67 protein-coding genes and 2 pseudogenes (1 of these 69 cut by a window edge) are annotated in these 53,595 nt (G+C 51.7%); 58 read left to right on the top strand and 11 right to left on the bottom strand.

The annotated features are described in order from the left end of the window. Positions 1-16: 16 nt before the first annotated feature. The 4 genes and pseudogenes from C2U41_RS26990 to C2U41_RS26975 all read left to right on the top strand — a co-directional run. Positions 17-1,339 (top strand): annotated as a pseudogene (locus C2U41_RS26990) (RHS repeat-associated core domain-containing protein); the annotation flags it as partial. Then, the gene (locus C2U41_RS26985) at positions 1,336-1,608 is read left to right on the top strand and encodes a MafI family immunity protein (RefSeq protein ID WP_000787563.1); all 273 of its coding nucleotides are present in this window, start codon (positions 1,336-1,338) and stop codon (positions 1,606-1,608) included. The pseudogene C2U41_RS26990 and the gene C2U41_RS26985, both read left to right, overlap by 4 nt. 295 nt (positions 1,609-1,903) lie before the next feature. Beyond that, complete coding sequence (locus C2U41_RS26980) at positions 1,904-2,203, top strand: hypothetical protein (RefSeq protein ID WP_011872911.1); 300 nt, start codon at positions 1,904-1,906, stop codon at positions 2,201-2,203. Positions 2,204-2,369: 166 nt separating this feature from the next. Continuing rightward, a complete protein-coding gene (locus tag C2U41_RS26975) occupies positions 2,370-2,822 on the top strand; it encodes a hypothetical protein (protein WP_000791469.1) in 453 nt (150 codons plus the stop codon). A gap of 15 nt (positions 2,823-2,837) precedes the next feature. Here the strand turns inward: C2U41_RS26975 and C2U41_RS26970 are convergent, their stop codons facing one another. Then, a complete protein-coding gene (locus C2U41_RS26970; RefSeq protein ID WP_000278322.1) occupies positions 2,838-3,440 on the bottom strand; it encodes a hypothetical protein in 603 nt (200 codons plus the stop codon). A gap of 261 nt (positions 3,441-3,701) precedes the next feature. Between C2U41_RS26970 and C2U41_RS26965 the strand changes: the two genes are divergently transcribed. The 11 genes and pseudogenes from C2U41_RS26965 to C2U41_RS26905 all read left to right on the top strand — a co-directional run bounded on the left by C2U41_RS26965 (position 3,702) and on the right by C2U41_RS26905 (position 17,609). After that, entirely contained in the window at positions 3,702-3,983 is a 282-nt protein-coding gene (locus C2U41_RS26965; protein ID WP_000575657.1) for a hypothetical protein, read from the top strand. Positions 3,984-4,281: 298 nt separating this feature from the next. Then, on the top strand, positions 4,282-4,818 hold the full coding sequence (locus tag C2U41_RS26955) for a hypothetical protein (RefSeq protein ID WP_000949433.1): 537 nt from the start codon (positions 4,282-4,284) through the stop codon (positions 4,816-4,818). Between the two features lie 2 nt (positions 4,819-4,820). Continuing rightward, on the top strand, positions 4,821-5,831 hold the full coding sequence (locus tag C2U41_RS26950; protein WP_000543934.1) for a tyrosine-type recombinase/integrase: 1,011 nt from the start codon (positions 4,821-4,823) through the stop codon (positions 5,829-5,831). 4 nt (positions 5,832-5,835) lie between these two features. After that, positions 5,836-6,705 carry a 3'-5' exonuclease gene (locus C2U41_RS26945; protein ID WP_000997323.1) on the top strand — a complete coding sequence of 290 codons (870 nt, stop codon included), beginning with the start codon at positions 5,836-5,838 and terminating at the stop codon, positions 6,703-6,705. Further along, positions 6,702-7,193 carry a hypothetical protein gene (locus C2U41_RS26940; RefSeq protein WP_000139717.1) on the top strand — a complete coding sequence of 164 codons (492 nt, stop codon included), beginning with the start codon at positions 6,702-6,704 and terminating at the stop codon, positions 7,191-7,193. The genes C2U41_RS26945 and C2U41_RS26940 overlap by 4 nt, the downstream gene beginning before the upstream one ends. A 336-nt stretch (positions 7,194-7,529) precedes the next feature. Next, entirely contained in the window at positions 7,530-8,405 is an 876-nt protein-coding gene (locus tag C2U41_RS26935) for a DNA replication terminus site-binding protein (protein WP_001097010.1), read from the top strand. A 152-nt stretch (positions 8,406-8,557) separates the two neighbouring features. Continuing rightward, a complete protein-coding gene (locus C2U41_RS26930) occupies positions 8,558-9,598 on the top strand; it encodes a DNA-binding protein (protein WP_000101568.1) in 1,041 nt (346 codons plus the stop codon). 286 nt (positions 9,599-9,884) lie between these two features. After that, positions 9,885-11,396, top strand: a pseudogene (locus C2U41_RS26920) (UvrD-helicase domain-containing protein). 110 nt (positions 11,397-11,506) lie between these two features. Next, on the top strand, positions 11,507-12,547 hold the full coding sequence (gene traF, locus C2U41_RS26915; RefSeq protein ID WP_001326396.1) for a conjugal transfer protein TraF: 1,041 nt from the start codon (positions 11,507-11,509) through the stop codon (positions 12,545-12,547). A gap of 1 nt (position 12,548) precedes the next feature. Next, entirely contained in the window at positions 12,549-13,982 is a 1,434-nt protein-coding gene (locus tag C2U41_RS26910; RefSeq protein ID WP_000256129.1) for a conjugal transfer protein TraH, read from the top strand. Positions 13,983-13,994: 12 nt separating this feature from the next. Then, positions 13,995-17,609, top strand: coding sequence for a conjugal transfer protein TraG N-terminal domain-containing protein (locus tag C2U41_RS26905; protein WP_000534551.1), 3,615 nt, complete (start codon positions 13,995-13,997; stop codon positions 17,607-17,609). A 37-nt stretch (positions 17,610-17,646) separates the two neighbouring features. Here C2U41_RS26905 and C2U41_RS26900 read toward each other — a convergent pair whose 3' ends face one another. After that, a complete protein-coding gene (locus tag C2U41_RS26900; protein WP_000683483.1) occupies positions 17,647-18,009 on the bottom strand; it encodes a hypothetical protein in 363 nt (120 codons plus the stop codon). A 715-nt stretch (positions 18,010-18,724) separates the two neighbouring features. Here C2U41_RS26900 and C2U41_RS26895 point away from each other — a divergent pair. Genes C2U41_RS26895 through C2U41_RS26880 form a run of 4 tightly spaced genes read left to right on the top strand, consistent with a single transcriptional unit; the run spans position 18,725 to position 20,697 of the window. Next, positions 18,725-18,997, top strand: a complete 273-nt coding sequence (locus C2U41_RS26895) for a helix-turn-helix domain-containing protein (RefSeq protein ID WP_000356489.1) — start codon at positions 18,725-18,727, stop codon at positions 18,995-18,997. After that, positions 18,997-19,530, top strand: a complete 534-nt coding sequence (locus tag C2U41_RS26890; protein WP_000790610.1) for a transglycosylase SLT domain-containing protein — start codon at positions 18,997-18,999, stop codon at positions 19,528-19,530. The genes C2U41_RS26895 and C2U41_RS26890 overlap by 1 nt, the downstream gene beginning before the upstream one ends. A 10-nt stretch (positions 19,531-19,540) precedes the next feature. Next, positions 19,541-20,149 carry a hypothetical protein gene (locus C2U41_RS26885; RefSeq protein ID WP_000891157.1) on the top strand — a complete coding sequence of 203 codons (609 nt, stop codon included), beginning with the start codon at positions 19,541-19,543 and terminating at the stop codon, positions 20,147-20,149. Then, positions 20,146-20,697 (top strand): FlhC family transcriptional regulator, encoded by a 552-nt coding sequence (locus C2U41_RS26880; protein ID WP_001020646.1) that lies wholly within the window; start codon positions 20,146-20,148, stop codon positions 20,695-20,697. Before C2U41_RS26885 ends, C2U41_RS26880 begins: the two co-directional genes overlap by 4 nt. A 59-nt stretch (positions 20,698-20,756) precedes the next feature. Here C2U41_RS26880 and C2U41_RS26875 read toward each other — a convergent pair whose 3' ends face one another. From C2U41_RS26875 to C2U41_RS26865, 3 genes are read right to left on the bottom strand one after another with little or no spacing between them, the layout of a single operon-like run. Then, positions 20,757-21,176, bottom strand: coding sequence for an H-NS family histone-like protein (locus tag C2U41_RS26875; protein ID WP_000651490.1), 420 nt, complete (start codon positions 21,174-21,176; stop codon positions 20,757-20,759). A gap of 1 nt (position 21,177) precedes the next feature. Next, positions 21,178-21,471, bottom strand: coding sequence for a hypothetical protein (locus tag C2U41_RS26870; protein WP_000919078.1), 294 nt, complete (start codon positions 21,469-21,471; stop codon positions 21,178-21,180). Between the two features lie 16 nt (positions 21,472-21,487). Then, entirely contained in the window at positions 21,488-22,471 is a 984-nt protein-coding gene (locus C2U41_RS26865; protein WP_000077458.1) for a ParM/StbA family protein, read from the bottom strand. 498 nt (positions 22,472-22,969) lie between these two features. Here C2U41_RS26865 and mobI point away from each other — a divergent pair, with 498 nt between their 5' ends. The 3 genes from mobI to C2U41_RS26850 are packed head-to-tail and all read left to right on the top strand — an operon-like array spanning position 22,970 to position 24,886. Then, positions 22,970-23,509, top strand: a complete 540-nt coding sequence (gene mobI / locus C2U41_RS26860) for a conjugative transfer protein MobI(A/C) (protein ID WP_001447712.1) — start codon at positions 22,970-22,972, stop codon at positions 23,507-23,509. A 4-nt stretch (positions 23,510-23,513) separates the two neighbouring features. Then, positions 23,514-23,801 carry a hypothetical protein gene (locus tag C2U41_RS26855; RefSeq protein ID WP_000127321.1) on the top strand — a complete coding sequence of 96 codons (288 nt, stop codon included), beginning with the start codon at positions 23,514-23,516 and terminating at the stop codon, positions 23,799-23,801. Continuing rightward, positions 23,786-24,886 carry a RepB family plasmid replication initiator protein gene (locus C2U41_RS26850; RefSeq protein WP_000350011.1) on the top strand — a complete coding sequence of 367 codons (1,101 nt, stop codon included), beginning with the start codon at positions 23,786-23,788 and terminating at the stop codon, positions 24,884-24,886. Before C2U41_RS26855 ends, C2U41_RS26850 begins: the two co-directional genes overlap by 16 nt. 1,036 nt (positions 24,887-25,922) lie before the next feature. Here C2U41_RS26850 and C2U41_RS26835 read toward each other — a convergent pair. Together C2U41_RS26835 and C2U41_RS26830 are read right to left on the bottom strand one after the other, a co-directional pair. Then, a complete protein-coding gene (locus C2U41_RS26835; protein WP_000883925.1) occupies positions 25,923-26,357 on the bottom strand; it encodes a hypothetical protein in 435 nt (144 codons plus the stop codon). A 17-nt stretch (positions 26,358-26,374) separates the two neighbouring features. Further along, a complete protein-coding gene (locus C2U41_RS26830) occupies positions 26,375-27,490 on the bottom strand; it encodes a phosphoadenosine phosphosulfate reductase domain-containing protein (RefSeq protein WP_000946102.1) in 1,116 nt (371 codons plus the stop codon). Between the two features lie 268 nt (positions 27,491-27,758). Between C2U41_RS26830 and C2U41_RS26825 the strand changes: the two genes are divergently transcribed. The 18 genes from C2U41_RS26825 to C2U41_RS26740 all read left to right on the top strand — a co-directional run bounded on the left by C2U41_RS26825 (position 27,759) and on the right by C2U41_RS26740 (position 37,367). Then, complete coding sequence (locus C2U41_RS26825) at positions 27,759-28,367, top strand: hypothetical protein (protein WP_000849071.1); 609 nt, start codon at positions 27,759-27,761, stop codon at positions 28,365-28,367. Positions 28,368-28,371: 4 nt separating this feature from the next. Then, complete coding sequence (locus C2U41_RS26820; protein ID WP_000393785.1) at positions 28,372-28,893, top strand: hypothetical protein; 522 nt, start codon at positions 28,372-28,374, stop codon at positions 28,891-28,893. Positions 28,894-28,895: 2 nt separating this feature from the next. Next, positions 28,896-29,417, top strand: a complete 522-nt coding sequence (locus C2U41_RS26815) for a hypothetical protein (protein WP_000805800.1) — start codon at positions 28,896-28,898, stop codon at positions 29,415-29,417. Positions 29,418-29,513: 96 nt separating this feature from the next. Next, a complete protein-coding gene (locus C2U41_RS26810) occupies positions 29,514-29,987 on the top strand; it encodes a hypothetical protein (protein WP_000057877.1) in 474 nt (157 codons plus the stop codon). 10 nt (positions 29,988-29,997) lie between these two features. Beyond that, entirely contained in the window at positions 29,998-30,291 is a 294-nt protein-coding gene (locus C2U41_RS26805; protein WP_001370730.1) for a hypothetical protein, read from the top strand. A 4-nt stretch (positions 30,292-30,295) separates the two neighbouring features. After that, positions 30,296-31,150, top strand: coding sequence for a hypothetical protein (locus tag C2U41_RS26800; RefSeq protein ID WP_000539392.1), 855 nt, complete (start codon positions 30,296-30,298; stop codon positions 31,148-31,150). Next, complete coding sequence (locus C2U41_RS26795; protein ID WP_000829616.1) at positions 31,150-32,109, top strand: S49 family peptidase; 960 nt, start codon at positions 31,150-31,152, stop codon at positions 32,107-32,109. Before C2U41_RS26800 ends, C2U41_RS26795 begins: the two co-directional genes overlap by 1 nt. 15 nt (positions 32,110-32,124) lie before the next feature. Beyond that, on the top strand, positions 32,125-32,985 hold the full coding sequence (locus tag C2U41_RS26790; RefSeq protein WP_000139698.1) for a DsbA family protein: 861 nt from the start codon (positions 32,125-32,127) through the stop codon (positions 32,983-32,985). Positions 32,986-33,018: 33 nt separating this feature from the next. Continuing rightward, a complete protein-coding gene (locus C2U41_RS26785) occupies positions 33,019-33,447 on the top strand; it encodes a hypothetical protein (protein WP_000591074.1) in 429 nt (142 codons plus the stop codon). 56 nt (positions 33,448-33,503) lie between these two features. Next, positions 33,504-33,863, top strand: a complete 360-nt coding sequence (locus tag C2U41_RS26780; protein ID WP_000422768.1) for a hypothetical protein — start codon at positions 33,504-33,506, stop codon at positions 33,861-33,863. Beyond that, the gene (locus C2U41_RS26775; RefSeq protein WP_000919345.1) at positions 33,863-34,309 is read left to right on the top strand and encodes a Fe3+-siderophore ABC transporter permease; all 447 of its coding nucleotides are present in this window, start codon (positions 33,863-33,865) and stop codon (positions 34,307-34,309) included. The genes C2U41_RS26780 and C2U41_RS26775 overlap by 1 nt, the downstream gene beginning before the upstream one ends. Continuing rightward, positions 34,306-34,824 carry a nitrite reductase gene (locus C2U41_RS26770; protein WP_000210756.1) on the top strand — a complete coding sequence of 173 codons (519 nt, stop codon included), beginning with the start codon at positions 34,306-34,308 and terminating at the stop codon, positions 34,822-34,824. Before C2U41_RS26775 ends, C2U41_RS26770 begins: the two co-directional genes overlap by 4 nt. Then, positions 34,824-35,054 (top strand): hypothetical protein, encoded by a 231-nt coding sequence (locus tag C2U41_RS26765; RefSeq protein WP_000972663.1) that lies wholly within the window; start codon positions 34,824-34,826, stop codon positions 35,052-35,054. The genes C2U41_RS26770 and C2U41_RS26765 overlap by 1 nt, the downstream gene beginning before the upstream one ends. Then, positions 35,041-35,898, top strand: a complete 858-nt coding sequence (locus C2U41_RS26760; RefSeq protein WP_001167032.1) for a hypothetical protein — start codon at positions 35,041-35,043, stop codon at positions 35,896-35,898. The genes C2U41_RS26765 and C2U41_RS26760 overlap by 14 nt, the downstream gene beginning before the upstream one ends. 25 nt (positions 35,899-35,923) lie before the next feature. Continuing rightward, a complete protein-coding gene (locus tag C2U41_RS26755; RefSeq protein WP_001270411.1) occupies positions 35,924-36,112 on the top strand; it encodes a hypothetical protein in 189 nt (62 codons plus the stop codon). 16 nt (positions 36,113-36,128) lie between these two features. Beyond that, positions 36,129-36,656, top strand: a complete 528-nt coding sequence (locus tag C2U41_RS26750) for a thermonuclease family protein (RefSeq protein WP_001236377.1) — start codon at positions 36,129-36,131, stop codon at positions 36,654-36,656. 57 nt (positions 36,657-36,713) lie between these two features. Beyond that, positions 36,714-36,986, top strand: coding sequence for an HU family DNA-binding protein (locus C2U41_RS26745; protein ID WP_001043047.1), 273 nt, complete (start codon positions 36,714-36,716; stop codon positions 36,984-36,986). A gap of 87 nt (positions 36,987-37,073) precedes the next feature. Further along, positions 37,074-37,367, top strand: coding sequence for a chromosome segregation protein ParM (locus tag C2U41_RS26740; protein ID WP_001239997.1), 294 nt, complete (start codon positions 37,074-37,076; stop codon positions 37,365-37,367). A 26-nt stretch (positions 37,368-37,393) separates the two neighbouring features. On the opposite strand, the gene C2U41_RS26735 is transcribed toward C2U41_RS26740, so the two are convergent. Together C2U41_RS26735 and C2U41_RS26730 are read right to left on the bottom strand one after the other, a co-directional pair. Beyond that, positions 37,394-37,696: an XRE family transcriptional regulator gene (locus C2U41_RS26735; protein WP_000124640.1), complete on the bottom strand. Its 303-nt coding sequence runs from the start codon at positions 37,694-37,696 to the stop codon at positions 37,394-37,396. A gap of 4 nt (positions 37,697-37,700) precedes the next feature. Further along, a complete protein-coding gene (locus tag C2U41_RS26730; RefSeq protein WP_000270043.1) occupies positions 37,701-38,051 on the bottom strand; it encodes a type II toxin-antitoxin system RelE/ParE family toxin in 351 nt (116 codons plus the stop codon). A 162-nt stretch (positions 38,052-38,213) separates the two neighbouring features. Here C2U41_RS26730 and C2U41_RS26725 point away from each other — a divergent pair, with 162 nt between their 5' ends. From C2U41_RS26725 to C2U41_RS26705, 4 genes are all read left to right on the top strand, one after another. Beyond that, positions 38,214-38,762, top strand: coding sequence for a transcriptional regulator (locus C2U41_RS26725; RefSeq protein ID WP_001061574.1), 549 nt, complete (start codon positions 38,214-38,216; stop codon positions 38,760-38,762). A 340-nt stretch (positions 38,763-39,102) separates the two neighbouring features. Further along, a complete protein-coding gene (locus C2U41_RS26715; protein WP_000343597.1) occupies positions 39,103-39,297 on the top strand; it encodes a hypothetical protein in 195 nt (64 codons plus the stop codon). A 10-nt stretch (positions 39,298-39,307) separates the two neighbouring features. Continuing rightward, complete coding sequence (locus C2U41_RS26710; RefSeq protein ID WP_000516916.1) at positions 39,308-39,679, top strand: hypothetical protein; 372 nt, start codon at positions 39,308-39,310, stop codon at positions 39,677-39,679. Next, entirely contained in the window at positions 39,672-40,142 is a 471-nt protein-coding gene (locus tag C2U41_RS26705; RefSeq protein WP_001281821.1) for a hypothetical protein, read from the top strand. The genes C2U41_RS26710 and C2U41_RS26705 overlap by 8 nt, the downstream gene beginning before the upstream one ends. A 14-nt stretch (positions 40,143-40,156) precedes the next feature. Here C2U41_RS26705 and C2U41_RS26700 read toward each other — a convergent pair whose 3' ends face one another. Then, entirely contained in the window at positions 40,157-40,492 is a 336-nt protein-coding gene (locus tag C2U41_RS26700; RefSeq protein ID WP_000683476.1) for a hypothetical protein, read from the bottom strand. A gap of 96 nt (positions 40,493-40,588) precedes the next feature. On the opposite strand from C2U41_RS26700, the gene C2U41_RS26695 reads away from it, so the two are divergent. The 8 genes from C2U41_RS26695 to C2U41_RS26655 all read left to right on the top strand — a co-directional run bounded on the left by C2U41_RS26695 (position 40,589) and on the right by C2U41_RS26655 (position 46,725). After that, positions 40,589-41,077, top strand: a complete 489-nt coding sequence (locus C2U41_RS26695) for a DUF1643 domain-containing protein (RefSeq protein ID WP_001273096.1) — start codon at positions 40,589-40,591, stop codon at positions 41,075-41,077. 2 nt (positions 41,078-41,079) lie between these two features. After that, complete coding sequence (locus C2U41_RS26690) at positions 41,080-41,577, top strand: hypothetical protein (protein ID WP_000062185.1); 498 nt, start codon at positions 41,080-41,082, stop codon at positions 41,575-41,577. 561 nt (positions 41,578-42,138) lie between these two features. Then, positions 42,139-43,071, top strand: coding sequence for a hypothetical protein (locus tag C2U41_RS26680; RefSeq protein ID WP_000434071.1), 933 nt, complete (start codon positions 42,139-42,141; stop codon positions 43,069-43,071). Between the two features lie 73 nt (positions 43,072-43,144). Beyond that, entirely contained in the window at positions 43,145-44,608 is a 1,464-nt protein-coding gene (locus tag C2U41_RS26675; protein ID WP_001280522.1) for an AAA family ATPase, read from the top strand. Positions 44,609-44,763: 155 nt separating this feature from the next. Then, positions 44,764-45,093: a hypothetical protein gene (locus C2U41_RS26670; protein WP_000277953.1), complete on the top strand. Its 330-nt coding sequence runs from the start codon at positions 44,764-44,766 to the stop codon at positions 45,091-45,093. 4 nt (positions 45,094-45,097) lie between these two features. After that, positions 45,098-45,490, top strand: a complete 393-nt coding sequence (locus C2U41_RS26665) for a hypothetical protein (RefSeq protein ID WP_000018404.1) — start codon at positions 45,098-45,100, stop codon at positions 45,488-45,490. A gap of 48 nt (positions 45,491-45,538) precedes the next feature. Next, positions 45,539-45,733, top strand: coding sequence for a DUF2997 domain-containing protein (locus tag C2U41_RS26660; RefSeq protein WP_000757530.1), 195 nt, complete (start codon positions 45,539-45,541; stop codon positions 45,731-45,733). Positions 45,734-45,777: 44 nt separating this feature from the next. Then, positions 45,778-46,725, top strand: coding sequence for a hypothetical protein (locus C2U41_RS26655; RefSeq protein ID WP_223154166.1), 948 nt, complete (start codon positions 45,778-45,780; stop codon positions 46,723-46,725). A 7-nt stretch (positions 46,726-46,732) separates the two neighbouring features. Here C2U41_RS26655 and C2U41_RS26650 read toward each other — a convergent pair whose 3' ends face one another. Then, positions 46,733-47,569 (bottom strand): IS5-like element ISEc61 family transposase, encoded by an 837-nt coding sequence (locus C2U41_RS26650; RefSeq protein WP_019706040.1) that lies wholly within the window; start codon positions 47,567-47,569, stop codon positions 46,733-46,735. 565 nt (positions 47,570-48,134) lie between these two features. Here C2U41_RS26650 and C2U41_RS26640 point away from each other — a divergent pair. From C2U41_RS26640 to yidZ, 6 genes are all read left to right on the top strand, one after another. Further along, positions 48,135-48,929: an APH(3')-II family aminoglycoside O-phosphotransferase gene (locus C2U41_RS26640; RefSeq protein WP_000262467.1), complete on the top strand. Its 795-nt coding sequence runs from the start codon at positions 48,135-48,137 to the stop codon at positions 48,927-48,929. A 26-nt stretch (positions 48,930-48,955) separates the two neighbouring features. Next, positions 48,956-49,315: a BLMT family bleomycin binding protein gene (gene ble, locus C2U41_RS26635; protein WP_000349358.1), complete on the top strand. Its 360-nt coding sequence runs from the start codon at positions 48,956-48,958 to the stop codon at positions 49,313-49,315. A gap of 162 nt (positions 49,316-49,477) precedes the next feature. After that, entirely contained in the window at positions 49,478-50,425 is a 948-nt protein-coding gene (locus C2U41_RS26625; RefSeq protein ID WP_019706001.1) for an IS30-like element ISAs2 family transposase, read from the top strand. An 82-nt stretch (positions 50,426-50,507) separates the two neighbouring features. Further along, positions 50,508-51,656, top strand: coding sequence for a cephalosporin-hydrolyzing class C beta-lactamase FOX-5 (locus C2U41_RS26620; RefSeq protein WP_016809943.1), 1,149 nt, complete (start codon positions 50,508-50,510; stop codon positions 51,654-51,656). 324 nt (positions 51,657-51,980) lie between these two features. Continuing rightward, entirely contained in the window at positions 51,981-53,153 is a 1,173-nt protein-coding gene (locus C2U41_RS26615) for an MFS transporter (protein WP_016809944.1), read from the top strand. A gap of 18 nt (positions 53,154-53,171) precedes the next feature. After that, positions 53,172-53,595: the 5' end (the start) of an HTH-type transcriptional regulator YidZ gene (gene yidZ / locus C2U41_RS26610; RefSeq protein ID WP_016809945.1), read on the top strand. 539 nt of this gene lie beyond the right edge of the window; 424 of the gene's 963 nt are visible here — the first part of the coding sequence; it begins with the start codon at positions 53,172-53,174; its stop codon lies off the right edge, out of view.

Below are 53,595 nucleotides of genomic sequence, written 5' to 3'. Positions count from 1 at the left end.
TTCCGAATTCTGAGACGACCCCAATCTCAGCTCATCAGTCAATCAGTCACTCGGTTATGACGCGGTTGGCCGCATCACCTCTGCTGAGGGGCTCTATGGCGTTTTGGGCTATGGCTATGACGCCACCGGCAACAGGACCTCGATCACGACCGATGGCCTGAGCCAAAGCTACACCATCAACTACATGAACAACTGGCTGGTGAAGACTGGGCAAACCTCCAGAAGCTATGACGCCAATGGCAACCTGACGAAGCAGGGGGCGGATACCTTCACCTATGACAGCCAGAACCGGCTGGTGGCCGCAACGGTCGCTGGAGTGACAGCAGCTTACACCTACAACCATCTGGATCAGCGTGTAACTAAGACCCTAAACGGCCAGACCCGCCTACTGATTTACGGCTTGGCAGGAAACCTCATCGAGGAGCTGGACGCAGCCACTGGAGACGTGCTGGCGGAGTATATCTGGCTCGATGGCACCCCCTTGAGCTTTGCTCAGTCAGGACAGACCTATCAAGTCCACGTCGATCATCTGGGCACCCCGAAGGCGCTAACCGACGCCAGCGGCCAAGTGGTTTGGAAGGCGAGCTACAGCCCGTTCGGTAAGGCCAGCATCACCACTCAGGGGCCGACCTTCAATTTGCGGTTCCCAGGACAGTATTACGACGCGGAGACCGGGCTCCACTACAACTGGCGGCGTTACTACGACCCGAATACCGGGCGTTACATCACCAGTGACCCGATTGGGCTGGCTGGTGGGATTAACACCTATGCCTATGCGCTGAGCAACCCGATAGGCAATGCAGATCCAACAGGGGAGTTTGTGCCGCTTCTTCTGGGGGCTTATGTTGCCATAGACTTTGCCTTGAGCGCTTGGGACGCCTATGACACCTTCAAGACCATCACCAGTGATTGTGCGACCTCAAGAGAAAAGTGGATTTCCGGGGGGCTTTTTGCTGCTGGGATTATCCTGCCTGGCAACTATAAGGCGCTAGGGAATGTTGCGGAACGCGCTTTTAAAAATACGGCTGATGATTTTGTAGACCTAGCCAGTTCCCAGAGACGTAAGCATATTCTTGATGGTGACGCCACTGGTGGAGGGCATCGAGCAGGAACAGGCAAGCCTGGAAAAAGTGAGTTTCCTCAAAGTTGGTCTGATGAAAAAATTATGCACGTCATTTCCGATATAGCTACCGATCCAAATGTTTCTCGAAAGGCTGGGCGCGGTGGTAGGACTATTGCAGAGGCAGTTAAAGAAGGTATTAATGTTCGTGTAATACAAGAATCTAATGGTGATATTGTTTCAGGTTTTCCAACAAACGTACCAAGGAATCCAAAATGAAAAATGAATATAGAGAAATTGAATCCACGCTAGATCTTTTGCTTATGGTGCTGTCTGATTCGTTTTCTGAATCTGAAAGTATAGAAGTGCAAGAATTTATTGATGTGGGTGAGTATGGAATCGCACTAGAAACTATCATTGACATTATTAATGAAGAGTCAAAGAACATAACAAATGAAGCTGAGTTTCTGATTGAAAAAGCAGGGAGGATAATGAATATGGATACTACATCCATTGTAGATAAGATTTCAAAACATATAGATAAATAATAAGATGAAAAAAACCGGTTTAAAATATAGAGCAGTATATCTGCTTGGATTTCCGTTAGCTGGAGCCTTTATAGGAATTGCAGTGTTCGCTTTATTAAATTATGTGAATGGGCCTCTAAGCAAATTCGCCTTATATCTGTCCGTTGGTGTTTGGGGGGGGGTATGGAGTGTTCTCAGGAATCTATGGATACTTAAATCTAAGGAAAATATTAAAGTTAAAGAGAGCTAATGAGGAATCCAGGGATTAAATACGGCTCACATGGTTCTGCTATTGGCGCAGCATTGGGGACGGCTTATGGAAATCAATAACTGGTTTGATTTTATTATATACACAATTTATTTCTTTGGGGTTGTGATAGTTATCCTTCCTACTGGGGTTATCTTTCTTTGGTTGACATTGAAAAATCTAGTCAAAATGAGAGCCCCGAGATACGAAAAAAAGCACTACAAGTATTTCTCTGCAAGAAATAGATTTGAAGTGTGTGTTGCAGGTGTTTTTTCTGTGGCTTTTTCTGTTTGGTATCTGTTTTTTGCCAAAGGGGGAAATCTGTTTCTTTATCCGTCAGAGGTAATGAGATTTTTTTCAGGCGGATGATAGTGTGGATCAGGCTCTGGCGTTGGCCCAGCCGCCGCCAGCGGCCAAGTGTTTGGAAGGCGAGCCATCATAGAGTCAGTAGAGAGAGATACTTTTGGAAATCAATAGTATTATGATTGGTACAAATGAGTTGTAGCTCCATATTTTAAAGGGGGATTTCAGAGAAATGAAGAATAAGAAGGTAATAACTTTGATAATGGCCGCAGCCGCATCATGCTCGTCAGTCTATGCCGCGACATTACCGACCAGTGAGGTAGACGCATACATACTTGCGATGAACACCATGTCACCTATCACTGCAAAGTACACCATCCAGTACAAGCAAGCGGTTGAGCAGAAATGCAATACAGCCCTGAGCGTTGAGCAGCTCAACTCAAAGGCATTCACCAATGTTGTCCAGGCAATGGTGAGTAGTGAGACCGTCGATAGAATGGGGCTTGATGCTGCTGGTGGATCACTCCAGGATACCCTGTCTGTGATCGGCAAGAACGTCACATGCAGTGACCTGAACGCGCCATTTAAAGCACTCTTGGATGATAAGGACTTCACCAGAAAGCATCAGCACCTATCGAAGGTGCTGCATACTTGGAATGAAGTTGTTTCTCAAAGCAAACCCTGAGTAACAAAAAGGAGCCTAACTGGCTCCTTTTTTAATGGGGATGATGTTACGTTCGTGGACGTTATTTTCACTCGGGATATGTAACGTTGAAAAAGGCGTACCGACAAGAGAGTGGTCACATAGCTCTCCATAATAGATGAGCGACAAAATCTCTTGCTCGTTGATTTTTCCCACCTTAAAAAGGTAATTGATTATTGCTGTATCCAGTAGGTCGTGACACCCATTAAGCAGATCCACGATATTGGCCGCAGCTTCATTTTCCTCTCCGTCATCTCGACCGGCTAATACTGATTCAACCCAAGCCTCAAGGCTCGGATGTCCCTCAGCGAGCTCTATTTGACGGCACTCGTTCTCGATCAACCCTGTGATTGCTTCGTTGAGCGTTCCGCCATAAGTCGGCATGTTGAGAACAACTCCAAATCCGGGGATTTCTTTTTGGATTGGCTTCGCATCCTTGGGAGCTGATTTCAGCCACAGGAAAAACCAGATCCCAGAGCTTATGTCTTCCGGCTTGACCTGGTTGGCCGCAAGGAATTTGGAAACCTCGTTACAGATGATGCCATCTGGCGCTGCCATCTCGTAAATACCCGCCATCAGATCTTCAAGGCTCTTATACATATTATCTCTCGCACCTGTACATGATGTTTTCACTATCGTTGTTAAGCGTTTTTTCAGCAAGTATGTTCCAGCGAGACATCTTATACCATTCCATCCAAATCTGTAAAATTACCGTATTACCGTAATTATGATAATTACGGTAAATAAATTTGAGTTCCTCTTGCTGTTGTTCTACTTATTAAAATGTATCTTTGAAAAAGTAGAGTTTTTGGAATAGGATAGGTGGTGCTGAATGCCCACTTTTTACAAGGAGCGCGACCAGTGATTTTTGATGTAAGAGCGACCTTTGAAGTGGCACTCCAGACGGACACCCACCTGGTACTTATCGATCTGGATCAGGGAGCATCAGTTACGAACGATGCTGATGCAGTGATCGCCTGGTTGGCCGCAAACCTCGAAGGTGGAATTGGAAAACGTAAGGTGTACTACCGGGACACCGATGGACGCTTTGATGAGCTCAAGGTTAATGCCGGTGCTTTTGCCGGATTTGCACCTTGTAGCGAAGGCCAGCAGACCACCTTGGCTGGGATGCTCGGCCAGTAACTTTGTGTGGAGAACTCGATGTTAAACAAAAACAAATTTGAGAAAGTTTTAAAGAGAATCCTCGATAAGAACTTTGAGCGCTGCTCTATTTGCAGGAAACCATTCCCTGGACCGTGCCATACTTTTGCTGGTTTGGATTCGGACAATAAAGTTCAGAACGTAGGTTCTTGCTGTCGGACCAGTATTGTGGACTTGCGGCATGGAGGTGTGTATACGACCGCTCCTGTAGATACTCAAGAGGGGCAAAGTCAGGCGCGTGAGCTACTCGCAACACATCCTTGTAAGGGGATGATGGGACATGCTTAGCAAAAAAGTCTTTTTCATTAGTCAAGCGGAGGCCGAAAGACTGGAGCCGGTTCCCGGTGCGGCCATGATCTCCATAACTGACCCAGACAAGTCCCCTGCCGCTCTCGGACAGTGGGGGCAGTTGTACCGCGATAGCTTCTATGACGGCGGCTATTCTGAGAACACCATCCACACGATGAAGGCAGCGTTCCGGATGAATTACGCCTCTTACATTGACTCATCCCAGGCTGAAAAGCTGTCCACCTTCCTGGATGGATTGGTTGGTAGCGGTATCGATCAGATCTTCGTTCATTGCTATTACGGAGAATCCAGAAGTGGCGCGGTAGCGCTGTACCTCCAGAACAAACATGGATTCACTCCGAATAAGCCGATCACCAAGCCCAACCGAACAGTTTACGAATTGCTGTGCAATCCAACCAAGTTTGAACCACTGATGCAAAGCTACGAAACGCAACATATGGAGGAGGAACTACCTCTTCACCTCAAAATATGGGATTTTCTTCTCGTTGCGGTCGGGCTTAGGAGGTAACTTTGCACGACACAAACAATGACAAGGAAGAGCTAGTTTCACATGCGAAAGTAAATGTTCCGGCAGAACAAAGCATTCGCGGTGAACTGTTGCCGTCATCGAGCTCGCTCCGGAACATCCAGGACAACCCCGCCGTCGCCTATCTGGTGAGCCTCGGGTCAAAGCGAAGCAGGCAGACCATGAGCTCATTCCTCAACATTGTCGCCAAGATGATCGGGTTTCAGAACCTTCGTGACTGTGCATGGAGCTCAATGAGGCGGCACCACATATTGGCGGTGCTGGAAATGCTGGGGGATGCAGGGAAGGCTCCGGCAACGATCAACACCTACCTGTCAGCGCTCAAAGGGGTGGCTCTTGAAGCCTGGACGATGAAGCAAATTGATACGGATAGCTTCCAGCACATTAAGCAAGTCCGTTCAGTACGTGGATCTCGACTTCCTAAAGGGCGGGCACTTGAACGCCATGAGATTCGCAGCCTCTTTTTCACATGTGAAAGTGATTCAAGCGCCAAAGGGCTTCGGGATGCGGCCATTCTCGGGGTGCTCCTCGGGTGTGGCTTGCGCCGCTCGGAAATCGTTGCGCTGGACATGGGAAGCATGATCTACAAGGACCGCGCTCTCAAGGTTCTTGGCAAGGGCAACAAAGAGAGAATGGCGTATGTGCCTGGTGGCGCATGGAAAAGACTGGATAAGTGGGTTGAAGAGGTTCGAGGAACGCATGAAGGGCCTTTATTCCCGAGGATCAGGCGGTTTGATGATGTGACTGGAGAGCGGATGTCGGATCAGGCCATCTACCACATCTTGGAGACCAGAAGAGTTGAAGCCGGTCTGGAGATGTTTGCGCCCCATGACCTGCGACGCACCTTTGCCTCCTCGATGCTGGATAACGGTGAGGATATTGTGACCGTGAAGGACGCAATGGGCCACTCAAGCATTGCAACTACCCAGAAATATGACAGACGCGGCGATGAGCGTTTGAAGAGAGCGAGCCAACGCCTCGATATAGCGGATTAACAGCATGAATGATGAAGAACTCGAACTTGCCAGAGCCGAAGCCATGAAAGCCGATAGGTGCTTTTCAAAAGGACGGCTCAGGGACGAATTTCGGATGAAGCCTAAGCCAGGAGTAGAGCCAGTTTCGTTCTACAAAAACGGGTATGGTGGCCAATTTGGAGTGTACCGGATAGCAGATTGCCAACCAATGCGGAGAAGGGGTTGTTCACCGGCATCACAAAAGCAAATAAGGGCGCAATCCATCCTTTCGGTCAAGGCAAGAATGCGTAGCAACCTGGCAAAGGCCTCTGTCATGGCACAAAGGTGGGTCGCTCTGGAACCTCTGGTTCTCGATACCGAGACGACCGGACTTGGTGAAAGAGACCAGGTGATCGAGCTGGCTGTTACTGACATCAGAGGCGCGGTTCTCCTCTGCACCAGATTACGGCCAACCGTGGAAATAGACCCTCAGGCAATGGGTGTTCATGGCATCACCGAGACTGAGCTGTCGAATGAGCCTACGTGGACTCAAGTTGCGCCAGCTCTCGCCCGGCTTTTGTCGGGCCGTCATCTGGTGATATTTAACTCCAGTTTCGACAGTAGGATGTTGAGGCAAACAGCCAGTGCATTTGGAGACCAACTCTCTTGGTGGCAAGAGCAGAACTGTCTGTGCGCGATGAAGCTGGCGGCTGATGCCTTTGGCTCAACCAACCGGCACGGCACAATCTCACTTGCGGATGCCACCTGCGAGGCAGGTGTGAGCTGGAAAGGTCGAGCCCATTCAGCAGCGACCGACGCTATTGCCACCGCCGACTTGGTGACAGAGATAGCCAAAGTCCAACGTGACCTCGTGGTCCAGCTCCAGGAGCTTCAAAGCAAAGGTAATTTGGAATGACAGAACAATCCTACGGCGAAAGTCTCAAATTTTTCTCAGACTGGCAGAAGGACCCCGCGAAACGCACCGGCCTGAATGTGCAACACACGCTAACCAGAGGTGAATATCCTACGGTCAGCATCGAGATTGCGCCGATCAGGGCATCGGGGTCCAGCCCAGACTGGAAAAGCAAGATCACGGTGCAGCTCACTCGCGGCGAACTGACGGCGTTTTGCAGCGTTCTCTTTGGTTTGCGTAGCAAGGCTGAGGGTTCCTATCACGGCGACGCGAAGAATAAGAGCTTTGCGGTTTACAACAACGGCAAGGCCGGTGTTGCGATCATCCTTAGTGAGCGAGGAAACCAGCTCCAGAATTTCATCAATGATGACGACCGAATGGAGCTCGCAGTCTTCGCAGTTCGCCAGCTTTCCAACGCATGGAAAGTTACCCCTTCTGATGCCATCGCGCTGCTACGCCAATCAGCGTGGATGGACCGAAATTTGTCCTAATCGAGCAAATCTAGGCACTCTAAAAGTCGTCCTATAACCACAAAGTTAGACCATCATGCAAAGTGGGGTATAGAGGGTGCCAGCCCCACCCCAGCAGTCCCCCTCAGCCACATTTCTGGCTTGCCCCGCGCTTTTCTTCTTTCTCTCTTTTTCTCTCTTTTTCTCTCTTTTTCTCTCTCTTTCTCAATCTAATCTCACACACGAAGGTCAAACAGGGCACCCGCCGACGCGAAGCGGAGGCGTATTCTTGCCCCTCCCCCTCGTTGCATGATGGTCTAAATCTGTCTACTATGTAACCAATGAACTGTTAGAACAAACCCACACATAGGCGGCAGCATGGCTAAAAACTTCATATCAGAACAATTCTCGGCCATGTGCCGCGACTTAACGAACCTGTCCTCTCTTATCAAACGACTACCGCCACGGTACGCAAAAGTTGCGGCCATCCCTCCTACCGGAAAAGGAATGGAGAACGAGCCCGTCAACAAGATTGTCGTAACTGAACAAACTGGGCGCGAAGCTCTTGAGCTGGCAGCGCACAGCTACAGAGATCTTCACATCAACCCAGACTATTCGCAGAAGTCTGCCAGGCGCACCGTGGGGGTACTCTGGTTCTCCCCTTCCAGGATTGGTGTAGCTGACGAAATTGCGGCGACGGTTGAACGCATCAACGCGGCCAAAGCTGGTATCGAGGAGTTCATTATCTCGACGTACCCCACCAGGCAAGAGAGGTTTGAAGCACTTCGAGCGGACTGCCCTGGTGTCATGACTCTCCACCTTTACAGACAAATTCGGTGCTATACCAATGGCGACATCGACTCTATCCGCTTCACCTGGCAACGGAAGGACTCCTTGAAGAAGCCCGTAAAAGAGGAGCTTTTGCAACGCATCAGAGAGGAGCTGGAGCGATCTGGGCCAGACTATCAACTTCCCCTGGAGCAGCTTATCCAGAAGATCGCCAGCACCCCGGAGCCTTATCTCCGGGAGCGAAGGGAAGTAAAGGTTCAACCGGTGGCAAACGTCATGGCCGCAGGGGTACTCAAAACCGTTACCGCGCCAATGCCCCTGATCGTGCTCCAGGATAAGGATGTTCAGCTCAAATTGCTTCGTAACTTTGACGCCTCAGAACAACGCAAAACTCGATCTGATAAAGCGGCATCGGAAATCCTTGGCACCTTCGGTGGAGTCACTATCGAATCCTTCCCTGGATGAATCAGCGTGACCGCGTAACAAGGCTTTTCCGCAGCCGGAAGGGCTTTGTCCCACACAAACAATTCCAATCGACAGCAGCATGATATATAATTATGATAATTACCGTATTATCGTAATTATCGTAAACATTACAAATTAAAAGGAACGTTCTCATGGCAAGAAAATTGGTTGAGTTTGACGATGTAGCGGCTGCGGCCCAAAAGCTCAAGGACGCCGGTAAACGCCCAACGGTCATCGCTATCAGAGACATCATTGGCAAGGGGAGCTTTACCACCATTTCAACGTATCTCAAACAGTGGTCAGAGGAACACTCCCTCGATGAAGAGCTGGTAGAGGTAGTCCTTCCAGAATCGGTTATGAGCGATGCTGAGCTCTTCCTACAGAAGATCTATACGGTAGCCAAAGCAAGCGCCGATGAACAGCTTGAGCGCGAGCGTGAACTGCTACGACAGAAAGAAATTGAGTACCAGGAAGATATGCAGCAAGCCGTGGACATGGCAAATGATGCCACCGAACGGGCTGAGCTACTGGAGGAACAACTTGAAGCTCTCACCAACAAAAAATCAGAGCTCGATGCGGCCCTTGGTAAGGCAGAAAACTCGCTATCCCTCAAGTCTGCGGAGCTAGAACGCTCACTGGCTGACATTGATAAGCTGGAAAAGCGGATCGTTGAGTTGGAGGGCAAGCTGGAGGCGAAAGCCGCAGATCTGACCCGAGCACAGGATCACCTGGAGCAAGCTAAAAGCGAAAATCGCTCTTTGAGCCAAAAATTGGCAACTACAGAGGGTGAGTTGGAGGAGCAAAAAGGCAAGAGTATAGAGCAGACAGAAAAGCTCCGGGCCGCTCAGGAACAAAAAACATCGTTGAAAGAGCAGCTCGAAAATGTACAGGCCAAACTGGCCCAATCACAGGACTCCCTTGCCACAGCCAAAGCTCATGGCGAATCCGCTGAACGAGAGTGCCAGCGCCTATCTGGAGAGGTAGAAAAGCTGGACGCCAAATTATCCAGCGCCGAAGCAGAAGCTCGCGCTCTTGTTCAAGACAAAGGCATGATGGCTGGTCAGTTGCAGGAAAAAGACCAGCAGGCCAAGAGCCTCGAACAAAGACTCAATGATGCACTGACCAAAATTTCTGGGTTGGAGCAAGAGCTCGCTAAAGCTGGTAAGGGAGGGAAAAAGAAAGAGGAAAACTGATGGCGCGAAAGGCTAAATATTCAGAAGAGTGGCGACACAGAGCTGCGGCTCTTCAAACCAAGATTGAGGAGGCTATGACACTAGCCACCTCATCTATTGGCGACTATCGCTGGTTACACCGTCTCCATAGTTGGGTTACGGAGGTGGCTCAAGGTAAAGCCCCAGACTGGTGGACAGATCTGGATTGTGAAGTATCCCTCCCCCGAGAAGAAAAGCGGATCAGTACGTTCCTCTCGACACAAAAGAAGCGCATCACTCTCCAGATGTGTTTGTCGTAGGGGGCCTCATGAAACAACTTCCTCCTGACACACCAGAACAATCACTGATCACTCAGTACAAAGGGCCTCGCCTTGTCGTTAAGGCCTACGCTGGAACGGGTAAAACCACGACACTGGTGAAGTACGCCCACAACAACCTCGATTCACGTATCCTCTACTTGGCATACAACAGGGCTATCCGCGACGAGGCAAGAGAAAAGTTTCCTGCAAACGTAGACTGCAAAACGTCCCACCAGCTTGCCTACGCCACTATAGGAAGGGGCTACCAGCACAAACTCTCCGGCAACCTAAGGCTCACCGATATTGCCCAAGCGGTGAATACCAAGAACTGGACGTTTGCCAAAGATATTCTCGATACGCTCAACGCCTTTATGTGTAGTGCAGACATGCGGATTCTTTATACGCATTTTGCTCGCGCCGATACGGGTAAAGTGCTTACGTCCAAACAGGAGAGATACCAAATCCAGGTGGTCGAAGGTGCTGAGCTCATATGGAAACGGATGACAAACGTTCAAGATCCGTTCCCGACCGTACACGATTGATACCTCAAACAGTATCAGCTCGGGATGCCGAATCTGTCTCGCCGGTACACCACCATTCTTTTTGATGAAGCACAAGACGCTAACCCCGTAACAAGTAGCATCGTCCTACAGCAGAACTGCAAGGTAATCCTGGTTGGAGATCGCCACCAGCAGATCTATAGGTTCAGAGGCGCAAACAACGCCCTTGATAGCAAAGAGCTCATGAACGCCGACCAACTCTATCTCACTCATAGCTTCCGCTTTGGCCCCAACGTTTCGCTGGTGGCAAACGCCCTTCTTGAACTCAAAGGTGAAACACGACCTGTTGTTGGCCGGGGACCAGCAGATCAGGTACTCATGTTTTTACCAGGTGACGTGGGCCACCGCGCAATACTTCACCGAACCGTCATGGGGGTTATAGAGACGGCGCTCTCTGCGACCGAATCCGGAGCGCAGGTATTCTGGGTCGGTGGAATCGACGCTTACCAGATCAATGAGCTCCAGGATTTGTACTGGTTTTCGATGGCAGAGCCAGACCGGGTAAAGAATAAGAAACTGCTTGATGAGTATGAAGACTACTTCGAGTATCAAGAAGTAGCGAAGGCGACCAAAGACCCTGAGATGATGAGGGCTGTCAAGATCATCAACAGCTACGATGAAATCCCTGAACGACTCACCACTCTACGACGCAATACAGTCAAAGAAGAGTTTGGGGCTGACATTACGGTCTCAACAGCTCATCGGTGCAAAGGGTTGGAGTGGGACTTTGTTCAGCTCTATGACGACTTTCCGGATGTCCTGGACCCAGAGCTCGACCCAATGGCCCGTGACGATGAAATAAACCTGCTCTACGTTGCATCCACCAGAGCGATGCGAATCCTTGCGTTGAACAGCGCTGTCGAGATGGTTATCCGCTACATCACCCAAAAACGCATGGTCGAGAAGCAGATGAAGATGGCCGCAGAAGCGACAGAAGTTGAAGAGGACACGACCAAATAGTTTGGTCAATTCTTTCACATGTGAAAGTTGACAAATAAAACGCTCTAAGCGCCCTAAATGGGCGCTTACACCTGCCTAATTTCACGCCTCCCACCTCTACCATATCGAGCATGGGAAAATACGTGCGTGAGACTATGAAAAAATCACCTTTGAATTTACTGCTCCTTGCAGCGCTCACGCTGGGGGCATCACACCAGGCTTGGGCTCAAGATGGCACAAGACCTGGTTTTTATGAGCGAAAGGAAGAGGGTTGGTTCTGGTACAAGGAAGAGCCCAAAGAACCAGAGAAAAAACCCGAAAAGCCCAAACCAAAGCCTGTGGCAGAAGCGAAGCCTACACAGCCTAAGCCTGCTGCTCCGCTTCCGAGCGGCCCAGAAATGTTCTCAGCGGAATGGTTCCGGGAAAACTTACCCAAGTACAAAGACCTTGCTTGGAACAATCCTACCGTTGAAAACGTCAGGACGTTTCTCTACTTGCAACGATTTGCGATAGATCGCTCTGAACAATTTTCCGATGCTACAGAGCTGGCGGTCGTAGGTGATCCTTTCTTGGATGAAATTACTCGACGTCCTGCTGCCACGTTTGCCTCACAACAAGTTGATCGTGACGCTGGTAACGCCAAAAACATGCTACTCAAAAGCGTAGCCGAACGCGTAGGGATATTCTTCTTCTACAAGTCCGACGATGACTACAGTGACTTGCAAGCACCGCTCATCAAGATGTTGGAACAAGGAGAAGGATTCTCGATCATTCCTGTATCTATGGACGGCAAACCACTCCCCAGTGGGCTTTTCCCCCATTACAAAACCGATGAAGGCCATGCCAAACAACTTGGTATCGTAACTTTCCCTGCTGTTTACCTCGCATCTCCAGACGGTCAGTTCGCTCCTATAGGACAAGGGCCAATGTCTCTTCCTGAGCTGAATCACAGGATTTTGGTCGCAGCAAAACGCAATGGTTGGGTCACAGACGAAGAGTTTAACCGTACACGTCCGGTACTCAACCTGGAAAACAACATAGCCGAACGCTTGGCCTCACCAGAGCTGGGCTCTGACCTCAAACAGCTATCTCAAGCGAGCGGTGATAAAGACAACTTTGTGCCACCGGAACAACTCATGAAGTACATCCGGGACAAATTACAGGAGAACTAAGATGGTCACGCACAAGACATTAAAAAGGAGCCTGCTTGCCCTGAGTGTGGCGGCCAGTCTCGTCATGGCACCGACAGGGGCGATAGCCGCTAACGGCCTCCAATCACAGATGGACAAACTCTTCAATGAAATGAGCAACACAACACCACCTGGGGTTTATGAAAGCCAACGACGTGGCGTTTTAGCTGGTGGCCGGTTCACTGCAAAGACACGAATCTTCGACGAGAACCTGGTGAGCTTTGCCCCTCCATCATGGAAAGCTGGTTGCGGTGGTGTAGATCTGTTCGGCGGTTCGCTTTCCTTCATTAACGCGGATCAAATTGTCCAACTCCTTCGGGCTGTAGCAGCCAACGCCAAGGGCTATGCCTTCCAGCTTGCGCTCGATAACGTTTTCCCGGACGGAGCGAAGTGGATAGAGAACTTCCAGAAGAAAGTGCAAGCGCTCAACCAACATCTGGGCAACTCCTGCCAGCTCGCTCAAGGTTTCGTGAACGACCTAACCAGCGGCATGGACCTTAAACACAAAACTGATGCTTCTATAACCGCGACAACTTCCGGCCTGTATGAAGACTTCTTCGGGTCCAAGCAGGAAACCAGCGGCAAGAGTCCTCTGGAAGAACTGAAAGCCAACAAACCTGACGAATACAACAAGATGATTGGCAACATCGTCTGGAAGCAACTCAAGAGCAACAACGCCAACACCTGGTTCCAGTACGGGGATAACACCCTTCTTGAAGCGATCATGTCTTTAACCGGCACAGTCATCATTGGTGATCTGGTAAACGACCCGAACTCAACCGGCACTGGTGCGAAAACAACCCCTCTGACGACCCTACCAGGTAACAAGATCACCTTGTCAGACCTGATTTCAGGCGGTTCTGTTGAGATCTATTCCTGTGATTCTGATACGACCAACTGCCTGAGTGCTGGCTCCAGCAATAAAACTGTCGTGCTCAAAGGTATCAAGAACCAGATCACCGATATGCTGTTAGGAACAAGCTCTACACCTGGTGTGATCTACAAATACGCAACGAACTCTGGAACCTTAACCGACCCAGAAAAGGCCTTTGTTTCTAACCTCCCCGGAGGGATTGGCACCATTGTTCGTAACTTGTCTGTCCTTTCACAGGACGGCGCTAACCTGTTCGCAACAGAGTCATCAGGAGCGATAGCCCTGACCATGATGTATAGCTTCTCGGAAGAGTTCTTCCGCGCAGCTCGCATTGCGATGGCTAACAGCAAATCACCCTACAAGAAAGAGGCACTAGAGCTTCTCGCGCAATCGCAACAGCAAATCCGTGCTGAATACACAATCCTGTCCTCTCAATACGGCGATCTGGCAAGCCAAATTGAGAAATACAACAACCTACTGGACAACATCCGCAAGCAAAAATACATGCTGGCAACTTTGTCCAATCCTCCTAGCACGAACTAAGGAGCTATTGGAATGGGATCTTTTTCAATCCACTCTATCGGTGACTCTGCTTTTCTGGAGCAAATCCTGATTGCAGTATCAATGATCACCGGCACCGGGGATTTCGAGAAGATGGTCAGTATTGGCCTGCTTCTTGGGGTCTTGATGATCTGTATTCAGTCCGTCTTTCAGGGCGCAAAGCAAATCAACCTCCAGCAAGTGCTGGTAGGTTGGATTCTATATGCCTGTTTCTTCGGCCCAACCACAACTGTGACTATCGAGGACGCTTATACAGGGCAGGTTCGAGTCGTCGCCAATGTCCCTATTGGGGTAGGCTTTGCTGGAGGTGTCATATCCAACGTGGGATACACCATCACCAATTTGTTTGAAACTGGATATGGGGTAATCGTACCCAATGTCACGGAAAGCCACTTTTCCGAAACACTGAAACTGTTGAATGACGTCAGACGGCGAGCCTATGACACAGGAGTTTTTACTGCGCTTAACTCAGCAAATGGAGGCGGCTATGTTGACGTGAGGCGTTCCTGGAACAATTACATTCGGGAATGCACGTTAACCAAAGTCGATCTCAACCTAATGTCCCTTGATGAGTTGATGAACCGTTCAACTGACTCAGCTTTGCGATTCAACTCACAGCTCTACGGAACTAGGTTGTATTTGTCTACAGCAAACCCTGACGGCGCTGACTACACATGTACTGACGGATGGGTGGCTATTAGCACTGCAACCGCCAACCTAAGCAGCCCGGTTGTTGTTGATGCTCTTAACAGCCTACTGGGTATTGACACGTCAACTGGAGACAACGCTCTAACGAAGCTGACCGATTCGCTTCAAGCGATGGGTGCCACAACTACGTCATCAATCGACTATCTGAAAGCCGCCGTTCTGGAGCCCCTCTATTATGAAGCCGCAGCAGGACGTTATCAGGACCTCCAGGATTATGGCTCTGCATTGATGGTCAACCAGGCTATTCAGCAACGGAACACACAGTGGGCCGCAGAGCAGTCGATGTTCATGACCGTCGTCCGACCAATGCTGACGTTCTTTGAAGGCTTTATTTATGCTATAACCCCGATCATTGCTTTTATTATCGTGATGGGCAGCTTCGGCCTCCAGTTAGCCGGGAAATATGTACAAACCATCCTCTGGATTCAGCTATGGATGCCAGTCCTCTCAATTATAAACCTGTTTGTTCATACCGCCGCGTCAAATGAGATGTCTAGCCTCAGTGCTGGTGGTCTCAACTCCATGTACGCTCTTTCCTCAACTGGAGATGTTCTGCAACACTGGATTGCAACCGGCGGCATGTTGGCTGCGGCCACTCCGGTGATTTCCCTGTTTATCGTCACAGGTAGCACCTACGCCTTCACCAGCTTGGCATCGAGAATAAGTGGTTCTGACCACGTTGACGAAAAGATGCAAACGCCAGATCTACTCAAGCAAGGTCCGGTTATGCAAAGTCAGCCAGCGTACAATCACAACCAGTTCAGTGGTGCGATTGCAAACGGCGCAGAAAGCATGATCAGTACCTTCTCGCTTGGCTCCACCTTGGCATCAGGCGTGAGCTCCGCACAGGCATTACAAAGTCAGAAATCGGAGGCTTTCCAAAGCACTCTTGGTCGAGGTTTTTCTGATGGAGTAAGTCAGGATCAAGCCTATTCAAGACTCTCCAATGTCGGGCGCAACGTTTCGTCGCAAAACACAGCTCAAAGCCAATTGATCAACCAGCAAGCCAAGAACTTCATGGATAAGTTCCAGGTGGATGATAGCCACTCTGATGCTGTCAAAGGTGCTTTTGCCATGCAGGCTATGGGCACACTCGATGTTGACGAAGCTGCGTCCATGCTTATGCCTATGGTTGGCAAGGCCAGGGCAGCAATGAAGGCCGCTGCTGGTGTGAAATCAAACAGTACAGCCCTAGTTCCTGCTGGTGGTAATGGCGAATCAGGCGGCGGCAGTGATGTCCTGGACATCAAAGCGCAAGCGAAGGGAGCAACAGAGTCATCAACTCAAGACTCTTCAAGCTGGTCAGCGAGTGATGTGTCCCAGTTCATGAAGGGTGTGAGCTATTCGCAAACCGATAGCCAGGCGTTGACAAATCAATTAGCGCAGGGTTTCAGCCGTTCTGGAAGCGAGTCATTCAAGCAAACCTGGGGCGATAGCTTATCCCAGAACCTATCCAAGTCCGCTTCTGAACTGGTGTCTGCATCGGACACCTTCACAACAATGAGTCAGCTCCAAAACCAAATGGGCTCCATGACTAATACCGACTTTAAAACTCTCGGTGGTGCAGTAGCACAAACCCCTGCGGCCATGAACCAACTGAATGACTATTTCCGAAATGCCGCGCCGCAATCGGTTAAAGACGAGGCGGCTTCACTACAGCAAAGATACCAAGCCTACGGAATGTCTCCTCAAGTGGCCCAGGCAGCAGCGCGAATGACAGCAATGACCAACTCCAAAAATTACGAACAGGGTAAGGAGCTTGGCGGGTATCAAGCCGCACTACAGGCGATCAATACCGCGTCCGGTCGCAACGGAGCATTTAGTGGTGATGCTTACGGAAATAACGGCATTGAAGGCCCGAATGTTCAAGGCCTACCAGGTCAGGTTCAAGGGGCTGTAGGCAGTGGACCTAACATCCCAACCGGATTCCGGGAGAATGTGGCTGGGATGGCTGGAACTAATCCGGCATCAGAAGCTGGGCAGTTACCAACGAATAGCCCCCTTGTTCAAAATGAACATGCAGCCGGTACGTCAGCTCTTCATAACCAAGCACAGCAAACAGAGCGAAATGTATCTGCTCCTGAACTGAAAAAAGCCCAAGATAACCTTATGAACTCGCTTCCGGAAATGTCTTGGAGCGCTTCGGCGTGGGGAGCGTGGGACAACTCCAGTGATTGGATGGGCCGCAGAGCTGAACAAGCAGGTGGAGCTCTCATTGCTGGTGGTCAAGCTGGCGCTGATGCGTTCTCAAGAGCGATGGATCAAATGAGAACGATGACACCTGAACAACGCGACCAATTCATCGCGGCCACTCAACGCGGCGACCAGGCCGTGCAAGAGGAGTTTGGCTGGGCCGGTGATGCGATGGTCGGTATGGCTAAACTTGGCCGCAACGTCATGGGAGCTGCTGCAAGCGGCTATGATGCAGCGAAGGAGTGGTTAACTGGTAAATCTGATCTATCGGAAGCCGCTAAAGGGATGAGCATTGAGGAACGCGGCGCGTTCTATGCAGCAGCGCTATCCTCTGCCGCAGAAGCTGGTGGTGGAGCCGCGCAGCAGTTTATGAACCAGTACGGTGATGAGTTCAAAGAAACGATGCAGTCTATCGCTCAAAGCCGTTATGGGCTGACTGAATCCCAAGCCGCTGTTTATGCCGAATCGTTTGACACAAACGAAGGTCGCATGAACCAGGCTGTTCAGAATCTGAAAATGGAGTATGCAGAACGTAACCCGGATGGCTCACCGATGATGCAAGGAGGTCAGCCTGTTCTTTCTCAGCAAAACGAAGAGTTTACGGACAAGCTGGTAAACGTATTGCAGAACTCGACGGAAGCTGGAGACCGTTCAGGTAGCTATTTGACTGCCGTCAGGGGGTACAACATAGCAAATCAAAGGTTCTAAAAGACCAACCAAATAATAAGGGGGCCAGCAGGCCCCCTTATTCGTCTCCAGCTCCAATATGGAAGCGCTGGTCAAAATCATAGGAATCTTGAAACCCACCAGTTTGTTTTTTTCTGCGCCGGGTAGGTGGTGCCTCTTTATATGCTGACCGCGCAACGCGGATAAAGCACGTTAGTCCAAACAGAGCCCCGACAACCAAAGCAACTTGCCACTGGAAGTAAGCGATCCCTCCCCAAAAGATAACAGCAGCCCAAAGGCTTTTGTGAACCAGAAATAGGAAACGAGCACCCCAAACGCCGAAGGGAGCCAGCGCCACACCAAGTCCCCAAGGTGTGTCAGCCATCATGGCTATTCCCAGAAGCACCATTCCCAGCAGAAGAATATTGACCACATGTTTCATATCAACCCCCTTACTCTTTACCTCCAGTTTACCACGGCATCAAAAAATGCAACTGTGAAAGTTTGACTATTTTTTGCTAAACAACCATTCCATTGGCAACTTCTTCGATTAGAATTTGCCCTCAAACTTTCACATGTGAAAGTTTGCCCTTACGGAACAAGGCGTTTATTGACAAAGCATTACATAGTTGAACATGTCAAACAAATCGCATACACTATGGAATAGGCCATTGCTAACGCTTTGGTCCCCATCTGCAACACCGCAGAGTTCTCTTTCTCAAATATCTCTTTCTGTAAACACCATCATCCTTGTGTGGTCGGGATGCGCCTTTGCCTTCCCTGCCCTCCTCAGCTCCTGCTGTATTCGCAATTTCAGCCCTCGCTGTATCCCTAAAATCACTTATACCTAAACGCTATTTAATATCACAAAATACCGCACTCCCCGTGCGCTATTTCCGCCATTCTTTTGGCGCACTTTCCATTACTATCGCAAAAATATCCGTATCCCATTGATTACTAAAAGTATTGTAACTTTGTTCCGTCGGTACAAAGTTAAGTGTATGTTTTTAAAGGTTTTTTATTGTTGATAGCATCATTATTTGGGCTTATAAAGGCGCAAAATGTGTCAGTTTGTGACAATAGAAGAACTCTAAAAGCGTTCATCGAATAACGCACTTTTTGTATGGCTAACAACGCAGTTTAAAGGGTGGCAAACAATGGATAAATGCCAATTGATAGACATCCCAAGCGACCCAGAGAAGAAACGTGAGTGGATCAAGTACAAACTCAAGATCCAGGGGCTTTCTCTGGCCGCATTGGGCAGAAAACACAAAACATCTCGGCAGGTGGTGTCTACGGCACTCTATAAGCCCAGTCCACGCTGGGAACATGAGATAGCTACAGCTTTGGGTGTGAAGCCGTCTGAGATTTGGCCGGAGCGGTACGACGAAGAACACGAAATACCCCTCAGACATAAGGAGGCAAGCTGATGAAGAACAAAGCCAAGGCGCTAGTTCTGTCTGCGGCTCTCCTTTCATCAACAGCGAATGCTATTGACCTGAGCGGAACCATCTTCGACAAAGCAGCGAAAGCATATAACCTCGACCCTCTTCTAGTGTATTCGGTCGCATTGGCCGAATCTGCATCAGGGAGAGGTAATGGCTCTATAAGTCCTTGGCCTTGGACGCTTCGCGTTCCTGGGCTTCCTTTCTATGCTAAGTCGGAAGATCAGGCAAAGGCTAAGCTCGCTGAGTTTCAGCAGCAGTACGGTCGTGCCATTGATGTCGGGTTTATGCAAGTGAGCATCCGGTGGAATGGTCATAGAGTTTCTTCTCCAGCAGATCTTCTCGACCCAGAGACCAACGTCATGGTTGGGGCAGAGGTGCTATCAGAAGCCATTCAGTCATCTCCAAATGACTTGGAGCTTGGCGTTGGCCGCTATCACGCCTGGGAAGACGAAATCCGAGCCAGAAACTATGGTAGCCGAGTCTTGGCTATCTATCGCAACCTTCGTGATTTGTGAGGGGGGCGGAATGTTGGAACTGGATATTATTGGTGCGTGGGATGCAAGAGCCGTCAACCTCGATCAAGAAGAAGCTGATAGAAACGTCTACGAGTTCGATCTGACATTGTGGAACCTGCTATCCACTCTGGCAAAAGAACGTCCAGATGATGCGGCCTCACAATTTTCTTTGGGCATGGACACCGTTCAAAAGCTGTCACTGGCAACACCTTCCCAATTGGAAGCTCTGGCCTCTGGCGTGTTGATCTCTTTCAAACTCGAAACAGCAGAGCAGAACATCATCACGCGACTCTCTGGCGACTACGACCCTGTAGTTTTTATCAACCATAGTGTTGATGAATTTGATGCTGCCTACTGGTTGCTATTTAACCGCGTCGCATCGAGAGACCCGGAGATGGCAAAGGAAGTTTTCGGGGTTTCGAGAGAGCTTGCGGAGCTGGTGGCTAAGGCAACAGACAGCCAGTTGCGCCACATGTCTGGAACAACGGTTACGCATTTTACGCTTCGTTTTGCTCCGAGCATCATTGAAGAAATTCTCGATGACAGCCGGGAAGAGTTAACACACCCGGTATTGAAAAAACTGCAACAGTCTCTACAGGGACGTGGGAGGTGGAGATGAACATTGGCAACTCTGGTACATTGGGTCGCTGGGTTACAGCTCGACACATGGCCCTTGCTGGGTACATCACAAAAATCATCATGATCGAGACTGGTCTGACCTACAAACAGGTCAGACGGCTTTACCAGGATCTGGAGAGGGACGGATATACTCTGGAACGAAAATCCAGAACTTTCCGGGGTGGTGCGACACTGATTCATAGTCACACATCCAAGATACAGGCCTCTCTTCTAATGCAGCTCTACTTCAACATTGGTGGAGAAGCCGTGTTGCGGTCTGTGAACATCAAAGCCTTGAACAAGGCATTTAGAATGTATCACGCAATCCGCAAAGAAGTGCCCGGAATGAAAGGTGCTCGGTGGGCTCCGTTTGATATTACTGATGCCTGGTGTCTTGCTTCGGAGCTGAGAAGTGGGGACGCAATGCTGGAGGTGTGCGACAACTGCAAGTGTACGTACTTCACCTCTGTTAATCAAAGAACCTGCGTTGAATGTCCGTTCTGCAAAGAACAAGGAAGGCATGGTGGTGGGGAGAAAGAGTGTGCTTGAGTAGACTATGACATTTCGGACCAGAAGATGAGCGCCCAAACTTTGCGGCGCTCATTTTTTTACTTCTTCTGTGGGATACGGTAGCGCTCCAGCTCGACAGCTCCCAACCCCTTGAAAGCATCCGGGCGACGTCCTTGCCCACTCCACGAAACTCCGTCTTTTGAATATTTAGCATTATCAGGTTCTGATCTGCTCGTGAACATTTCGTTGAGCAAGCCGATGTCCACACCGCAGGATTCCATGTCGCTCATTATTCGCTCAGCCTGAGCTCGCTTTTCTTTTTCTTCTTCTTCTCGCTTTTTGTACTCTTCCTCCAGTTCATTGAGAACGCCCTTCATTCTGTCAATGATCTCCCGAACTTCATCTAACGGGAGTCCTCGCAACAGGGTGCGAATGCGGCTTTTACGCTTTAACTCTGCGATTATTAACTCTCTACGTTCAGCCGCTGATAGCGTAGAGAACTCCTCGTGGTCTTTCATGTCATACGGAGCCCATCAGTTTTCCTTTAAGTGAATCACGTTGAGAGTTCAGTTTTGCGTCAGTCTGCACTGGCGAATTTTGATGCTGTGCAGGTTGACTCTCTGAACTCTGTTGCTCAAAAGACCCAATGTTGCCAGAAAATCGAAGAGAATAAAGACCCAATAGAGCAAGGGCGCGGAGCCGATCACTACGCGCCTTATGCTGCATCTGGGACAGTTCACGATAGAGCTCCGGAAAGGCTTGCTCCGATATGTTCAGATTAGATATTTTTCCATCCCATTTGCTACCAGCCACAACGACCTCCTATCTATCAGCCGCAGAACCAGAAGCCCCTGGCATTGGATGCCACGGATTCGTTGGGCAGTACGATCCTGCTCTTAGGGAAAAGCTCCTTGGCCGCATCTTGGTAAGCCTCGGCACCGCCGCCAGCCAGCAGAACTACGTCAGCATCCATCCCGTCCTCACGCATTGACTTCCGCATAGGGATCAAGGCGTTTTGAGCGACTTTGGTTGAGGCTTTCTTGAAGTAGTCTTTGATCGATACCTTTTCACCGTAGAGGAAGATTTCGGCCTTACCGGCACGAATAGCTTTCTCGATCTTTTCGATGCCAGGGGCACCGCCGTGGTCTTCCTGAATTAGCCGGTCCGTTTCCTGTAGCAACACCGACATCGCCTTGAGGCTGGTGCCAGATGAGTGATAGCGGACCTCTCCCTCTTCAAGAGCTACCCAGTCTACAGAAAAGAACCCAGGGTCAATTACAACGGTTTTTCCTCCCTGGATAATCTCCAGGAGGTCTTCATCTTTGGTTGAACTTACAACATCCATGTAAGCACCGGCAGGTTGAGGTACAACCACGACAGACTTAACCGCTACCGATCGTTTTGGCGTGATCTGGTGTTCACCCTCAAGCCGAGATTTCAACGCCTCTCTGCGCTCTACGTCCATGTACTGACTAACAGGCAGGCCAGTCACCAGCACATCGATCTCCTTCTGCTCGGACATCAGGAGTGCAGCGTAGAAAAGAGCCTTGTATGGATTGGTCGAAGGATAGTCGCCGTGAAGCTCACGCTCCCATCCTTGCAATCGGTCAGGCTCGACGCCTGCAACCCATTTCTCTCCATCAATCACAACCTGAATGCAGGTCCCTGCACCGCCAGTTAACTGTTGTGGCATCAGTTCCAATGGACCTGCCCCCACCGGCATGACGACTGTGCGAGCTTCCTCACCTTTATACCCCATTGCCATTTTCAGGTTGGAGTAACCAATATCCAAACCCAGAACAAATTGACTCATGAAATCCTCCAAAGATTGCTTTTAGATTGCTTTTCGATTGCTTGCCGCGTGTTGGATAGAGAATAAGGCTAAAAGCGGGGACAGATGGCCTGTGTAATTGCCCAAAAGGGGCATATAGGTTGCTTTTCGGTGGCTTTTTGATCGTTGAGTAAGGGAACCTATGGGAACGCTGCACGGATAGGCTCAGATAAACAGACCTTACCCTCGCATCGAGAACCGCTTGCCCTCCAGCATCGAGAGACGGTGGTAAAGAGGCATTTGGAATCTTTGATGCCATATCCAATATATCTGGAATCTTTAAATATAGATTCATATGTAAAGAGGCTGTGAAAGAATAAGAGCATCAAGATTCCAGATAGATAGAGGGAAATTTGACAAATTCCAAAGATGGGTTAGCCTAGTGACAGAACTAGATTCCAGTATTGGAATAATCAGCTTTAAATTCCAGATAGATAGTTATGTGGATAGGAATTGGATAGGAATTGGGAGGGTATTGAGGTGAGTCTACCAACAGAGCGATGGCTAGATCTGCTAGATCCGAAGCTCGAAGAAGAACGATCCGAGATAACAGAGGATCTGCTAGAGGCAGAGGGACGAGAGTTTGTTGCAGAGGTACGGAGCAAACTGGATCACGCCTTAGCGGTTCTTGCTGTCGAGGCGCAGCAGGAAGCGGACATGTACTGGAACGCGCACAAATCAGCGCGTGAAGAAGCGTCAGAGGACGAACAAGGGCGTGTCGGTACACGGGTTCGCATTCTAGGCGTATCACTCGTTGCAGAGTGGTATCGCAACAGATTTGTCGAACAAGTTCCCGGACAAAAGAAAAGGGTTCTATCGACACATATCAAGAAGGGTCGCGGTCATGCCTACAGCATGTCGCACTTCAAGAAAGAGCCTGTCTGGGCACAAGAGTTGATCCAGCAAGTTGAAACCAGGTATGCCGTGTTAAGACAACGCGCCACTGCCTTAGCAAAAATTCGCCGGGCGCTAAACGAGTACGAGCGCCAGCTAAACAAGACACATAGCGACGAGGTGTGACAACATGACAGCATCTGTAGCGGCCACTGAATTGGCGAAACTGGGGAAATGTGAAGCGATGATCAAGAAAGTCGCCAGCCATCCTCGCCCTGCCCTGTCAAAGCGCCCACAATCGCCACAGGGGACAGATAGCACCCTTCGGGGTGAGTTCGCTCATTTCCGATATGAAGCGGCAGCCCTGCGTTTTATGAGCGGCACTGCGGGGGCTAAGCGTCGCATCTACCAGCTAGTGTTTTCAGCGACGGTAGCAGCGGGAGCATTGACAATGCTGGCGGCATGGACCACCAGCTAGAAAGTATCGACGGAACAATCATGAGCAAGAGAACCAAAGACAAAGACCTGGAGAAACTCGACGTAATCAAAGACTCACCGCAAATGAGCCTGTTTGAGATCATTGAATCTCCGGCCAAGAAAGACGACTACTCCAACACCATCGAGATCTACGATGCGCTGCCGAAGTACATTTGGGACCAAAAGCGTGAGCATGAAGATTTATCCAACGCTGTAGTGACACGACAATGCACCATCAGAGGCCAGCATTTCACGGTGAAGGTGAAGCCAGCCATCATCGAGAAGGATGACGGAAGAACCGTGCTGATCTACGCGGGACAGCGAGAGGAAATCCTTGAGGATGCTCTACGCAAGCTCGCAGTGAACGGGAAAGGCCATATCATCGAGGGCAAGGCTGGAGTCATGTTCACTCTGTACGAACTCCAGAAAGAGCTCTCGAAGATGGGTCACGGGTACAACCTGAACGAAATCAAGGAAGCAATCCAGGTTTGTCGTGGCGCAACACTCGAATGTATCAGTGATGACGGTGAAGCCTTCATCAGCTCCAGCTTCTTCCCGATGGTGGGACTGACCACCAGAGGTGAGTTTCGCAAGAAAGGCGGGAACGCCAGGTGCTATGTGCAGTTCAACCCGCTGGTAAACGAATCGATCATGAATCTGTCGTTTCGTCAGTACAACTACAAAATCGGAATGCAAATCCGCTCCCCTCTTGCACGGTACATCTACAAGCGAATGAGCCACTACTGGACTCAAGCATCACCAGATTCGCCGTACACGCCATCGCTTATCAGCTTCCTGACCCAGAGCCCTCGTGAATTGAGCCCACGGATGCCGGAGAACGTCAGAGCCATGAAGCTCGCTCTGGAGGCCCTCATCAAACAAGAGGTCATAAGCGACTACGACGCGAACCAGATCAAGGATGGCCGCAGAGTCATCGACGTGCGGTACGTCATAAGGCCTCATGAGAACTTCGTGAAGCAGGTGATGGCGTCCAACAAGCGTAAGCAGCAGACAGAGCTACGGGCCATCAAGCACGGCATGATCGACCACGACATCATTGATGAACCCCAACGTAAGGGGAGATAGCCACCAGAATCTCCCACCCCCCAGGGAAAAGAAAGATAGGCGCGTCAGCGCCTTTTTTTATGCCAGAAGAAAGCGCACAAGGTACGCCCACCAGGCAGGACCGGAAACGGAATGCCTCCGCATATGGGGGAGCTGCACGGATAGAGCGAACGTGACCCCAGATGCAGCGTGGGCTGGGGCTCTATATATGGGATCGCTGCACGGTAGTCGCAAGCTGAGTCTCAGTATCGTGCAAGCGTAAGCCACGACGAAGGATAAGTGCCATGCTGCTCCAGTGGTTCCCGTAGAGTGGTTCCCGTAAGGTATTGATAGTTAAAGGGTGAGGATGTGGGGGACCTGCACGTTATGAGATTTGATATGTGGGTACGTTGCACGAAAGCAGGTCCTGAACCTCTCGATATATGGGAACTCTGCACGATTGACGAAGCAGAACAAAGATTGACAGATCAGGACAAACCTAAAAAAGCAGTCAAAATGACTCTAATAGTCCATAAAGTGATCACGCGCACACAAAAAGAGGCCAAAAGTTATCCACATTTCCTGTGCATAAACGGGGTTTTGGTATATGGGAACGCTGCACGATCATATGTGGGTACGCTGCACGGTGCAAAAAACGACCAAAATTGACATGTGGGTACGTTGCACGTTCAGAAAATTGTATATGGGGCGACTGCACGTATGACCTTAGACATGTGGGAATACTGCACGAACACCAGATCTGATATGTGGGAACGCTGCACGAAAGCTCTGTTTTGTAAGGATTTTGTGGAAAAAAGAGGGGTTCCGTGTGGATAACAGTGGATAAGATCCAAGGGTATGTGGGGACGTTGCACGGCAACCTATGGGAACGCTGCACGGCAACCTATGGGTTTGTTGCACGGAATAAATATGAAAACACCAGTAATATCAATGTGTTGAGTGGTGATTTAGAACGCCTAACCTGTCTTTAACCGTTTTTAATCCTTTATACAAAGATCTAAAGATCTTTATATTTATCCTTTTGATCACTGAACAAAAAATAATCAACACTGTTTTTTTAGAAAAAAGTCTCGTATGCAAGGCCGAACAGGACGAGTATCACCAACAAGATAAGCATCGACAGCACAAAGTAACCAGACTCGTACATCACAGCTTTGATCACAGAAACGACGCTGATCGATCTTCCAGAGATCCTCCCGATGATCCACTGAAACGCAACGAACGAACCAAGCCCACAGATCAGAACCACCGCTACGGAGACAAGTGCATGTTCCCTCAGGACAGACTCACTCAGGAAACCATACTGCATCCCCATCAATACAAGCCTGCCAATGCCAAAACCCAGGCCCAATGCAACAGCTCCACGAACCAGCACGACCTTCAACGACTGGAGCCATGTCAGCTCAAGATCCATCCCCTTACGGGAAGACCGACGCACCAGCACCGTAGATATGCCCAACCCCAAAAACACCAAAAAAACAAAATCCAACATTGCCACCTCTGCACAAATCAATCAGAACCACAGGCCTCTCGGCCAAATGCGCCACCAGGGAGAACCCACTTCTGCCCCTCCGGCACAAAAATCGGGAGCGTGTAATCTTCTCTGGATACCTGCTCCAATGCCTCAACATCACTAATCTGTATCGGCGCAACAGCAGAACCTAAATCTATTACGTCGATTTTTTTTCTTGATACCGTCACACCAAAGGTTTGTTCATACTGAGCAATTTTCCCAGCTCGTTCAGGCCAGTAGTGACGGATCGTGGACCAGATACGCTGTGAGTTGTAGATGCAGGTCATACACGACGACCGGCTCCAGCCAAGGCGATAAGGGACTGGGGCCAGGATGCGGTGACGCTCGATTACTTCCCATACCTCCTCCTCAGTCCAATGAAGAACGGGCCTCCAGGCATCAACTAACCGTGCAGTCTTCCCATATCTTCTGTCACAGGCATGAGCCTCAAGCTGGTTGTACTTGGATCTGTTTGCACTTTCCTCCCGGCGCTCACCAGTGATGAAAAGGATCTTCTTCCCCTTGAAGCGCTCCTGGTTATTAAGAGCTCTGCGGCCAACATCGATCTTCAAGGCTGATGAGCACCACCTTGTTTGGAGTGATGGCGATTGCTGAGGGAAACGAAGGCGCGTACCAGGCTTAGAGCGCTTATGGTCTCTAGGCAGCACCAGAAGCCCCTCAGGCGTCTCTACACGATGGGGGTGGCTATAGGCATTGTCTTTGAGCATTTCGCCCTCAAAGCCGCCCTCAAGCCACGAGAAGTACATTGGGATACCCAGTTCTTCCCCGAGCTGACGACAGTAATCACGCATGAAGGCCCAATCCATCAACGAACTGCCTTCCTGACCATCAACATCATGGTGCCAGAACTCCACCTTTGACTTATCAACACCCATGTCCACCAGCCGCAAGTACGCAGCAATCGAGTCTTTGCCTCCAGACAGGCAAACAATGATGTGATCGTACAAACTCAGGTCCACATCCGGAGCGGAGAAGTACGTTGTTCTATCGTCACAACGCTGACTGGAAGATATGCCGGTAAGAACCGACTCCAGTGATGGCAACACCACCTGGTCATCGAACAAATCTCCTTGGTTTTCTCGTCTCAACATAAGTCGCTCTTTTTTCTTTACTGGGTTGTTTTTATGATTTACAGTATTATAAAATGATACTGTGAAAAGTAAAGTTTTCAGAACGACTAATCACTCAGGAGAACTTGATAAGCACCAGAAAGCAATCTAAAGGTGGTTTTTCGGTGAGGTTAGTTCAGGGGCAACCTGCCGCTGCTGATTGGAAATCATCAAGAAGTGGCTTTTTGGTGGGGTTACGGTTTGAAGGGGTGAGTATGTGGGAACGTTGCACGGTTAAAGGGGGCCGCACATGAAAACGATAAAGCGGTTCATCGTATGGGTGAATTACGGTCTTGAGGGTTGGAGCATTTTCGGATCGAGCGATGACTGGGATGAAGCGGTATCCATCCGTTCGGAAGCGATAGACGAATGCAATATTGACGAGGAAGACATCATCTTGGCAGAAAACAAAAACGAGCTGGTGGTAAAACCTGCGGCCAAGCAAATGACGGAGTGGCACCGGGAACTGGAAGCCGTCCTTATGACCTTGGATGACTGCCAGATGGAATGTGACGGTATGACATGGGCAGTAAGCCACCTACTCAATGAAGCGGGTGTACCTCATGACTGCATGTATGGCTTTGTGCGAAACGAACAGACCAAGGACATCGTGACACCGCATTTCTGGGTTGTCCTGGATGATGGGTGGCTGGTGGATCTGAGGCTACGCATGTGGCTGGGCGATCACGACAACATTCCTCACGGGGTATTCCATCCCGATAACGAGCCAGGACTTTTCTACAAGGGAGACCCGGTTCAAAACCATAAAGGGATGAGACTGGGCAAAGCCGTCCTGGACATCATGACCGACGGAAAACTTTCACATGTGAAAGTTCCTGAACGACAAGACGGAGAGTAATAGCGTGGAATTTGATTACGACAAGTCAGTATCAAACGCACATCTTGAGGCCGCAGGCTGGGGTATGGATGCCTTTAACCACTCCAACCCATTTGAGAGTCATGTCATCTATGTGCGTGACTACCGCAACGATCACATCCGCCTGTTCACCATCAAGCAGGCTGACTTCGACACGATAAAGCTGCCGCTTCACCTTACCTCCGACATGCTGGCTTCGGTGATCGCTGAGTTCGTATCGAAGGCAGCAAAAGGGAAGTTGAATACGAAGGAGTCCGACACGCTGGCTCCTGCCTTGGTTGGCTATGCCAAATCAACAGAAACCTACCGGAGCTGGCGGAGAGTTTCTGGAGCAACAGAGCGATTGCATATGGTCATCAATATCTATGCGGGTTCTGAATTGCTGAGACCTTTCATCGCTCGGGCTCCTGAGACCGTCCTGACGACCCAAGAGCTACTGGTCTTCTCATCACAGGTTAAGAGCATGGATGTATCCAATCATCCAGAGTGGTTTAGGGGCCGGAGGTAGTCATGAAGCCAGTTCTCTGGATATTCGTCCTGATCATCGCCCCTTTCGTCATTGCGAAAGTGGACCAATGGCGCAAACGCGGCATTGGAGACACCTGGGCGTGGTGGAAATCAGAGAACATGCCTTATGAGCTGCGCTCGGCCACTCTGTTTTTGTCCGAACAGGACATATCAACCACACAGCCGGTGCCCATGCACGGCAGGGTTGATCAGGTGTACCAAACCAAGAATGGGGTTCTCATTCCCTTGGACACCAAGCTGCGCCAGGTAAACCACATCTATGAGTCGGACATTATCCAGCTCTCGGTTTACCGGGTAATTCTGTCACACAAGTACAAGGCACCCGTTGCCAAGTACGGCTATGTCCGAACCGTTGTTGAGACAGCGGACGGGGATAGAGTCCGTTACATCAAGACAAACCTTCTCAGCGAAAAAGAAGTGGTCAAGCTGTGGCACCGCTATCAATCCATCCGTTCTGGTCAGGTAAAAACCTCCTGTTCCTGTGGCGGAAAGTTTCACATGTGAAAGTTCTGGATTGAATCAGGGTTGCCCGAATTGGGCAGCTAGGCGGGGTTGCATTTTTGAAAAGTCCTGTACGCTGGTTGGTATAGGAGGTGAATAGTGGCCCAGCTTAAACATAACCGCTTCGTCATGTTGGGGTCCTTGGTAGCGACGGTCGTAGCTGCCGCCAATGGCTTGAGTTTTCTCACCCTTATGGCTGGTGGAATGACCCTTCTCCAGTTCATGGCTTGGAAGCAACAAGATGCTGTCCGGAGCCGGTTTAAAGCTGCGAAGGATGCGTTTGAAGCGTTGAACGTCATTGCGTTCGACAAGCACTGGGTAGGTTCAACCGCGACGGTCGCCAAAGTGTCGAACATGATCACTCCGCCCGAACGACTGGATAAGCCCTGGGCGGTGCAAGTTCTGGCCGTGACCAAAGGTGGGACGTGGTTCGCGGTGGATCTGCAAGTGACCGGCACTGACAAGGTTCAGATGCTTAGCCTCCACCAGCTTAGTGAAAAGGCGGCAAAGACCATGCTGGCCTTCGACCTCGAAGTGTATGAGAAATTTTTCGGAAAACCTGATGTTGCATGAGGACAATGTGATGGAAAAAGTCAAAAGCGTAGATGCCGTGGAGTTCACGGCAGCAGATAAGAAGGCGATGACCCATGCGGCATACGCCCAGTGTTTCTTCATTCTGGCCCAAGTGATGGCATTCCCTTCCCTGGGGGTGGCTGGCGCTATGGTTGCTGCTCTGTGCGGCATGATGCCGTGGTTGACCAAGTTCGCCAAAGAGGCTCCATCGAAAGCCTTTGGCATGGTGATGGCTTCACTCTGCCTTGCTCCTGTGTACGGGAAACTCTGTGAGCTGGTGGTCCACGCGATTCAGGGAGCTTGAGCTTATGGGGGTAGTACGAGTTCCCTACCTCTTGGCTGAGCTGAAAGAACGCGGATGTGCTGATGAATCTGCTCTGGCGCAGGTTATGCAGCCTGGATGCCGAATTGGAGAGGAAGACCTGCGGAAGTTGGCCGCAAATTTAGGGCTTGAAGTGTCCGAGCTGGCACCAGCGCCAGAGAACGCGGCCAACACCCGGTTCAAAGCAAAGCTGAGAGGAGGTTTGGCCTCCTTTCTTTTTGAGTACGACGGCTGTTTCCGACATGCAGAAGGCTCCAGCCATGCAGAAATGTTGGGTATCGAGCAAGAAGACGACATAGGTCTTCCGAGTCGAGCTGCTGACGCCATGCTCCTGGAGAAGACGCTTTACCAGGTAATCGCTCGGGCTAAGTACATGCTCGGCAAAATCGACAGCAAGTTTGTCAGGTCAGAACAAGCAATCGAGTTCCGTGAGCAACTTGCTCCTGGGATCTTCAAACCAGGTTACAGAGGTTTCCGATTCAAGGAGGCTGCCGCTGGTGATTTGCCTACTGTCATGATTGACGGTCGGAAGTTCAACTGCGTTGCCAGCATAGCCAGAGCACATGGACTTGATCCGGTAACGGTGCGTAGGCGCATTGCGGACACCGGGAAGGCCGCAGACAAACTCTCCAATGATGAGTGGAAGCTCATCCTCGCCAAGAAAAAAGGTAAAGGGAAACCCTTCACCTATCTGGACAGGACCTACAGCAACATTGCTCAGTTCTGTCGTGAGCATCAGCTCAACACCAACCTTGTTTACCAGAAAGTCAAAGACCGGGCTGATAGCGCTGATGAAGAGTTCTGGGGACTGATAATCGAAACATGCAAAAGGAAAAACTAATGGCAGAAAACAAAGAGATCCCCTGGGAGAAAGAACTCATTGAGAAGTACATGTTCACCCTGCATAAAGAGCAGGTGAAAGACCGGCGCTGGCGGACCATGTTGCGTGTGCTTCGCGCATCTGGTTTCGTGCTTCTCATGATCGGCTTCATCATTTTGGCATCTAATCCGGGTGGGATGCCGTGGCAAAGCGCCAAGGCAGGAGCCCCTCACACCGCGTATATCAACATCCGTGGTGAAATTGCTGCTGGCACTCTGGCCGATGCTGATCACCTTATCCCGTCCATCCAAGCTGCATTCGACAACCCGAACTCACAAGCTATCGTGCTTCGCATAAACAGCCCTGGCGGTAGCCCGGTTCAAGCAGGACGGATTTATGACGAAGTGAAGGCGCAGCGAGCCCTTCATCCGGAGAAAAAGGTCTACGCCATCATTGATGACATCGGTGCCTCTGGCGGTTACTACATCGCCTCTGCTGCGGATGAAATCTATGCTGACCGCGCCAGCCTTGTCGGTTCTATCGGCGTCATCAGCTCGGGGTTTGGATTCACCGGCTTGATGGACAAGCTCGGCATCGAGCGCCGGGCTATCACTTCCGGAGAGCACAAAGCGCTTCTCGACCCATTCTCCCCTCTTACCTCTGACATGAAGAAATTCTGGGAGGGCGTTCTATCGAAAACCCACCAGCAGTTCATCGAACGAGTGAAGGCTGGGCGGGGTGATCGACTGAAAGACGACCCAGAGGTGTTTTCTGGATTGCTCTGGAACGGGGAGCAGGCCAAAGACATTGGGCTGATTGATGGCCTGGGTAGTTTGAACTCCGTGGCGCGAGACGTCATCCACCAGAGCAACTTGGTGGACTACACACCAACCGAAGACATCATCCGGCGACTGACCCAACGAGCGAAGCTCGAAGCCAGTTCCTTCGTGCAAGAACTCAGCGCTGTGAAAGTTTACTGATAGGAGCAGTTTGATATGACAGAACAAAGTACCAAATCACTACGTCTCGGGGTTGTTGCCGCCATTCTTTTGGGGCTCGTAGGAACCGGGTTCGGGATCTACCAGTTCGTGAAAGAGAAGGATCTGGCGCAAGAGATCGCCAACGTGAAGTCTACGGTCAACCAGGTGAAGGATGCCGAAGGCGTCACCTTCAAAAGCAAGGCAGAGTTTGAAGCTGCTGTGGCCGAAAGCATCAACAAGTTTGTCGCGCAGAAACAACAAGCCGACATCGATCAGAAGTATGCCCAGTTCGAGGCAGCACCTGAGAAGGTCGAAGAAGGCAAACACATCTACGGGGACCTTGGTGCTCGGTTCACGCTGGTGGAGTTCTCCGATATGGAGTGCCCATTCTGCAAGCGATTCCACGACACACCCAAACAAATTGTGGATGCCAGCAAAGGCAATGTGAATTGGCAGTGGAAGCACATGCCTCTCGATTTCCATAACCCGGCAGCTCACAAGGAAGCTCTGGCCGCTGAATGTATTGCTGAGCAGAAGGGCAACCGTGGCTTCTGGGTCTTCGTTAACGACATTTTCCACCATACCCAGGGGAATGGTGGCGGTGTTGCTGACCTGGCCTCTGTTGTCACTGGTGTTGGTGCTGATCTGGATGCGTTCCGGGAGTGCCTCGGCTCAGGAAAGTACGAAGACAAGGTTGAAGCTGACATCCAGAAAGCCAAGAGCTATGGCGTCAACGGGACACCAGCCACTTTTGTAGTGGACAACCATACCGGCAAGAGCCAGCTTCTCGGCGGCGCTCAACCGGCGCAAGCCATCATGGCCGTGATGCGAAAAATGATGATTGAGTCGCAACAAGACGACTCCGCGAACCAATAAAAACTTTCACATGTGAAAGTGGAGTGAGAACTGATGATCAAGATTACAACTAAATTGGGATGCCTTCTGGCGGGGCTGCTTGTCCTGTCGGCTTGCTCAAGCGTCCCTCAGCCAAACAACGAATACGCGAAGGCCTTGGATGATACCAAACAGGTATGCGCTGCCTGTGCCCTGGTTGGTAATGACCTGCTGGTTGCCCTCAACAAGTCATGCGACACCCCAATGACCCCCGAGACTCTTACAAGCGTCATGAACAGTAACCCGATGTTTGCCGCCATGATGGCAATTAACTCCATAGGTGGAACCGACTTCTATCAGGTTTACCGTGATGCGGCCATAGACACCCTGCGGTGCAATGAAATGGACAGTTGGCCTGATCGGACCAAGGTGCGTTTCCAGCAGCCCGACATGCAAAAGGCGCTGGCCTTGAGGGTTTCTGCCAGACAGCAGAAGGCAAATTAACTTTCACATGTGAAAGTCAGGCTCTCCGGGGCCTGATTTCACTATGAGGTGAATCTATGGAGTTACAAGAAGCAAAAGAGGCTCTCGATAGCCTTCATCCACACAAGGCCTCAGCGCCTTTGAGGCTTGTCATCCACCAGCCAGGTGGGATTGGTGGAACCCCTACAGTGGGGGTGAAAGCTATTCACGCAGGCTTTGACTGGGACAGCAACACCATCCTGATCTATCCGGAAGAGCAGCTCACCCGGTTGACGCCGGATGAGGTCGCCGCCATCACGAAGTCAGTATCGAAAGGACAGTCCTGGCATTCATATCAGCAGTTCAAGAAGTATCGGGAGCAGTTGGCCGAAGCCACGGAAGAAATTAATAGGCTCAGGGCTGAGCTGGGCAGGTATCAGAATAACGGGAGGGGGTAATGCTAAAACGCGGAATTATCAATCTCGCTGCTAGTTACATCATTGTTGATGCCCTACTCCGGAATGCAGCAATTTGGATCTTTGGCTTGTCCTTCTCCGTTGGTGGCACTTACGTCACTGGCGAGGCCAGTACATGGGTCGTTTACCTAGCCACTTCTGGTGCCATGACACTCTGTTCTGTCGTAACAGCCTACCTGCTCGTGACCTATCACCGCTGGGGGCTGATGACGGCCAGGGTCTGGTTGCTATTGAGTGCCTGCCTAAACGGCTATGCCGTCTATTTGAGTAGCCACAACATCCAGTTGGTGGTGGCACTGCTTTCCAGCCTGTTTATTGCTTTGTGGATGCTCAAGACCCTTGAGCAACCAGCAGTGAAGGGGACGTACAAGGTAATCGCTGATCTTCACCGTCAGCTATGGGGAATGTTGAAGGGGCAAACACAATGACGACGAATACTCAAAACGCGAACGCCAACCAGGTTCGGTCTTTACGCGACATGCTTGTCCCCGCCCTGTTGTTCTATGTGGTGATGACGGCCATGTTTGTGGGTCTTGACGCATTCATGGATAAACCCACCAGCATGAACCTGCCATTTATGCCGTTCCTTGTCTCGATGGTGAGTTTTACCAGTGACGCACGTCGAGCGTGGGACTGGCGAAACGGGACCAAGGTTGTAGCTGTATTGACTGCGGTAGCCATGCTGTTGGCATTCATCTATCAGCTCGCGGTCGGAGAGATGAATCTCTTAGGGGTTGGTATATACCCGGCCACAGCCATCCTTCTGTTGGCAATCTCCTGGGTGATTCGCGCTATCGGAAAGACAGCACCTTTCCAGTTCCTGGGGAGACACCTGGCGCGGTTTGGTGCATCGAAGTGGGTCCAGCGTACCGCCGCAGTCATTGTGCTCGCGGGAGGCCTTGCCATCACTATCTATGCCTACTGGCTTAACCACGGGAGCTGATGATGATCATTGCAACGAAGAACGGCTTTCTGGTGGCCGCAGAACTAATCAGGGAAGAGGCCGGGTACTGGCTACTACAGCCTCGTGACCAAAAGACGCCGGTCAGGGTGAATAAGCAGGATAACAATAAACGCGCTTTCACGCATATGGGAGACGCCCTTCGCTGGGCCGGTGATCCTGAGCTTGCAAAGCAATTCGATGCCGAGGGGGAAGAACATGCAAATTCGTGACTACATGACAAAGTTGTTTGACGCATTTGGTGATGTGGAGGAAGTCACCCGAGAAATGCTTCTGGAGCAGGCGGAGCTCATTCATACGATCAGCGATAAGTGTCAGAGCACAGGCCTGTTTCTGGATAGTCAGGTTCGTTTCAACCAGTTCGTTCAAGAGATTGAGGCTGACGACAAGGTAGAGGATCGGTTGCTTCATGCTTGGTGCTGGGTAATGGACCGAATAGTGAAGGCTCCAACATCCTTTCACATGGATGGGGCTGTGATTTTGACAATGCCTCTGGTCGCCAGATACCTGCCACCGGTTGAACAGGAGCCGGAAACCATCGTGGTGAATCTCGATGAGGACTACAAGGCTCCTGTAGGCAACCAAACGCTCTGCGAGCTCGTTATGGAACGGAGGCATTGGCCGCAAGGTGCAACCTGTGCGACCCAAGAAGCGGACGGGGGAGTCCTCTACTGGGACGCCCCGGTTGATGTGGTAGAGGAAGGCAGAAAGGTCGCCGGTAAGCACGGCATGATGGCCGAGATCGGATTGAAACATCAGGTTGATGCCTGGTATGCAGATATGGACGAAACACGGCTCGCAACCGATTGGAACACCGCCGTCATTACGCCTCACTGCTTGCTGCTTTCCTATCTGGATGTGCTTCAAAAGAACAAAGTTCCCTTTGATGAAGGTGTGCAGCTCGCTGCCGAATGGGTGAAGCAACTTGGCGGGGAATTTCGTGAAGACACTGAGGAAGCGCCGGAAGCTGAGGCTTCAGTGCTTTCCCTGGGGAGAGCCACGGCTCATTGCTTTAAACCCTATCCGGACACAAAAAATTTCTATTACGAGGCCTAAGCCTCACCCAAACAGGAGGATCAACATGCGATACCAGGTATTTAAAACGAAGGAAGGGGGCCAGCCGGTGTTTACGGCACCGTGGTACTGGTTGGCCTCTGCCATTGCTCACTGGTCATCTCTTAACTGGGATGCCTGTCGAATCGTAGACAGCAAGGTGGATGAAACAAGGCTCTGTTGGGCCAAGGCTCTACCGGCTGGGAAAAAAAAGTAATTTGGATGGAGTGATTATGAGGTTAGGTTTTGTGAAAAATACGGGGGTTTCAGCGTTCCTGGTAGCCATGCTGGTGGTGGCCCCTCAGGTATGGGCAGAAACCTTTACTGCGAAGGTTGTGGGGGTGTCTGACGGTGATACGGTCAAGGTCCTGACTGAACAAAGCTGTGACTCCGGGAAAGATTGCCGGAGCGGCAAAATCCAGTACCGGGTAAGGCTGGCGGAAATCGACACCCCAGAGAAGAAACAACCCTACGGCTCAAAGGCGAAACAGGCGTTGTCCGATCTGGTGTTTGGTCGAATGATTAAAGTCGAGCAAATCGACAAAGACCGTTATGGCCGTCTGGTCGCCAACCTTTATGTCGATGGCAAATGGGTCAATGCCGAAATGGTCCGTTCTGGGAGTGCGTGGGTGTACCGGCAGTACGCCAAAACACCGGAGCTGTTCAAGCTGGAGGCCGAAGCCAAAGCCGATAAGCGAGGTCTCTGGGCATTACCGGAATCGGAGAGAACTCCCCCTTGGGAGTGGCGAAGAAAGCACTAACCACACCCCAGAGTATGCAGGTGTAAACAGTAACCAAGAAAACAAACAGGAATAACGATGAACAAAAGTGAACTGATTATGAAAGTGGCCGAAGACGCTGACATTAGCAAAGCAAAGGCCGAAGCTGCGGTAAATGCGCTGATCAACTCAGTGACAGAGGAGCTTAAAGCGGGTGGGACAGTAGCGCTCACTGGGTTTGGTACTTTCCACGTTAAGGAACGCGCAGCGCGAACCGGGCGGAATCCCCAGACTGGAGAGAACATCCAGATCGCGGCGGCCAACATTCCTGGGTTCAAAGCTGGTAAGGGGTTGAAAGACTCCGTGAACTAGATCTTAATCATGTGACACATGAATAAGGTTTACATAAGGCTCCTTCGTGGGAGCCTTATTCATATCAGACATGAATAAGGGGAAGGGATGAGATTGTCGTCAACTCAAAAAGACGTTTTGTTCATTCTATACGCAATTGAGGCCGGTGGAAAAGCCGAGCCTGTACCAGGTGTAAAAATACTGGAGATGATCAATTCAGCTCGCCAGAGCGGTATTCATGGAACGAACTTCCGAACGTCATGCCACACGCTGGTGGAGAACGGCCTGTTGAACAAGTACCGGAATGCTTCTCTAAAGCTGGCCTTTAGGCTGACCGACGATGGCAGGGAACGTGCAGGAGAGATATACCGAAAACGGCTGGAAGAAGAGCAAGAGAAGTAATACGCCCCATAACGGGGCGTATCGAGTTAAACGGCAAAGCCGTAGTGGGTGCCGTCCGGAAGTTCAACATCGAGGCGTAGCTTGCCACCGGAGGCCTCAACGTACCGCTTAATGGACGACAGCTTGAGATCTCGTCCAGGTTTTTCCATCTCGGAGACTGTCGGCTGTCTCACACCCAGAGATGCAGCAATTTCCCCCTGGGTAAGGTTCATGCGATCACGAAGCTCTGCCAAGTGGATGTTCAGTAACATCTCAGTGGCCGCTTTCTGTGCTTTGGCAACAACCTCAGGCTTTTCTGTTGCCAGCATTTGGTCAAGAGTTCTTGCCATAACGTCACTCCTTCTTCAATTTATCCAAGTGCGCCGCAAACTCACGGTCTGCAATTGGGATCATTACTTCATAAAACCTTTTCTCGTCCCCGGTCTTGTTACCGGCGCAGAGAAGAATCCCCTTACGCTTTGGATCGAACGCAAAGAACGCTCTGATAGGATCTCCTTTGCTTTGGACCCGAAGCTCTTTCATGTTGCTGTAGGATGAACCGTTAACAGTATCCGCGTATGGCCTCGACAGCATGGGGCCTCTATCTCGCAGCACCATCATCGAAGCCAGCACGTTTGCTCTATCGGTATCATCCAGAGCATCGAACCACTCATCAAAGGTGTCGGTTGTCTCGATGACCCACATGATTTCTCCTTACTTAATATAGGTGCAATCCTATATAGATTCAAACCTATAATCAAGAAAAATCGGCGGCGATGGGGGCCGAAATGTCAGTAAGTAGTCATGTGACTAAAATAGGGGGTAGAATAAGCCTCGATATAGTCATGTGACTAAAAGGTGTCCTGAATGAACAACCTACCCCTACTGCTCGATGCAAGAGAAGCCATTGACTACTACCACCAGCATCCAGGCATGACTGATGCAGAAAAGGCCTATGTGGTCGCGTTCCTAAGCGGAGAGGGGCGTTCAAACAGTCAGATCAGAGAGGATCTGGGTATTGAGAAGGTCTATACGGTTACACACCTGAAACGCGCCGGTACGCTATCGGAGGAAGAGCTAACACTCTGGCTCAGAAATCCACGCAAGATCACCCTGGGGCATGTGAGGGCCGTGGCTAAGTTACCTTTCAGCAAGAGAGAAAAGCTCCTGAGGGATCTCCTGCATACCAGGACACCGGTTCATAAATTTGAGGCGATAGCGAAGGGCAAAGAAGTGGACAGGGATGCAGACATTAAGCGCCTGGAGACCCTGATGAGCGATGCTACGGGTAGGCCTATCAAAGTTCGCTATAACCCCGCGAAGCGCTCCGGGGAACTGACGCTGGGATTCTTCACGCTCGATGACCTGGATGACGTGTGCAAGGCTTTGGGGTTTGATCCAAGCGAGCAGATGTAAACCAGAAAACTTTCACATGTGAAAGTCTTGCAAGGTGTCTTTTTATTGTTTACAGTATCATAAAATGAATCTGTAAAGGTGCGCGATGAATGTGCTTCCAACGAAAAGCTGGCCTTGGGCGTTATAACTCAACCAGACCTGAGTGGCTGGCGGCGTACCGAAACGCAAGATGTATGAGAAGCTCAGGTAAAGAACCTGATGCTTCTCTTTCCGGGATAGCTTGGAAGGCGCAACTCATTGTTGCCCATGAAAGAGGCAGAATTGACAGCCTGGCTGTCCCTTTGGATGCCAGATTGATAGCAAAGAACCTCATCGACGAGATCCTTGCTGAGGAGAACTGATGGACGAAAAAATTACCTACGAAGAAATGCTTGAACAACTCGACCAGAAAGGCATCCGCGTCACCAACGGGGCGAGACGGCTTTATGTCGCGTTGAACAACGGAGTCAAAGCTGAGGTGCTGGGTAACTGCGGTCCCGCCACAATCAGCTTGGTTGACGGGATGATTGTTGTGGAAGAGCAGACTCTCCACTAAGGGCAGCAGCATGGGCAAAAAAGTACACATCATTTGTGGAAAGTGCGGCAGTGACGAGATGAACTTTGTCATCAATGAACACTGTCCAGACGATCCCCAGAATGTTGCCAGTATGTCCTGCTCAAATTGTTGCGAACTGACAGGCATAGCCGAGTGGTCGGAATTTAATGGACGTGAGCTGAAAGGTGAAGCCGTCGCCCTATCAACACCGGCAAACGTGAATGCTCTTCTAGGATTGCTTCGCCAGGCGATGGACAGCGTTGAGTATCGCCTCTATGGCGGGGACATGTCATTGAGCGGTAATGATGCTGCCGAACTCATAGACCTCCAGGAGCGAGCTGAGAAGGTCTTGTCTGTTCTTCGGAGTGATCAGCATGAGTGATTTATACGAACCGCTTGAGTTTGTGTTCTGCGGCTTTAGGAAAGGGGACGCTGGGCTATTTATCTCGGTAGCCACTTTGCGCGATGGTGTTTTAGGCCGTGAGATGTATTTCTCAAAGGGAAAAAGCAAAAGGCGCTGGGTTGTCGGTGGCATTTACTCAGGGGCCTCGTTTTCGGACAACGGAGCAAAAGGTCTGGATGATGCTCATTACGTTAAAGCATGGGAAGTGCAAGGCGACAAGATAGAGTGGCAAGCAAAAAGCGAGCAAGCCGAAGCCTTGGCGCGAAGCGAGAAACTTGAAGCCGACGATAGGAAGCGCAATGAACTCGAAGAGCTGATGCTACCCATCAGGAAGCAATATGGGGCATTAACAAAGCGACGTGATAGGGCAGGGGCCGCAGCTCTTGAAGAAGCTGTCCTGAGAGCGCTGAGAGCGCCCATCAGGAAGGCTGAGGAGAAATAACCGTGGAGCCAGTCTTAGCTAAAGCATTCGCCGGTTTTAAAGTCGTAGCTGTAAGTGCCCATCAGATTGGCTTTTCGGCTTTTCTTGCCATTGGTGTTTGCTGGCGCTTTAGGGGTCGCAAGTACGCCATAGAACAGGATACCAACAAGTGCCGCTTGCCACGCGAAAACAGCAACCAGAATCCAAAAAGCAGCAGCCAGAACCGGCAGTTTGTGCAGAAGGTTGAGCACCGACTTGGCCCAAATCACTGCCGGGATAGCCAGCACTGCGTAACCCCAGTTGGTGGCCTCAAGCATAGCCAGGCCAAGAATAACAACAGCCATCAGCGCGATATTCAGTACATGTTTCATGGTCATCTCTCCTTTTCAACTTACACTTTTATCCTATCACAGCATTAAAAAATGCAACTGTGAAAGGGCATTTTTCATTCAAAAAGAGGTGACACTTTGAGTGCAATTATCAGCAAGTGCGGCATGTACAGATACCGTCTGGAAAGGGATGTGCAACCCGAAGGCCTTGTGTTCGGTTATTTTGGTGTAAACGGCTCTACGGCCACGGCCACCGAGGACGATCACACGGTCAGAAAGTGGATAGGGTTTACCAAGGTCAACGGAGGGAGGCGATTCATAGTCGGTAATGCTTTTGCTTTTCGGGCGACCGACGTTCGAGAGCTGGCTACGGCGGTTGATCCTGTCGGGCCTGAAAATGAAATCCACTTGGAAAGGATTATTCGGGATGCTGATGTCTTGGTGCCCTGCTGGGGGAGCCGAACTAAGCTGCCTAAGTCTTTGCATGTTCATTTGGACAGGCTTTTAGAGCAGCTCGTTGCATCTGGGAAGCCGGTATTGGCATTTGGCGTGACTGGTTCGGGGGACCCGAAGCACCCACTAATGCTTGGATATTCGACAAAACTTGTGCCCTGGGGAGGAAAATAATTATGTCGATGCTTGAAGCACGTTACTTCGTGGCAAAGATAAGCGATGCACAGGCCGTGCTCTGCGATGAGGAGCTGGCGACACTGGAAAGGCTGATCCGGAAGGTTGATGATGGCCGCAGAGCAAATGGCAAGAGCTCGCTTACTTGCGTTGTTGTCGAAGAAGATTGGCCGAACTGGCAGCAAACGGTTGACTCTGTACTTTCACTTGCTGACGGGAAAGACAACGATTGGACCAATGCCACACCAGAACAAATCAAGGCCTTTTGGGTCGATGACTCAGTTTGGAAAACTCTGGATGGCCGGGATAAATGGATTGAAGATCTCGACCTGCTGGTGGACGGTTCCCCGGTGGCTTCTGAGTGGGAACCTTTTGGCTTGGAATCAGGGCAGTCTGTCGTCATACGAGGCGGATGGATAGAAGGGAATGCCTTGAGTGATGATGGCGTACCGCTAGTGCAGGCATTCGTCGCTTGGAAACAGGGCCAAGACAACCACTAAAGGAAAATTACTTCGGAAGGGCGGCTATGGCCGCTTTCTTTTTAATATTTACAGCATCACATAATGATACTATGATGTTGTTAATTTACTTGGGGAGGCGCTTATGCTCACTGCTAAATGTATAGGGTGCGGATGCACCGATGATCACGCTTGTGTTGAAAACGGTCAACCGTGTCACTGGCTTCGCGTGAATAGAGTGGAAGGTATCGGGGTCTGCTCTTCGTGCCCGGATGCTCTCAATCAATTCGCATCGACCAGCCAGGAACAAGCAACTGGACAGGATGACTACCGGAACAGTCCAGAATGGAAGGATTTTTCATCACGCATTGGTAATGCACTATGCGGGGGCCGGAGCAAAGCAAAGTAAGGTAAAAACGGCTATGCCGTTTTTTATTTGTCTATTACGGCATCACATTATAAGCCTGTAAATGCTGAATCTGTAATTGCCCAAAATGGGCGTGAGCAGGGGCGGGGTGTGAGGTCGTTCTAAGGCAAAATACTTTGTACTGGCAGAACAAAGAAAGAATGAACTTTCACATGTGAAAGTTTTTGGGGTACGGGATGGAACAAGCAATTCAAAGTTACTTGGCTGACGACCGGCAATATCAAGACAGGATTACCGCAGCTCTCAGCCAGGTTGAAGAGAAAGGTGCAGAGTACGAAGCTCTTTGCCAACAGCGTGCTCAGTTGGGGATCTGGCAAAAAATTATAACGTTCTGGCAGTTTCGTCGAGACATCGCCGTTATACGTTCAGCACTAAAAGGCCATAACAGCGATTTGCGGTATTTGCGCCGTGGGAGAGACCAGCTCAAAGAGGGATTGGTTTCTCGGGCCGTGAAGCAAGCGATTGACGGTAGCCAGATTCTGGAACGAATCACCCAAGCTCAAGATAGGCTTGACGCCGCATCTCGACTCCACGAGAGCAACAAGCGACTGGTGGACATGGGGCAAAAAGCCTTACGTGAAATCAGTGAGGCCTCTTCCAGTGTTTCATCAGCACAAACAATGGAGGTTCTCGACCTTGTGACTGACAACAAGGGCATTTCCGTCATGTCGTCGATGTCAAACTCCTCGGCCAGCAGTGAAATAGACGATGCGAAGAGAGCTGTGAAAGCCTTCGCAAATGCGCTGGGGGATCATCGTGACATTGTGGGCTCACTGCACCACTCAATGGCAACTGAGTTTATCGATCTGGGTATGGACTTTGCCGGTTTGAATGATGGTTTCGACTTTGGGAGCGTCTTCTCGCTGTTCAGCTTGTCGTCTGCCAGTTCCTCTCTGGACAAAGTAGAGTCTCGCGTTGAATCTCTGATGCCAGATCTAAGACGAGCCGCCTCCAATTCGGCAGCAGAGTATGCCCGTGTTAACGAAGAGTTCTTTGGCCTGAAACAACAGGCCTGTTGCCAAGTGCATGAGTTGCTGGTGACAAATGGTATAGACGTGTCAGTCAAGCGCGTTGAGTCCGCCGTGAACAGCTACAGAGTTGGAAGGTGATATTTACAGCATCATAAAATGAACTTATGATGTGAGGTGATCAACAAGTCGAAATTTATTTAAAGGATAAGCGATGAGCGATATTACACAGCAAATGGACAAACTTGAGATTCCAATCAAGTTGTCCTTTCCAGTCATCAACGTTAGCACTTTTGAGCTGGGCCGCGCAGAGAGCGTTTTCTCTGACATTGCAAAGAAAGTCGGCAAGCACTTTATTGTAATGCCATTCAAGAAGCTGCCTGATCCAGGCACGATGAAGGCAATGGTGGACGAGTCCAAGAAGTCCTCCAAAAACGGAGTTGTCGTGTTCGACACTTTCTTTTTCGACCGCCAACGTGCAAACCCGGAAACACTCCCAGCCCTCAAGTCATCACTGACCTATCTGGAGAATGAGGGGATCAACTACATCATCGCTGGCAAAGACGTCTTCAATGAAGAGTTCGTTTATCACATCGATCTCCCGGCTATGAGCAATCAGGAAATCCTGAAACTGCTCCAGACCTGTGAAGATAACGTGAAAGATGGTGGAGTCTTCGAGAGCAACGAACGTGCTGTCATCGCAAACCACGCCTTGGGCTTGTCACACACCCAGATGAAGAACGTCTTCACCTACTCCGCTTACTTGAAATTCAAGGGTGAAGAATACCTGGGCGAGATCCGAAAAGAAAAAGCTCACATCTTGCGTGATGTCGGCCTCGATGTGCTTGAGGCCATTGATATTGGGAATGTCGGTGGTCTCGAAAACCTCAAGGAGTTCCTCCAGATACGTAAAGCCGGTTGGGACAAAGACCTTCCGGTAAAAGGTGTCCTTCTGGCCGGTGTACCTGGTGGTGGTAAATCGCTGACGGCAAAAGCCGCTGCCGGTGTACTTGGCACTACCTTGGTTCGCCTGGATATGGGCCGTTTCTATAGCAAGTATCTCGGTGAAACCGAGCGCCAGTTCAATCGTGCATTGCAGACCATTGAGCAGATCGCACCCGTTGTTGTGTTGATTGACGAGATGGAGAAGTTTTTTGGTAATGCCGATGGCGAACACGAAGTATCCAAGCGCCTGCTGGGCTCTTTCCTCTACTGGCTTCAAGAGCGCAAGAAGAAGATCTTCATTGTGGCGACGGCCAACCGGGTTCAGTCGCTGCCTCCTGAATTGATGCGAGCTGGCCGCTGGGACCGAGCATTCTTCATTGATCTGCCAAGTGTGGCTGAGCGCCAGAAGATTTTTGAGATCCACCTCGCCAAGCAGAAGGCCAACATCGCCGCGTTCGATATGCCTACGCTACTTCGTACCACCGAGGGATACACCGGGGCAGAGATTGAACAGGCCGTCATTGACGCGATGTATCTGGCGAACGCTCAGGACAAAGAGCTCAACAATGAAGCGCTGGTGGATGCGGTCACTCGCATTACCCCGACCAGTGAAACTCGCCGGGAAGACATCAACCAGATTCGCAGTTTGCGGGATCAAGGCTTCTATCCGGCCAATAACTTCGATGTTCAAGAGCAGAATGGCTCTGGACGCAAACTTGCCATCGAGGACTAAGCGATGGAGTGGATTTTTTGGACTGCTCTTGCTGTGTCATTGATATTCCACTCAGAAGTCAGCGACTTAATCAATGCTCTAGCTGAGTGGGCTAGGGAGCGAGCTGGTGCGGCCAGGAGAGAGCATCAAAACGGCAGAGAGGAGAATTGACCGTTATGTACAAACAAGACATTGAGAAGGGGATTGAGCTGCTCAAGCTGTGCAGCAAACTCCAGTCAGAAAAAGATGGAGTGGATAGACCAGAGCCTCTGGTTATCGACAAGAGTAAGGTGCTGGACCAGTTCGCCCGAGACGTTTCCACATCGATCACCTACATGAGTTCGTTGTTCAAGCTCATCCCCATGATGGAAAACCTTACCGAGCTTGGCCGAAAGCTGGAGAAAGAAGGAAAGATCGAAGTTTCTCTCGGGCAAGACTATTCCATTGCCGCGCTTAACTTTGTTATGTCGGAACACGGCATGACACCCGAAACAACTCAGGAGTGATGAGATGAGCCATATCGTAAAAGGCAAGGTGCAGGTCGCCTACAAAGACAAAGAGCTGCTGTTGAAGGCTCTGGAGGGAGTTGGCGTTGTTGTTGAAAACGAAAAGCTGTACCGCGTGGGCGCTGGCTACACCTTCGAGAAATACCCGATTGTTCTGATCGACCAGAACAACAAGGAGCACCGGATTGGCTACAAGGAAAAAAACGGTGTTTGGGAGCAGTACCAGGAAAACTACGGCTCTTATGGCCGCTGGACGCAGCAGGCAAGCAGCAAGGTGCAGGATCGCTACATTGCCTTCCACTACGAGCAGCAGTTGAAAGAGGAAGGTTTCAGCGTGACGGTGAAGCAGCATCACGATGGCACTTTGGAACTGGAAGCTGAGGAAGCTGTTTGGTAATAGCGCCAAGGCAATCAGATTAGTTGAACTTAACGACGAGGTGACAAAGTGAAAAAGGTAAACATCAAGATCAAGGGCGGCAAGATTGCTGCCGATTTCACGGGGTTTCAGGGTAAGACCTGTGAAGCGCTGGAACAGCGTATTCGCCCGGAAGAGCTCGAAGTCGAAGAAAAAGAGCTGAAACCCGAGTACCACTTCAATGCTGGTCAAACCCAGCACGAAACGGAACAGAACGAATGGTGATGAGAAGGACAGGGCGCGTCCCCCTTCTTTTGCTGGTTGGTCTCATGGTCGCAGCTCCTGCGGCCTTTGCCAGTGACTTTGTGACTGGCGTTATGGTGGGGCAAATGCTCTCAGATGACTCAGGCAGCAAGAAGATAGAGGACACTGGCCCGGAGAGCAAAACGGTCATTGATTACCATGACGGTCAGCCAGTTGTGACCAAAGTGGAGGCCTTCAAAAGCAATAAATGGCGCAAACTGGATGGCCCTCAGGGCGGCTATTTTGTTTGCCCAGGTGAATACCGTAGCTATTCGGGAAGGCTGCGATGCCGTATTCATGATGACGGGTTTAATGGCTTTATGGGCGGTATGACTGATGCTCAGGAGCTGCCGCTCCAAGAAGCTCTGACCAAGTTGGAAGGTAAACCCATCTCCCTGCAAACCATTGAAGTCCACGGCAACAACCTGGCAGTCAAATACCAGTTAGCACCACCAGCACAAACGCACGTCAAAACTCAGGATCTGGGGGTGGTCAAGCAGGATGGTGAAACGCAGAAGGCTGCCAGCCAACAATCAGCGTCATCCATAGTGACTGCACCAAAGAGTGAACCTCCCAAGCAGATTAATGCTGCACAAGACACTGACCGCAATACCAGTGCGTTTCAAAGTCCGTTCGAGGAGGTAAGTGACTCCATGATCGGTCTAATGGATAGCTCTTTCGTCAAAGTCATAGCGGGATTGATGCTGGTGTTTGGGGTTGCTAGTGGAATTATGAGGCAGAGCCCATCAGGAATTGTGATGGGGATAATGCCTGCAATTATGATCATGACCGCGCCAACGGTTATTCGTACCGTATTCGATACAGGCGCGGCCAGTACCAAGCCAGTGGAAGATAGCGGAAGCTCATTTCCTTTCTTCTTGGTGGCAATAGTACCGGTGCTGATTTTCTTTGCCTATAGAGCTTTTATGAATAACCGGAGCGACTCCGAAATTGATGAGTTGTTAAGAGTCTGATTCGAAATTATCCTGTGTAATTTGATAATCTTGCGATTCGTCTCGTGAAGAGTTGGATGGAGGCGATGAAGAGCCATGCGGTGGCCGATGCGATGGTCTGCTCGAAGTCCTTGGCAAGGCGCCGGTTCCGGCTGAGCCATGCGAGGGTGCGCTCGACGACCCAGCGGCGGGGCAGCACCTGGAAGCCTTTGGTCTTGTTGGAGCGCTTGACGATATCGAGCGTCCACGTGCCGATCTTGCGGAGCGCGTCCCTGAGCTTGTCACCGGCATAGCCGCCGTCGGCGAACAGGTGGCGCAGCCATGGGAAGCGGTTGACGATCCCGGCCAGCACCAGCGGCGCTCCATCGCGATCCTGGATATCGGCCGTATGGACCACGGCATGAACCAGGTTGCCCTCGGTATCGGTCAGGATATGGCGCTTGCGGCCCTTGATCTTCTTGCCCGCGTCATAGCCGCGCGGCCCGCCGGATTCGGTGGTTTTGACGCTCTGACTGTCGATCACCCCGGCACTGGGCGAAGCCTCGCGGCCATGGGCTTCGCGCGCGGTCATCAGCAGGTCATGGTTGAGACCTCGCCATAGCCCGTTGTCGCGCCACAGGTAGAACCAGCGCCGCACCGTCGAGACCGGCGGAAAGCACGGCGGCAGCATCCGCCACGGCAGCCCGCCGCGCAACAGGTAGAGGATCGCCTCGACAATCCGCCGTATCGGCCATTTGCGCGGACGGCCGACACGCGACGGCGGCGGAAAGAATGGCTCCAGCACCGCCCATTCGGCATCGGTCAAATCGCTTGGCAAAGCCAGCCCCGCGCGGGCATGATGCGCGCGAGTGGTGTCGGTCCACATCGTTGATTTCCCTCGGTTCGTTGCAAAACCGCTGAATCAATGATCGGGCACAGCGTCAAGCTAACACGCTGACACCACTCAACTTAATTTCGGATCGGGCTCTAAGGCAAATAAATTGGGCAGAAGTCGACCGGCGGGAGGCACAGTCAACAGCATCCTCCTTTCGCAGACGAACGGAAGGCCGGCGCATTATGACAAGTTTGCGGCTTATCAGATCGGGTCGGAAGGCGTTGCGATGTGTCGGCCCAGCTTGGTCAATCTAGTGACATCACGGGGCCGACGCGCGGGGGTTCGCTGACCGCTGTTCAGTCAACAAACAGGTTTAGTAAGTGCAACCGAGCAATCACCGCGTGCGCGCCAAAACCGAAAGCCGCTGGTGCGTGCAAGGCGGAGTTGATGAACGGAGCGGAGACCATCCTCCTGGATCAAGGTGTCGGAACCACCACAATCGATGCTTGGTCCGATCTGACAGCAGTTCCAGACATATGTAGAAGCCAAGTGCTGATCTGGTTTTCGCTTTGCACTGCCACATTCGATAATTCAGCAGATTAAATCAGGAGTTGGAATGGTATATGGAGAATGCATGAGTGTTCAAATTCCAACTCCCTGGATGGAGAAACTCTCGGCCTATGATTGGGCACAACAGACCACCGGCTGTTCCGAAGCGTCCGTGTTCCGCGGCGCGGCGCCGGGAAAGTCGACTCTGTTCGTCAAGACGGAGCCGGGAGGCCCGCTTAGTGAGCTGCAGGACGAGGCGGCGCGGCTGCGCTGGCTGGCTACGACGGGCCTCCCCTGTGCCCAAGTGCTTGATGCCGCCCATGAAGCGGGACGGGACTGGCTGCTGTTGAGTGCCGTGCCGGGAGAGGACCTGCTGTCGTCGCCCATCGATCCGGTCGAGAAAGTCACCATCATAGCCGATGTCTTGCGGCAACTGCATGGGCTTGATCCCGTTACCTGCCCATTCGACCATAGAGCGGAACATCGTATCGAGCGGGCACGCGCCCGGATGCAGGCGGGCCTTGTCGATCAGGACGATCTCGATGACGAGCATCAGGGGCTTGAACCGGCGGAGCTGTTCGCCCGCCTTCAAGCGCGCGGGCCGGCTTATGAAGATTTGGTTGTCACGCATGGCGATGCGTGCCTGCCGAACATCATGGTCGAGAATGGCCGCTTCTCCGGTTTCATCGACTGCGGCCGATTGGGAGTGGCTGATCGCTACCAGGACCTGGCGCTCGCCACCCGCGACGTTGCGGAGGAGTTGGGGGACGAATGGGTCCAACCCTTCCTCGACCGCTACGGGATCGGTCGGCTCGATCCGGACCGTGTGGCTTTCTATCGGCTGCTCGACGAATTCTATTGACGGAGATACTTCGGGGCCTTGCGACGATGGACCATGCGACACCCAACCTGCCCTCGAGGGACTTCGACGCCACGGTCGCGTTCTACGAGCGATTGGGGTTTCGATTGAGGTTTCGGGACACGGGTTGGATGATCCTCGAGCGCGGAGGTCTAGTGTTGGAGTTCCTCCGCCACCCTGAGCTCGATCCGTTGACGAGTTGGTTCAGCTGCTGCCTGCGGCTGGACGACCTCGCGGGGTTCTACGCTCATTGCGAAGCCGCGGGTATCACCGAAGCAACCAAAGGATATCCGCGCCTCCATGCGCCGCAGGCCCAAGAGTGGGGCGGGACAATGGCTGCCTTGATCGACCTCGACGGGACACTGCTGCGGTTGATTGCGAACCGATAGCCGCGGAGGCTTCCGAAAGAGAGAGCGGACATCCCACCCAGGATTTCATCGTCGCTTCGGGAATTCAGATAATAAGTGCGACACTCATGGATGAATGGCGAGAGGTGGCCAACTGCTGATTGGTGGTACCCTTCTGCTCGCCAAAGTAAAAGCAGTATCACCATGAGCTATCAGCAGTTGACCGAGGGGCAACGATACCAGTTATCGGTGCTTCGCGCACAGGGGATGTCCATCCTTGCCACCGCACGCGCCATTGGCGTTCATCGCTCCACCCTCTACCGGGAGCTGCGTCGTAACGCCGGGCCGCAGGGCTACCAGCCAGACAATGCGCATCAGCACGCCACCCACCGACGGGCCAGTGCGGCCAAATCTCGGCTATCTGCCGATGTCATCCAGTTTGTCGAGCTGACACTCGCCTGGTGGTGGAGCCCGGAGCAGATAAGCGCGGTGGGCAAGCAGATAGGCCTCATGGTGAGTCACGAGTGGATATACCGCCATGTGGCCGCCGACAAAGCCCGGGGTGGCCAGTTGTACCGCCATCTGCGCCAGGGCCACAAGCGCTACCGCAAGGGGGCGAGCAGCCTGCGTTCTCCCATCAAGGAAGCCCGCTCTATTGATGAACGGCCGGCTATCGTCGATAGCCGGGAGCGGCTCGGTGATTGGGAGGCGGACACGGTGCTGGGCAAGCAAGGCACAGGTGCACTGGTCACCCTGGTGGAGCGCAAGAGCCGGCTCTATCTGGTCAAGCGGGTCGCGAGCAAACAGGCTGGGGTGGTGCGGGATGCGATAATCGAGATGTTAACGCCCTACATCGAGCAGGTGCATACCATCACCTTTGACAACGGCGGCGAGTTTGCCGAACACAAGGCGATAGAGGAAGCGCTGGGTGCCGAGACTTACTTTGCGCACCCTTACTCTTCGTGGGAGCGCGGTCTGAACGAGAACAGCAATGGGCTGTTGAGGCAGTTTATCCCAAAGGGAACAGACCTGAGAGAGGTCACGGACGAGGATGTCAGGAGAGCGGAGCAGTGGCTCAACCTACGACCTCGGAAATGTCTCGGATTCAGGCAGCCTGTCAAGGTATTCGAAGAGTACCGTCAGGCGGCATAGGCGAGTGTCGCACTTCGAAGTTGAATTCGCGATACATCTTGTTTATGCTAATGCCAATTTCATTCACCACGAGAATAGCCATATGCAACAACGGCGTGCGTTCGCGCTACTGACGCTGGGTAGCCTGCTGTTAGCCCCTTGTACTTATGCCAGCGGGGAGGCTCCGTTGACCGCCGCTGTGGACGGCATTATCCAGCCGATGCTCAAGGCGTATCGGATCCCGGGGATGGCGGTCGCCGTACTGAAAGATGGCAAAGCCCACTATTTCAACTATGGGGTTGCCAACCGGGAGAGTGGCCAGCGCGTCAGCGAGCAGACCCTGTTCGAGATTGGCTCGGTCAGCAAGACCCTGACTGCGACCCTCGGTGCCTATGCCGCGGTCAAGGGGGGCTTTGAGCTGGATGACAAGGTGAGCCAGCACGCCCCCTGGCTCAAAGGTTCCGCCTTGGATGGTGTGACCATGGCCGAGCTTGCCACCTACAGTGCGGGTGGTTTGCCGCTGCAGTTCCCCGATGAGGTGGATTCGAATGACAAGATGCGCACTTACTATCGGAGCTGGTCACCGGTTTATCCGGCGGGGACCCATCGCCAGTATTCCAACCCCAGCATCGGCCTGTTTGGTCACCTGGCCGCAAATAGTCTGGGCCAGCCATTTGAGCAACTGATGAGCCAGACCCTGCTGCCCAAGCTGGGTTTGCACCACACCTATATCCAGGTACCGGAGTCGGCTATGGTGAACTATGCCTACGGCTATTCGAAGGAAGATAAGCCCGTCCGGGTCACTCCGGGCGTGCTGGCAGCCGAGGCTTACGGGATCAAGACCGGCTCGGCGGATCTGCTGAAGTTTGCCGAGGCAAACATGGGGTATCAGGGAGATGCCGCGGTAAAAAGCGCGATCGCGCTGACCCACACCGGTTTCTACTCGGTGGGAGACATGACCCAGGGACTGGGCTGGGAGAGTTACGCCTATCCGGTGACCGAGCAGACATTGCTGGCGGGTAACGCACCGGCGGTGAGCTTCCAGGCCAATCCGGTTACGCGCTTTGCGGTGCCCAAGGCGATGGGCGAGCAGCGGCTCTATAACAAGACGGGCTCGACTGGCGGCTTTGGCGCCTATGTGGCGTTCGTGCCCGCCAGAGGGATCGCCATCGTCATGCTGGCCAATCGCAACTATCCCATCGAGGCCAGGGTGAAGGCGGCTCACGCCATCCTGAGTCAGTTGGCCGAGTGATCGGCCGAGTTCAAGGTCTCCAAATTTGACTGTTACGCCGGGGCAACCCCGGCGTCACTGCGGGTATGCCCATCTCCGGGAATCGTGCTGTGGTGGAGCTTGCTGCCTAAATGGCTCGATGTTAGAAACAAAATTTCCTGATTGGAATGTACCGATCGCCATCTCTTCACTAGGTGCAGGAGAGGGCCCACCATATAGTTCCCCCCATTGCGGCACTGTCCGCAGCCATGTTCATTACGTTCGTTACCACCTTGGCTCTGCCCACTCTTCGCCTGTTGCTGCCATCTGGCGGGGGCTGGCGGGTCAATCTGTTATGGAGCATCCATGCCTGTATTCCTGTTGTGCAGTTTTCTGATGATCATCCTCTATCCGGTTGGGATCGATCTCTATCTGGTCGCCGTGCCCCAGATTGCCGATACCCTGCAGGCGAGCGAGGCGCAGATCCACACCGCCTTCTCCATCTATCTGTTCGGTATGGCGGCGACCGTGCTGCTGGGGGGAATGATTGCCGATCGCTACGGGCGGCGCTGGGTAGTGCTGGGGGGGGCGCTGATTTTTGTCATCGCCTCGCTGGTGGCGGGTCATGCCGAGGGGATCAACCAGTTCTACCTCGGTCGTTTCTGGCAGGGGGTCGGGGCCGGTGCGCTCTATATCATGACCTTTACCGTGCTGCGGGATGTGCTGAGTCAGGATCGGCTGGCGATGGCGCTCTCGATGATCAACGGGGTGATCTGTGTGATCCCGGTGCTGGCGCCGGTGCTTGGTTATCTCATCCTGTCCCATTTTGACTGGCGCGGGATCTTCGTGGCGATGGCGCTGGTGGCGGCCGTCAGTGGTCTGGTTAACCTGCTGCTGCTCAAGGAGACCCGTCCGGTGCGGCAACCGGGGAGTGGCGCAGCGCTGCCCTTTGCCCTGCTGCGCTCCCCGCGCTTTATGTTGCTCTCCCTGCTGACCAGTGCCAGCGTGACCTCCATTCTGGTCTATGTCAGCGTCTCGCCGCTGATCCTGATGAAGGAGTTTGGCTTCACGACCGAGCAGTACTCCATCGTGATGATGGTGATGGCCGGGGTGAGCATGTCTACTTCTTTCCTGACCCCTCTGCTGTTGCGCCGTTTGGGCACGCAGAAGGTGCTGGCGGTGTCTCATCTCACCTATCTACTGGCGGCGTGCTCACTGCTCGGCAGTTGGCAGGCGGGGGGCGATATCCATCTGTTGCTGCCGGGGTTTGCGCTGGTTTGTGTCGGCTTTTCCTGTGGCTTCGGGGTAGCGATGGGGGAGGCGCTCGATGGTTGCCAGCATAACGTGGCCTTTGCCAGCGCCGTGCTCTGCATCATGCAGATCAGCCTCTCCGGCCTCTATATCTGGTTGCTTGGCCGGCTCGGCTTTACTTCGTCCGAGATGCTGATCTATGCCCTGCTGCTGGCACTGCTCAGTTACCTGGCCGTCAAAGGGCTGGTACCATGGCTCGCGGTCCGTGAAGCGCGGTCGCAGGGCTGATGGAAGATGAGAGGGGATATGCGCAATCTGGGTGAACTCGATTTGAACCTGCTGGTGGTCTTCAAGTACCTGATGCAGGAGCACAGTGTGGCAGGGGCGGCCAAAAAGCTCTGCGTCACCCCGTCGGCGGTGAGCAAGTCTCTGGCCAAGTTGCGGGAGTGGTTTGACGATCCCCTGTTTGTGCGGGTGCGGCAGGGGTTGCAGCCGACCAACCTCTCCCTGACCCTGGAGGAGGAGCTGAAGGTCTGGTTCCAGCTCACCGACAGCATCACCTCGCTCAATAGCGATGCGATCCCCGACGGTGCCCGCTTTACGCTGGTGATGGAGTCCCCCTTCTACATCAGCTTCCTGAGCGATCTGCCCATGACCATCTATGAGAAGTACCCGAAATCGGTGGTCAGGATGCTGGGGTGGGATCACCACTCCCTCAACGACATCGTCA

The sequence above is a fragment of the Citrobacter freundii complex sp. CFNIH4 genome (assembly GCF_002934505.1).
Taxonomy (GTDB): Bacteria; Pseudomonadota; Gammaproteobacteria; order Enterobacterales; family Enterobacteriaceae; genus Citrobacter; species Citrobacter freundii.
Note: the sequence above shows the minus strand (reverse complement) of the source record. Positions and strands in the feature narration are given on the sequence as shown.

What these genes read in the sequence shown, in the direction of transcription:
- C2U41_RS26790 (WP_000139698.1), top strand. Translation starts at nt 32,125, where the DNA reads ATGACAGAACAAAGTACCAAATCACTACGTCTCGGGGTTGTTGCCGCC.
- C2U41_RS26955 (WP_000949433.1), top strand. Translation starts at nt 4,282, where the DNA reads ATGCTTAGCAAAAAAGTCTTTTTCATTAGTCAAGCGGAGGCCGAAAGA.
- C2U41_RS26665 (WP_000018404.1), top strand. Translation starts at nt 45,098, where the DNA reads ATGAGCCATATCGTAAAAGGCAAGGTGCAGGTCGCCTACAAAGACAAA.
- C2U41_RS26905 (WP_000534551.1), top strand. Translation starts at nt 13,995, where the DNA reads ATGGGATCTTTTTCAATCCACTCTATCGGTGACTCTGCTTTTCTGGAG.
- C2U41_RS26725 (WP_001061574.1), top strand. Translation starts at nt 38,214, where the DNA reads ATGAACAACCTACCCCTACTGCTCGATGCAAGAGAAGCCATTGACTAC.
- C2U41_RS26875 (WP_000651490.1), bottom strand. Translation starts at nt 21,176, where the DNA reads ATGAAAGACCACGAGGAGTTCTCTACGCTATCAGCGGCTGAACGTAGA.
- C2U41_RS26675 (WP_001280522.1), top strand. Translation starts at nt 43,145, where the DNA reads ATGAGCGATATTACACAGCAAATGGACAAACTTGAGATTCCAATCAAG.
- C2U41_RS26670 (WP_000277953.1), top strand. Translation starts at nt 44,764, where the DNA reads ATGTACAAACAAGACATTGAGAAGGGGATTGAGCTGCTCAAGCTGTGC.
- C2U41_RS26980 (WP_011872911.1), top strand. Translation starts at nt 1,904, where the DNA reads ATGGAAATCAATAACTGGTTTGATTTTATTATATACACAATTTATTTC.
- C2U41_RS26705 (WP_001281821.1), top strand. Translation starts at nt 39,672, where the DNA reads ATGAGTGATTTATACGAACCGCTTGAGTTTGTGTTCTGCGGCTTTAGG.
- C2U41_RS26680 (WP_000434071.1), top strand. Translation starts at nt 42,139, where the DNA reads ATGGAACAAGCAATTCAAAGTTACTTGGCTGACGACCGGCAATATCAA.
- C2U41_RS26655 (WP_223154166.1), top strand. Translation starts at nt 45,778, where the DNA reads ATGGTCGCAGCTCCTGCGGCCTTTGCCAGTGACTTTGTGACTGGCGTT.
- C2U41_RS26745 (WP_001043047.1), top strand. Translation starts at nt 36,714, where the DNA reads ATGAACAAAAGTGAACTGATTATGAAAGTGGCCGAAGACGCTGACATT.
- C2U41_RS26715 (WP_000343597.1), top strand. Translation starts at nt 39,103, where the DNA reads ATGGACGAAAAAATTACCTACGAAGAAATGCTTGAACAACTCGACCAG.
- C2U41_RS26735 (WP_000124640.1), bottom strand. Translation starts at nt 37,696, where the DNA reads ATGGCAAGAACTCTTGACCAAATGCTGGCAACAGAAAAGCCTGAGGTT.
- C2U41_RS26755 (WP_001270411.1), top strand. Translation starts at nt 35,924, where the DNA reads ATGCGATACCAGGTATTTAAAACGAAGGAAGGGGGCCAGCCGGTGTTT.
- C2U41_RS26650 (WP_019706040.1), bottom strand. Translation starts at nt 47,569, where the DNA reads ATGTGGACCGACACCACTCGCGCGCATCATGCCCGCGCGGGGCTGGCT.
- C2U41_RS26945 (WP_000997323.1), top strand. Translation starts at nt 5,836, where the DNA reads ATGAATGATGAAGAACTCGAACTTGCCAGAGCCGAAGCCATGAAAGCC.
- C2U41_RS26805 (WP_001370730.1), top strand. Translation starts at nt 29,998, where the DNA reads ATGGAAAAAGTCAAAAGCGTAGATGCCGTGGAGTTCACGGCAGCAGAT.
- C2U41_RS26615 (WP_016809944.1), top strand. Translation starts at nt 51,981, where the DNA reads ATGCCTGTATTCCTGTTGTGCAGTTTTCTGATGATCATCCTCTATCCG.
- C2U41_RS26795 (WP_000829616.1), top strand. Translation starts at nt 31,150, where the DNA reads ATGGCAGAAAACAAAGAGATCCCCTGGGAGAAAGAACTCATTGAGAAG.
- C2U41_RS26970 (WP_000278322.1), bottom strand. Translation starts at nt 3,440, where the DNA reads ATGTATAAGAGCCTTGAAGATCTGATGGCGGGTATTTACGAGATGGCA.
- C2U41_RS26780 (WP_000422768.1), top strand. Translation starts at nt 33,504, where the DNA reads ATGGAGTTACAAGAAGCAAAAGAGGCTCTCGATAGCCTTCATCCACAC.
- C2U41_RS26640 (WP_000262467.1), top strand. Translation starts at nt 48,135, where the DNA reads ATGGTATATGGAGAATGCATGAGTGTTCAAATTCCAACTCCCTGGATG.
- C2U41_RS26935 (WP_001097010.1), top strand. Translation starts at nt 7,530, where the DNA reads ATGGCTAAAAACTTCATATCAGAACAATTCTCGGCCATGTGCCGCGAC.
- C2U41_RS26710 (WP_000516916.1), top strand. Translation starts at nt 39,308, where the DNA reads ATGGGCAAAAAAGTACACATCATTTGTGGAAAGTGCGGCAGTGACGAG.
- C2U41_RS26930 (WP_000101568.1), top strand. Translation starts at nt 8,558, where the DNA reads ATGGCAAGAAAATTGGTTGAGTTTGACGATGTAGCGGCTGCGGCCCAA.
- C2U41_RS26910 (WP_000256129.1), top strand. Translation starts at nt 12,549, where the DNA reads ATGGTCACGCACAAGACATTAAAAAGGAGCCTGCTTGCCCTGAGTGTG.
- C2U41_RS26625 (WP_019706001.1), top strand. Translation starts at nt 49,478, where the DNA reads ATGAGCTATCAGCAGTTGACCGAGGGGCAACGATACCAGTTATCGGTG.
- C2U41_RS26880 (WP_001020646.1), top strand. Translation starts at nt 20,146, where the DNA reads ATGAACATTGGCAACTCTGGTACATTGGGTCGCTGGGTTACAGCTCGA.
- C2U41_RS26700 (WP_000683476.1), bottom strand. Translation starts at nt 40,492, where the DNA reads ATGAAACATGTACTGAATATCGCGCTGATGGCTGTTGTTATTCTTGGC.
- C2U41_RS26770 (WP_000210756.1), top strand. Translation starts at nt 34,306, where the DNA reads ATGACGACGAATACTCAAAACGCGAACGCCAACCAGGTTCGGTCTTTA.
- C2U41_RS26865 (WP_000077458.1), bottom strand. Translation starts at nt 22,471, where the DNA reads ATGAGTCAATTTGTTCTGGGTTTGGATATTGGTTACTCCAACCTGAAA.
- C2U41_RS26850 (WP_000350011.1), top strand. Translation starts at nt 23,786, where the DNA reads ATGGACCACCAGCTAGAAAGTATCGACGGAACAATCATGAGCAAGAGA.
- C2U41_RS26750 (WP_001236377.1), top strand. Translation starts at nt 36,129, where the DNA reads ATGAGGTTAGGTTTTGTGAAAAATACGGGGGTTTCAGCGTTCCTGGTA.
- C2U41_RS26885 (WP_000891157.1), top strand. Translation starts at nt 19,541, where the DNA reads ATGTTGGAACTGGATATTATTGGTGCGTGGGATGCAAGAGCCGTCAAC.
- C2U41_RS26800 (WP_000539392.1), top strand. Translation starts at nt 30,296, where the DNA reads ATGGGGGTAGTACGAGTTCCCTACCTCTTGGCTGAGCTGAAAGAACGC.
- C2U41_RS26760 (WP_001167032.1), top strand. Translation starts at nt 35,041, where the DNA reads ATGCAAATTCGTGACTACATGACAAAGTTGTTTGACGCATTTGGTGAT.
- ble (WP_000349358.1), top strand. Translation starts at nt 48,956, where the DNA reads ATGGACCATGCGACACCCAACCTGCCCTCGAGGGACTTCGACGCCACG.
- C2U41_RS26765 (WP_000972663.1), top strand. Translation starts at nt 34,824, where the DNA reads ATGATGATCATTGCAACGAAGAACGGCTTTCTGGTGGCCGCAGAACTA.
- C2U41_RS26835 (WP_000883925.1), bottom strand. Translation starts at nt 26,357, where the DNA reads ATGTTGGATTTTGTTTTTTTGGTGTTTTTGGGGTTGGGCATATCTACG.
- C2U41_RS26975 (WP_000791469.1), top strand. Translation starts at nt 2,370, where the DNA reads ATGAAGAATAAGAAGGTAATAACTTTGATAATGGCCGCAGCCGCATCA.
- C2U41_RS26940 (WP_000139717.1), top strand. Translation starts at nt 6,702, where the DNA reads ATGACAGAACAATCCTACGGCGAAAGTCTCAAATTTTTCTCAGACTGG.
- C2U41_RS26620 (WP_016809943.1), top strand. Translation starts at nt 50,508, where the DNA reads ATGCAACAACGGCGTGCGTTCGCGCTACTGACGCTGGGTAGCCTGCTG.
- C2U41_RS26890 (WP_000790610.1), top strand. Translation starts at nt 18,997, where the DNA reads ATGAAGAACAAAGCCAAGGCGCTAGTTCTGTCTGCGGCTCTCCTTTCA.
- C2U41_RS26825 (WP_000849071.1), top strand. Translation starts at nt 27,759, where the DNA reads ATGAAAACGATAAAGCGGTTCATCGTATGGGTGAATTACGGTCTTGAG.
- C2U41_RS26815 (WP_000805800.1), top strand. Translation starts at nt 28,896, where the DNA reads ATGAAGCCAGTTCTCTGGATATTCGTCCTGATCATCGCCCCTTTCGTC.
- C2U41_RS26830 (WP_000946102.1), bottom strand. Translation starts at nt 27,490, where the DNA reads ATGTTGAGACGAGAAAACCAAGGAGATTTGTTCGATGACCAGGTGGTG.
- C2U41_RS26740 (WP_001239997.1), top strand. Translation starts at nt 37,074, where the DNA reads ATGAGATTGTCGTCAACTCAAAAAGACGTTTTGTTCATTCTATACGCA.
- C2U41_RS26690 (WP_000062185.1), top strand. Translation starts at nt 41,080, where the DNA reads ATGTCGATGCTTGAAGCACGTTACTTCGTGGCAAAGATAAGCGATGCA.
- C2U41_RS26785 (WP_000591074.1), top strand. Translation starts at nt 33,019, where the DNA reads ATGATCAAGATTACAACTAAATTGGGATGCCTTCTGGCGGGGCTGCTT.
- C2U41_RS26775 (WP_000919345.1), top strand. Translation starts at nt 33,863, where the DNA reads ATGCTAAAACGCGGAATTATCAATCTCGCTGCTAGTTACATCATTGTT.
- C2U41_RS26855 (WP_000127321.1), top strand. Translation starts at nt 23,514, where the DNA reads ATGACAGCATCTGTAGCGGCCACTGAATTGGCGAAACTGGGGAAATGT.
- C2U41_RS26895 (WP_000356489.1), top strand. Translation starts at nt 18,725, where the DNA reads ATGGATAAATGCCAATTGATAGACATCCCAAGCGACCCAGAGAAGAAA.
- traF (WP_001326396.1), top strand. Translation starts at nt 11,507, where the DNA reads ATGGGAAAATACGTGCGTGAGACTATGAAAAAATCACCTTTGAATTTA.
- C2U41_RS26730 (WP_000270043.1), bottom strand. Translation starts at nt 38,051, where the DNA reads ATGTGGGTCATCGAGACAACCGACACCTTTGATGAGTGGTTCGATGCT.
- C2U41_RS26900 (WP_000683483.1), bottom strand. Translation starts at nt 18,009, where the DNA reads ATGAAACATGTGGTCAATATTCTTCTGCTGGGAATGGTGCTTCTGGGA.
- C2U41_RS26985 (WP_000787563.1), top strand. Translation starts at nt 1,336, where the DNA reads ATGAAAAATGAATATAGAGAAATTGAATCCACGCTAGATCTTTTGCTT.